Genomic DNA, 57,173 nt, shown 5'->3' with positions numbered 1-57,173 from the left:
CCATGTCGCTGACGCTGATCATCATCGTGCTGGCCGTACTGATCATTCCCCGCGTGCTCAAGCGCCTGTCGGAGGCCAAGCAGGCCCGGGAGGCAAGCGCCGCCTGAGTCCCGTTTCCTAGCCTGCTGCGGGTGCTGTACGCATGGAGCCCGTTGCATTCATATCCCCTGTTCGGTGAGCTGAACAGGGGATTTTTTTATGGAGGCCGGCTAAAGCATTGCTTTGAATGCACTAGCTGGAGGTCTGTGCCGATGGTTTTGGGGCAATGTCGCCCTACCATGGCGCAATGATGGAAATGAGCCAACGGCTACCCAACGATTTCGCCTGCGAGCTGCCCGACGATGCCGACGGTATCTATGCATTGGCGGCACGGTCCATGTTTCAGCTGTTCTCGTCAATGAGCCAGGGTATGTTTCTGGTCGACAGAAGCGGGCGCATTGTCTGGGTCAACAAAGGCTACGAGCGTTTTTTGCCACGCCTGGGAGTAGCCGGTGTGGGCGATTTTCTCGGGCATAAGGTGGAGGAGGTCATCCCCAACACGCAGATGCGCAGCGTGTTGGAGACCGGCAAGCCGGTCCTGATCGATCTGCTGACCAATAGCGCCGGAACCTTTGTCGTCAGCCGCCTGCCGCTGCATGACGATGAAGGTGGCGTGATCGGTGCCATCGGCATTGTGCTGTTCGACCAGCCCGAGACAACCTTGCAGCCGCTGATCAGCAAGTTTGCGATGCTGCAGCGCGATCTCGATGAAGCGCGGCGCGAGCTGGCTGCCCAGCGCAGCCGCAGCCTGCAGGCGTCCGTGCAGGGTTCGCGCCGCAGCAAATACAGCTTTGCCAGCTTTGTGGGCAGTAGTCCAGCTGCGGTCGAGGTCAAGCGCCAGGCGCGACGGGCGGCCCAGTCCATGAGTCCGGTGCTGCTGCTGGGCGAGACCGGTACCGGCAAGGAGGTGCTGGCCCATGCCATCCATGCCGCATCGGCGCGGTCTGGCGGTCCTTTTGTGAGCGTCAATATCGCGGCCATTCCCGAAACGCTGCTGGAGGCCGAATTCTTCGGCGTGGCTCCGGGCGCATTCACCGGAGCCGACCGCAAGACGCGCGATGGCAAGTTCAAGCTCGCCGATGGCGGCACCCTGTTTCTCGACGAAATCGGCGACATGCCCGCCAGTCTGCAGGCCAAGCTGCTGCGGGCCTTGCAGGAGGGAGAGATCGAGCCGCTGGGCTCCAACCAGATCGTGCATTTCGATGTACGCGTGGTGGCCGCCACCTCTCGGGATCTGCTGCAGATGGTGCGCGACGGGCGCTTCCGGGAAGACCTGTTCTACCGGCTGCATGTGCTGCCCGTGCGCGTGCCGCCGCTGCGCGAGCGCAGCAGCGATATCCCGGCCCTGGTGGAAATGCTCTGCGAGGACCTGGCGCTGCGCAACGACATGGTTCCACCGGAGCTGGGAAAGGGGGCGCTGGAATTGCTGGTCGCACAGGCCTGGCGCGGCAATATTCGCGAGCTGCGCAATGTGCTGGAGCAGGCAGCCATGCGCTGCGACGACTCGCACATCGATGCCGGCCTGCTGGCACAGGTGCTGCGCTCGTCCGGGGTAGAGCTGCAGGTTCCGCATCGGCCGCCCTTGGCGCAGGAACCCGTGGCTGCGGCAGGCGATTTGCTCAAGCCGCTTGCCGAGCAAATGGCCGAGCTAGAAGCCCGTGCGATAAGGGCCGCGATGCAGGCCCATGGAGGCAACAAGCTGGCCGTTGCAAGGACGCTCGGCATATCGCGCGCCAAGCTCTACGACCGGCTCGAGAAGCTGAATTTCTGAGTCATGCTAGGGATTGCCCTTGGTGAGTAGGACTTGGTTTGTTTTTATAGTTATAAAAAATATCTAATTTGAGTCCGGAGACAGCATGGCATTGGTACAAGGGCAGGAGTTGTGGAGGCCCACGCAGCAGCAGCAGGAGCAAAGCGGCCTGTGGCATTACATGGACTGGCTGCGCGACAGCCGTGGCCGTGACTTCTCCGACTATGAAGCGCTGTGGCAATGGTCGGCGACGGATATCGAAGGCTTCTGGCGCTCCGTCTGGGACTATTTCGGCATTCAGGCCGATGGTGACCCGACGCAGGTGCTGGCCGGCCGCAAGATGCCGGGTGCCGAGTGGTTTCCCGAAACCCGGCTCAACTATGCCGAACACATCTTCCGCCAGGCCAGCGACCAGCGTCCGGCCATCATTGCGCGCTGCGAGGGCCAGACCCCGGTCGAAGTCTCCTGGCAGCAGCTGCAGCGCGATGTGGGCGCCCTGGCGGCAAGCCTGCGCGGTCTGGGCATCGTGCGTGGCGATCGCGTGGTGGCCTATCTGCCCAATGTGCCGCAGACCGTGGTGGCGTTTCTGGCCTGTGCCAGCATTGGCGCCATCTGGTCCAGTTGCGCGCCGGAGATGGGCGTATCCGTGGTGCTGGATCGCTTCCAGCAGATTGCGCCCAAGCTGATTTTCGCGACCGACAGCTATAGCTATGCCGGCAGGCAGTTCGATCGCCGTGAAGTGCTGGACGAGGTACTCCAGGGTCTGCCCGATATTGCCCGGGTGATTCATGTGCCGGGGCCCTTGTTCGGCAGCGATGCCGAACACGCGGCCGTGCCCTGGCGTGACTGCATGAGTTGGGCCGATGCAACGTGCCATGCAGCGCCGCTGCAGTTCGAGCGCCTGCCGTTCTCCCATCCGCTGTGGGTGGTGTACTCGTCGGGAACCACCGGCCTGCCCAAGGCCATGGTGCACAGTCATGGCGGCATCGTGCTCACCCATCTCAAAACCAATCGCCTGCAGCACGACGTGTTGCCCGGCGATCGTTTCATGTTCCTGGGCAGCACCGGCTGGATTGTCTGGAACCTGATGATAGGCAGCCTGCTGGCCGGCGCGACCGTGGTCCTGTCCGACGGCAACCCGACGGCGCCGAGCGACGATGCGCTCTGGGACTTCATCGACCAATACCAGGTCAGCATCTTCGGTTGCGGTGCGGCCTTCCTCACCAAGAGCATGAAGGATGGCGTCTCGCCGAAGAAGGGGCGCCAGTTCGAGAAGCTGCGTGCCATCAACTCCACGGGCTCGCCGCTGCCTCTCGATGCCTATGCCTGGGTCTACGAGAACGTCAAAAATGATCTGTGGCTGGCCTCGATCAGCGGCGGCACGGATATCGCCTCGGGCTTTGTGGCCTGCGCGCCCATACTGCCCGTCAACGCGGGCGAGATTCAGTGCCGCGAGCTGGGTGTGGCCGCCTATGCCTTCAACGAACAGGGGCAGAGCGTGGTCGGCGAAGTCGGCGAGCTGGTGATCACCGAGCCCATGCCCTCCATGCCCGTGTTCTTCTGGAACGACAAGAGCGGAGCGCGCTACCACGACAGCTATTTCGACGTGTTTGCCGGCTGCTGGCGCCATGGTGACTGGATCGAGTTCAGCGAGCGCGGCACGGCCGTGATCTACGGACGCTCGGACAGCACCATCAACCGCTTCGGCATACGCATGGGCACGGCGGAGATCTACCGTGTCGTCGAGGAGCTCGACGCCGTCAAGGACAGCCTGGTGGTCGATCTCGAATATCTGGGTCGACCTTCCTTCATGCCGCTGTTCGTGACTCTGGCCGAAGGCCAGGCATTGACGGGCGAGCTGACCGCCCAGATCAAGAACGCCATCAAGACCAAGGCTTCGGCACGCCATGTGCCCAATGTGGTGGTTCAGGTGGCCGAGATTCCGCGCACCCTCACCGGCAAGAAGATGGAGGTGCCGGTGCGCAAGCTGCTGCTGGGAGCGGACGCCGCCAAGGTGGCCAGCCCCGATGCCATGGCCAATCCATCCAGCATTGATTTCTTTATTCAATTTCGAGAGCAGGTACCGCAGGCGTGACAAGCGCTTGAGGCTGATTTGACTCAATACCCAAAGCAGGCCCACCCATGAATCATCAAGATCTGATCGCCATCGACTTCCACACCCATGCGGAAGTCAGCTGCCGCAATCCCTTTGACAGCTACGGCGAGGAGTACGACCGCGCGGCCGACAAATACTTCGGCAGCTCGCTGCGCCCGACGATCGACGAAACCATTGCCTATTACCGCGAGCGCAAGATCGGTCTGGTGATGTTCACGGTGGACAGCGAGGCGCAACTGGGTCGCCGCCGCATCCCCAACGAAGAGATTGCCGATGCCGCGCGCGAGAACAGCGACATGATGGTGGCGTTCGCCAGCATCGACCCGCACAAGGGCAAGATGGGCGCGCGCGAGGCCGAGCGCCTGATCACCGAATGCGGCGTCAAGGGCTTCAAGTTCCATCCCACGGTGCAGGGCTTCCATCCCTATGACCGCATGGCCTGGCCCATCTACGATGTCATCAACCACTACAAGCTGCCCGCCATCTTCCACACCGGCCACAGCGGCATCGGCAGCGGCATGAAGTGCGGCGGCGGTCTGCGTCTGGCCTATAGCAACCCCATGCTGCTGGACGACGTGGCCGTGGACTTCGGCGATATGCAGATCGTCATGGCCCATCCCAGCTTTCCCTGGCAGGACGAGGCGATCTCGGTGGCGCTGCACAAGCCCAATGTCTGGATCGATCTTTCGGGCTGGAGTCCCAAGTATTTCCCCAAGCAGCTGGTGCAGTACGCCAATACTTTGCTCAAGGACCGTGTGTTGTTCGGCAGCGACTTCCCGCTGATCACGCCCGAGCGCTGGATGAAGGACTTCGAGGTCGCCGGCTTCAAACCCGAGGTCATGCCCGGCATTCTCAAGGACAACGCCGTGCGGCTGCTGGAGCTGGACGGAAAACGCGATGCCGCATGAAAGCCACAAGGATCACCCCGGTGATCCTTTTTTCATGGCGGATTGAGCAAAGCCTGGGATGGGCCCTAAGGCGGCTGTTGATTTGTATTGAAATCAGTCACTGTATGAATTAAAGACATTAATTGTCTGATTTTCAGTCGATATGGAGCTGCGTATGATGGCTCTTCAGAGGAAAACCAGACTGGCACGAAGACTGCTGTCTGCACACCATAGAAAGACAAGCGGACAACCGCATCCATCCTCAAGGAGACAATACATGCACAAGCGCAGCCTGCTGCAGGCGGCCGTTCTGGCGGCCATGGTGGTTCATGTTCCCGGCGCCCTGGCGCAATCCGAAATCCGCATTGCCCATGTCTACAGCAAGACCGGGCCTCTGGAAGCCTACGGCAAGCAGACCCAGGCGGGCCTGATGATGGGCCTGGAATATGCGACGGGTGGCAGCATGACGGTGGCGGGCAAGAAGCTGGTGGTGATCGAGAAGGACGACCAGGGCAAGCCCGACCTCGGCAAGAGCCAGCTGGCCACCGCGTATTCGGACGACAAGGCCGATCTGGCCGTGGGGCCCAGCGCGTCGGGCGTGGCGCTGGCCATGCTGCCAGTGGCCGAGGAGTACAAGAAGATCCTGATCGTCGAGCCTGCCGTGGCCGATTCCATTACGGGCGACAAGTGGAACAAGTACATCTTCCGCACGGGCCGCAATTCCAGCCAGGACGCGATCGGCAATGCCGTGGCCATAGACAAGCCCGGCGTGACCATCGCCACGCTGGCCCAGGACAACGCCTTCGGCCGCGACGGCGTCAAGGCCTTCAAGGAGGCTGTCAAAAAAGGCAAGCTGGTGCATGAGGAGTACCTGCCCGCAGCCACGACCGACTTCACGGCCGGCGCCCAGCGCCTGATCGACAAGCTCAAGGACCAGCCTGGCAAGAAGATCATCTGGATCGTCTGGGCCGGCGCCGGCAATCCCTTCAAGATCGCCGACATGGACCTCAAGCGCTACGGCATCGAGATCGCCACGGGTGGAAACATCCTGCCCGCCATGGCGGCCTACAAGAACCTGCCGGGCATGGAAGGCGCGACCTATTACTACTACGGCATTCCCAAGAACCCGGTCAACGAGGCGCTGGTGTCCATGAACTACAAGCAGTTCAAGGCGCCACCGGACTTCTTCACGGCGGGTGGCTTCTCGGCCGCCATGGCCATCGTCACGGCGCTCAAGAAGACCAATGGCGACACCAAGGCGAATACGCTGATCAAGGCCATGGAGGGCATGAGCTTCGATACGCCCAAGGGCCAGATGACCTTCCGCAAGCAGGACCACCAGGCCATGCAGAGCATGTACCACTTCAGGATCAAGAACGACCCGGCCTTTGCCTGGGGCGTGCCCGAGCTGGTGCGCGAGATCAAGCCTGAAGAAATGAACGTTCCCGTCCGGAACGGACGCTAACCACCCCCTGAGTTACTTCGCCCAGGCGGCCCCGCGCCTACCCCTAACCGGGCGTCCCCTCTCTCTTTGGGAGGGGGACGACGCCATCGCCGCGAGGCGGCTCTGACTTGGTCAGCGCGCGGGCAAGGTTAAGTTCACTTTTTGATAGCTGCATGCGCTTGTGTATAGGGCGCTAGGGGCTGATTTGCCTATTTCTCATGCTGACCACTGACAAGCTCACCATTCGCTTTGGCGGCCATGTGGCGGTCAATAGTGTGACCTGCTCCTTCGAGCCGGGCACGCTGACGGCCATCGTCGGCCCCAATGGCGCGGGCAAGACCACCTACTTCAATCTGATCTCGGGGCAGCTGCGGGCCACGGAGGGCCGGGTGTCGCTGCAGGGGCGCGACCTTACGGGTCTGGCACCCTCGGCGCGCACGCGCGCCGGCCTGGGACGGGCCTTCCAGCTCACGAATCTGTTTCCGGCCCTGTCGGTGCTGGAGAACGTGCGCCTGGCCGTGCAGGGCGCGCACCGGCGCGGCATGAACCTCTGGAGCATCTGGAGCGACCACCGCGCATTGCTGGCGCGCGCGCAGCAAATCCTGGAGCAGGTGGCGCTTTGGACGCGGCGCGATGAGCCGGTTTCGGCCCTGCCGCATGGCGACCAGCGCAAGCTGGAGGTGGCGCTGCTCATGGCGCTGGAGCCGCAGGTCTATATGTTCGACGAGCCCACGGCGGGCATGAGCCATGACGAGGCGCCGGTGATCCTCGACCTGATCCGCGAACTCAAGAAGGACCGCAGCAAGACCATTTTGCTGGTGGAGCACAAGATGGACGTGGTGCGCGAACTGGCCGACCGCATCATCGTGCTGACCAACGGCACGCTGGTGGCTGACGGCAAACCGGCCGAAGTCATTGCCTCGCCCGTGGTGCAGCAGGCGTACCTGGGTAATGTGGTGAAGGAGCAGGCATGAGCAGCGGCAACTTGCTTGAACTGTCTGGCGTCCACACCCATATAGGCGCCTATCACATCCTCCACGGCGTGGACTTGGCTGTGCCGCGCGGAGAGGTCACCATGCTGCTGGGCCGCAATGGCGCGGGCAAGACCACCACGCTGCGCACCATCATGGGCCTGTGGCAGGCCAGCCAGGGCAGCATCCGTTTCGGCCAGCAGGACATCACGCGCCTGGCCACGCCGGCGATTGCCCAGCTCAACATCGCCTATGTGCCCGAGAACATGGGCATTTTTGCCGACCTCACGGTCAAGGAAAACCTGCTGCTGGCTGCACGCTCGGCCTCGCATGCTGCGCGCATGGACCGCTCGCGCCTGGACTGGATCTACGAGCTGTTCCCGGCCGTGCAGAAATTCTGGGACCATCCGGCCGGCAAGCTCAGCGGCGGGCAAAAGCAGATGGTGGCCGTGGCGCGCGCCATCGTCGAGCCGCGCGATCTGCTCATCGTGGATGAACCCAGCAAAGGTCTGGCTCCGGCCATCATCAACAACATGATCGAGGCCTTCGCCCAGCTCAAGGCCGGCGGCGTGAGCATTTTGCTGGTCGAGCAGAACCTTGCCTTCGCCAAGCGCCTGGGTGACGGCGTAGCCGTAATGGACAACGGCCGTGTCGTACACGCGGGCCGCATGGCCGATCTTGCGGCCGACGAGGAACTGCAGCAGTCGCTGCTGGGGCTGGCGCTATGAGGTCACAAAAATCAAAGCAAAAAGCAGCTCAAGCGCTGGCAGCTATGGATATGAAAGTTGGTGCCGAGGTAAAGACATGATGCGCAAGGACCTGGATTACAAGCCGCTGCTGCTGGTGCCGCTGCTGGCGCTGGCTACCTTGCCCCTGGTGGGCTCTCCCAGCACCTGGCTCACGCTGACGGTGGCGGGCCTGGCCATGGGCATGATCATCTTCGTCATCGCCTCGGGCCTGACCCTGGTGTTCGGCCTCATGGACGTGCTCAACTTCGGCCATGGCGTGTTCATCGCGCTGGGCGCCTTCGTCGCCACCAGCGTGCTCGGTGCCATGGGCGACTGGACGGGCTCGGCGCAGCTGTGGCGCAACCTGGTGGCCGTGCTGCCGGCCATGGTCGTGGCCATGCTGGTGGCGGGGGCCCTGGGCCTGGCCTTCGAACGCTTCATCGTGCGGCCTGTCTACGGTCAGCATCTCAAGCAGATTCTCATCACCATGGGCGGCATGATCATCGGCGAGGAGCTGATCAAAGTCATCTGGGGGCCGCAGCAGATTCCGCTGCCACTGCCCGAAGCCATGAAGGGCGCCTGGCTGCTGGGCGACGCGGCCGTGGAGAAATACCGGGTCTTTGCCGTGCTGGTGGGGGCTGCCGTGTTCGCCGTGCTGGCCTGGACTCTGGCGCGCACCAAGATTGGTCTGCTGATCCGCGCCGGCGTGCAGGACCGCGAGATGGTCGAGTCCCTGGGCTACCGCGTGCGCCGATTGTTCGTGGCCGTGTTCGTCGCGGGCTCGGCCCTGGCCGGCCTGGGCGGCGTGATGTGGGGCCTGTACCAGCAGAACGTGGTGGCGCAGATGGGCGCCCAGGTCAATGTGCTGATCTTTATCGTCATCATCATCGGCGGTCTGGGCAGCACGGGCGGTGCGCTGATCGGTGCGCTGCTCGTCGGGCTGATGGCCAACTACACGGGCTTCCTCGTGCCCAAGGTGGCGCTGTTCTCCAATATTGCGCTCATGGTGGCCGTCCTGTTGTGGCGACCCCAGGGCATCTATCCGGTTGCCAACAGATGAGATACCCCCTGAGTCGCTTCGCGCCCTCCCCCTGGAAGGGGGACGCCACCCTCGCTGCGGGGCGGCGCGGCCGGCCCAGGCCCTTGCTCGGTGGCAACTGGCTTGGTGCATGCCGGCTGCATACGTGGCGCCATGAAAGTTTGAAAGGCTAGTCTGATGCTCAACCGTTTGCTCTCCGGCGACCTGCCGCGCAGCCGCGTGCTGGCCGTGTTGCTGCTGGCCATCTTCGCGGGCCTGGCCCTGGCGCCGTTTCTCTTCCCCGGCGTCAAGGCGCTCAATGTGGCGGCCAAGGTGCTGATCTTCGTGGTGCTGGTGGCCAGCTTCGACCTGCTGCTCGGCTATACCGGCATCGTGAGCTTTGCCCACACCATGTTTTTCGGCATAGGCGCCTATGGCGTGGCCATTGCCTCCACGCGCCTGGGCGCGGGCTGGGGCGCGCTGGCCGCGGGGCTGGGCGGTGCGCTCGTGGTCTCGCTGCTGCTGTCGCTGGCCATAGGCCTGTTTTCGTTGCGCGTGCGGGCCATCTTCTTCGCCATGATCACGCTGGCCGTGGCGGCGGCCTTCCAGACTCTGGCATCTCAGCTGTCGGACTGGACCGGGGGCGAGGACGGCCTGACCTTCAAGATGCCCGAATGGCTGTCACCCAGCTTCGAGCCTTTCGAGAACGATATCTTCGGCGTGACCATCGACGGCAAGATCCTCAGCTACTACCTGCTGTTTGTCGTGGCCGTGGCCCTGGTGCTGATGCTGCTGCGCATCGTCAATTCGCCCTTCGGCCGCGTGCTGCAAGCCATCCGCGAGAACGAATTCCGTGCCGAGGCCATTGGCTACCGCGTGGTGGTCTACCGCACCACCTCCAGCGTGCTATCGGCCCTGTTTGCCTGCGTGGCGGGTGCCATGCTGGCTGTCTGGTTGCGCTATAACGGGCCTGATACCTCGCTCTCGTTCGAAATCATGATGGACTGCCTGCTCATCGTGGTGATCGGCGGCATGGGAACCATCTACGGCGCGGTGATAGGCGCGGTGGTGTTCCTGATCGCCCAGAGCTATCTGCAGGATCTGCTGCGCATGGCCAGCGAGGCCAGTGCCAGTCTGCCTTGGCTGGCCGCACTGCTGTCGCCCGACCGCTGGCTGCTGTGGCTGGGCCTGCTGTTCGTGCTTTCGGTCTATTACTTCCCCACGGGTGTCGTGGGGAGGCTGCGCGCGGCTGCGGCGCGCAAGCCCTGACATCTTTTACTGGCATCCCTTCTCTGACCGCCTTCACTACGACAGGAGACAAAGCCCATGCAGAAGACCTATGCGATTGCCTTGCCGCCTCTTTCCCTTAGCGCCCTTGCGGTGCTGGCGGCCGCCGTGCTGACCGCCTGCGGGGGCGGCGATGGAGGCGAGCTCAATGCCAAACCCGGTTACCTGGGCACGGTGCGGCAGCAGAGCTATGACGGCAGCAGCGATGACCTGCTGACCGCGGGCCTGGGCAAGAGCGGCCTGGCCGTGGCCACGGCGCCGGGCTTTGCCAGCGCGCTCCAACCCACGGCGGCCGAGCTGCGCCGCCTGGCCATCTACACCAATTACCGCGCCATGCTGGACATGACTGCGGCGGGCGGCTACGGCACGCTCTACGGCCCCAATGTGGATGCGCAGGGCCGGGTGACGGCCGGCGAAGGCAGGATTGCCGGCACCGAGTACATCGCGTTCTCGGACGACGGCACGGGCCGCAAGAACGTCACGCTCATGGTGCAGGTGCCGGCCAGCTTCGATCCCAGGAAGGCCTGCATCATCACCGCCACGGCTTCGGGCTCGCGCGGCGTGTACGGCGCCATCACCACGGGCGAATGGGGGCTCAAGCGCGGCTGCGCGGTGGCCTATTCCGACAAGGGCACGGGCGCCGCGCCACATGACCTCATGAACGACACCGTGCCGCTGATCGACGGCACGCGCAGCACGGCTGCCGCAGCGGGCAAGCAGGCTGCATTCAATGCAGGGCTCACGGCTGGCGAACTGGCCGCCTTCAACACTGCCACGCCCAACCGCTTTGCCTTCAAGCATGCGCACTCGGGCCAGAACCCAGAGAAGGACTGGGGCCGTACCACGCTGCAGGCCGTGGAGTTCGCCTACTACGTGCTCAACGAGCGCTATGGGGACCGCAATATTCTGGGCGAACGCCTGCGGACGCTCAAGCCTAGCAACACCATCGTCATCGCGTCCAGCATCTCCAACGGCGGCGGCGCGGCGATTGCCGCCGCCGAGCAGGACTCGCAGGGGCTGATCAACGGCGTGGCCGTGTCCGAGCCTGCGGTGGAGTTGCCTGCCAGCCCCGGCGTGACCGTGCAGCGCGGCGGCACGGAACTGCCTGTGGTGGGCAAGACGCTGGTGGACTTCACGAGCTATGCCAACCTCTATCAATCCTGCGCCTCGCTGGCGGCATCGGTCAGCGGATCTCCCTATGCGGCTGCGTTTGCTGCGGGGTTTGCCAGCACGGCTCTGCCGATTGCGCCCAACCGCTGCGCGGCACTCAGGACTGCCGGCTTGCTGAATGCCACGACCACGGCGGCCCAGGCCGAAGAAGCTTTGCAGAAGCTGCGCGACTATGGCTGGGAGCCGGAGTCCAGCGAGCTGCACGCCTCGCTGGCCGCCTTTGAGGTGGCGCCCGCCGTGTCGGTCACTTTTGCCAACTCGCTCTCGCGCGCCAGCGTGAAGGACAACCTCTGCGGCTACAGCTATGCCGGTGCGACGGCTGCGGGCGCAGTGACGCCGTTGGCCCCAGAGGCGCTGGCCAGCATGTTCTCCACGGGCAACGGCGTGCCGCCATCGAGCGGCGTGCAGCTCATCAACAACAAGGGCAAGTTCGGTGCCGCGCGCGACTTCCTCTCCGTCTCGGTGAACTCGGGCCTGGCCGACTGGAACACGCCGGGTGCGCTATGCCTGCGCAATCTCGTCACGGGCAATGATGGCGCCGCCAGGGCGCTGCAGGCCGGTGTCGACGAGACAAGGCGCAACGGCAATCTGCAGGGCAAGCCGGCCATCATCGTCCATGGCCGCGCGGATGCGCTGCTGCCCGTGAACCACACGACGCGGCCCTATGTGGCGCTCAACCGGAAAGTGGAAGGCGCTGCCAGCAAGCTCAGCTATGTGGAGGTCACGAATGCCCAGCACTTCGACAGCTTCATCGGCCTGCCCACCGTGCTGCCGGGTTATGACACGCGTTACATCCCGCTGCATGTCTATCTGAACCGCGCGCTCGATGCCATGTATGACCACCTTGCCAACGGCAAGGCGCTGCCTCCCAGCCAGGTGGTGCGCACCGTGCCGCGTGGTGGCAACCCGGGCCAGGCACCGGCCATACAGCCAGCCAATCTGCCGCTGATTGCCGGCACGCCGGCAGCGGCCGACAGGATAGAGGTCAGTGCCGGAGCCATCCGCGTGCCGGACTGATACGCATGACCGGCCGGTGGCTACGGCTGCCGGCTGACTACCGAAGTTGATAGCTGATAGCGCTTATCACATATGCGCTGGAGGCCTTTTTGATGCTGAAACCTGCCATGCCCAACCACTGCGCTTCTGCGGCCATCGTGCCGGCATCCTGCTATGCGAGCTGCGCTGGCTACGAGATTCATTACCTTGACTGGAAGCCGCAAGGCCCGACCAAGGCTACGGTGATCGCCTGGCATGGCCTGGCACGCACGGGGCGCGACATGGATGCACTGGCGCAGTTTCTTGCGGTGCAAGGCTATCGCGTCATCTGCCCGGATACGCTGGGCCGCGGCCTGAGCCAATGGAGCCGCAACCCGCGCGAGGAGTATCAGCTGCGCTTCTATGCCCGGCTGGCACGCGAGCTGATGGATGCGCTGGCGCTGCAGCAGGTGCACTGGGTAGGCACCAGCATGGGCGGAGCGATAGGCACGGTCTGTGCATCCGGCCTGTTCGAGCCGGATCTCAGGCAGCGCATTCTCACGCTCACGCTCAACGACAATGCGCCCGAACTGGCCGAGACTGCGCTGGCCCGCATCAAGAGCTACGCGGGCCGGCCGCCGGTGTTCGACACCGTCGCCGAACTGGAAGGTTTTTTCCGCGCGGCCTACAAGCCCTATGGCTGGCTCAGCGATTTCGAGTGGCGCAAGCTGACCGAGACCAGCACGCGTCGTTGCGATGACGGCCGCGTCACCCCGCATTACGATCCGCGCATGATCGAGCAGTTCACCGAGCATGACAACGACTATCTGCTCTGGGATCACTATGACGCGCTGCAACTGCCCGTGCTGTTGCTGCGCGGCGAGGAGTCCGATCTGGTGCTCAAGCCGGTGGCCGAGCAGATGCAGCAGCGTGGCCCCGGTGCTCGAGGTCTGCTGACCTGGCTGGAGGTGCCGGACTGCGGCCATGCGCCGGCGCTCAATGTGAGCACGCATTTCGAGGCCGTTCTGTCCCATCTGCACCAGGCTTGACGCGCAACAACCTCGCAGCTCCGGGGATGTTCGCGTCTCGCTAGCATTGGTGGCTAACCCTGGTCGGGGTAAGGAGCGTGGGTCATGGGTTTTGTCGTGGATCTGATTCGGGAATACGGCTTCGGCATTGTCTTTCTCAATGTGCTGATAGAGCAGCTGGGCGCGCCCATCCCGGCCTATCCGGTGCTGGTGGTGACCGGAGCGCTGGAGGGGGGCAGCCTGGCACGTCTGGGCTGGCTCACCGTGATTGCGGTGGCCGCAGCGCTGATAGCCGATGTGCTCTGGTACCACGCTGGCAGGGCCTATGGGCACAGGGTGCTGGGACGTATCTGCCGCATTTCGCTCTCGCCCGATGCCTGCATACGCCAGACCGAGTCCGTCTATGGACGCTGGGGTGCCAAGTCCCTGCTGGTGGCCAAGTTCGTGCCGGGCTTTGCCTCCATTGCCAGTGCGCTGGCCGGTGTGGTGGGCACGCCGCTGCGCACCTTTGTGTTGTTCGATACGCTGGGGGCCCTGATCTGGGTGGGCTCGGCGGTGTTTCTGGGCTCGCTGTTCAGCTCCACGGTGCAGGATCTGCTCGATGTGCTGACGGCGCTGGGCAAATGGGGGCTGCTGCTGCTGTGCGTGGCGTTCGCGGTCTTCGTGGCGCGCAAATGGTGGCAGAGGCAGCGCGTGGTGCGTTCGCTGAAGATGCCGCGCATGTCGGTCGAGGAACTGGCAGGGCTCAACGCCCAGGGCATCACGCCGACGGTGATCGATGTGCGCGAACCCCTGCTCTTCGGTCAGGGTCATATTCCCGGAGCCAGCTCCTGGCTGGAGCATCAGGGCAAGGGCAAGGCGGCCTACGAGCACTTGCTGCCGCGCGAGCGGCATGAGCATGGCCTGGTTGTGTACTGCGACTGTCCCGACGAGATCTCCGCCGCGCGCGTGGCCCGGCAATTGCAGCGTGCGGGATTTCACAACGTCCGGCCATTGTCCGGTGGCCTGACGGCCTGGGAGGCAGCGGGCTTCGAGCTGGAAAAGCCCCGGGCCTGAGCAGGCGCCAAAGAAAACGCCCTGACCATTCCTTGGGCAAGGCGTCGAGCGGATCGAGGCGCTTATTTGCCGGCAGGCATGGAGCAATGTCCGCCCTGTGCTGCCTGGCCGGAGCCGGCTGCGATCAGCGGCGCTTCAAAGCGCAGGTCGATGGCCGGCGATGTATGAAAGTCCCAGGCCAGAAAGACGAGCAGGAGAGCCCAGAATAGGGTGCGCAAGGTGCTTGGTGAGGTCATGGTTGTTCCTTGCTCAGAAGCCGAAATGGCGGCGGATGCGCAGGCCGAAGATGGTGCCTGCAAATGCCAGTGGGACCCAAATCCAGCCGTGGATGGAGCCGGTGGAGATGCCCGAGAGCATGGCGCCCACATTGCAGCCGAAAGCCAGGCGCGAGCTATAGCCGAGCACCAGTCCCGCCACCAGGGCCACGACCCATTGCGTGCCTGTCAGTGCCTTGGCTGCCGCGGGCTTGCCGGCGGCAATCCACAGTGCGCCGCCCAGAATGCCGATATTGGTGATGCTGGTCACGTCCAGCAGCACGGTCTCGTGCAGGCGTGCCGCATTGCCGGGCTGGCTCCAGAACCAGTTGCTGGCCAGATCGACGGCGCCCGTGGCGTTGACGATCTTGGCGGCCCACAGACCAAAGCCGTAGACCACGCCCCAGGGCTGGCCCGCAATGATCAGATTGAGCGTGGCCAGGATGGCCAGCAGCACGGCGCCGACCAGCCATTTGCGCACCAGCAGCGGCTTGGCCGGGCGGTTCAGGGCGGCATTGGCCTTTTTCACATACAGGGCCACGCCTGCCGCTATCACGGCCAGTGCGACCAGCGTGGCGATCAGCGCTGGAGCCCAGCCCCATTGCGTGACCAGACCCACGGGTGCCGTATTGCCCAGGTCCAGCCACCAGCCCAGGTGCAGGCTGCCCAGAAAGCTGCCGATCGCGAACAAAGGCAGTATGGCCGCGTTCATGGGAATGCCCATGCCGGCTTTGTACAGCGTGCCGCTGCCGCAACCGTCGGCGATCTGCATGCACAGGCCGAAGACAAAGGCTCCAACCAGCAGGCTGATGCTGGGGGGGCCGAGAGCTGCCGTCAGCTCGGGGAAATGGCCCAGCAAAGGCATGGCCAGGGCTGCAGCCAGCGCCAGCAGCAGCAACTGGCCAAAGATGCCGCTGCCGTCCTTTTCCTCGACCAGCATGCGCCAGCCCGTGGTGAAGCCAAAGCGCTTGCCGGCCAGCACCGCGCCCAGGCCTATGCCCACAGCGAACAGCGCCGCCTGGCGCACCGAGACCGACCACAGCAGCCAGCCAAAGAAAACGGCCAGCAAGGCCGTTATGGGAAGTCGTTTCATGTATTTTTATGGAATTGATGGGTAAGGACTGCGACGCACTTTCCGCAAAGGGCATGCACCCAGATCAGATACAACGAGCAAAGGCCGCCCTGCAGCGAAGTTGTTGTCCCCCTTGGGGGCGCCCGGCTTGGGGAAGGCGCGAAGCGACTCAGGGGAGTCATTTAAAAGTTTTTTCCCACCATTTTTGGGCGTCATAGGCCAATGACTGGGCGCGGCCTGGCTGGTTGGCCATGCGCGGCGCGTCCTTGGATTGCGTCCAGTCCACCATGGAGCCCGCATACAGCTTGACATTGGGCAGGCCGGCCATTTCGGAGAGGCCGAACCAGTCGGTGGCCGCCCAGTGACCGGTGTTGCAGAAGGCCACCATGTCCTGGCCTTGCGGGCGCTGGACCTTTGCGGCGATCTCCCTGGCCTTGGCGGTATCCACGAACTGCGAAGTACCTGGCACAAACCACTGGTTGAAATCCAGCTGCTGGGCGCCGGGCAGGGTGCCCGAGAGCTTGGCGGCGGGCGCACGGGTCTTGCCCAGATAGAAGGCGTCGGGACGCGAGTCCACCAGAGCCGCGTTGGAGAGGTCGAGATGCCTGCCCACGTCCTGCTGGGTGGCCAGCCAGCTGGCGTCAAAGGTCGGTGCGTAGCTGCTGGGTGCGATCTGCGTGCGGGTCTTGGCCAGGGGCTTGCCTGCGCCTTCCCAGGCCTTCATGCCGCCGTTGACGATGGACAGCTCCTGGAGACCCAGGCTTTTGAGCGTCCAGTAGACGCGGGCCGTGGCACCGAAGTCCGTGGCATCGGCACCGCTGGAGATCACGATGGCATGCGTGGCTGGCGTCAGGCCCAGGGACTGCACCAGCGCCACCAGCTTGGCCTGGTCGGGCAGCTCGCCGGGATTGGTGGCGGGGCCGCGCCATTTGCCGTAGGGGGCGTTGGCGGCCTGGGCGATATGGCCGGCCTCGAAGGCTTTGGGGTCGCGGATATCGATGAGGCGGACATCGGCCTGCTGCAGCAGTGGCTGCAGTTGCTCGGGGTTGAGCAGGGGTTGGGCTGCGAGCGCCCAGGCGCTGGTGCCCAGGCCCAAGCCCAGAACCAGCGCATAGCTTGTCAGAGAGTTTTTCATGGCAGGAGTCGGCAAAGCCGATTCGTCAGGGGCATGGCTATGCCCAGGGCCTCTATTGTCCGGCCTTGCCGCGACAAGGCCAACCAAGAAAAACTTGTCTGCTTATTGCCTGGGGTCATGAACCCGCGAACAAACAGCGTGGTTTCTGATAAATGTGATTGAAAGTGGCTGAGTCGCTTTGTGAGTAAGCGATTGCGGCTATCAATATTGAATGGTCATGCGCTTTGCCCGGACGGAAACAGCTCCTGCACTGCCCGCCGGATGCCGCCATAGCCCGTACAGCGGCAAAGGTTTCCGCACATCTGGGCCTCGGCCTCGGCGGCTGTGGGGCGAGGCTGCTGCTGGTGCAGCCAGCTCATGCTCATGACCATGCCGGAGGTGCAATAGCCGCATTGCACGCCGCCGCAGCGCGCCAGCGCGTCGCGCACGGGTTCGCTGGCGCTGTCCTGTGCCACGGACTCGATGGTGCGCACGGTCTGGCCCTGGATCTGATAGGCCATCAGCAGGCAGGCATTCACGGGCTCGCCGTCGAGCCAGACCATGCAGGCGCCGCAGCGCCCCACTTCGCAGCCGGGTTTGGCCCCGGTGAGGTGCCAGTGCTCGCGCAGCAAGGTCAGCAGCCGGGTATCGGGGCTGCAGCTGGCGCTGACCGGCTGGCCGTTCAGATTCAGCTGCAGCACAAAAGCCGAAGCCTCCTTTGCGCTGGCTGCGGGTGGCTTGCCGCCGTGCTCCGGGATGTGGGTCATCGTCATGGTGTGGAGGACTCCGCGCCCGCCTCCAGCAGCGCGATCACACGCTCCGGGGTCATGGGCAGTTGGGTGATGGGGCGCTGCAGTGCGGCGGCCAGGGCATTGGCCACTGCGGGCAGGGCCAGGTTGACGCTGATCTCGCCGGCTCCGCGCGGTCCTATGGGATCGCCCTCGGGAAGGTTCTCGATCGCCAGCACCTGCATATCAGGGGCATCGGCCAGCGTGGGGATCAGATAGCCGTCGAGATTACGTGCCTGGTAGTGGCCGTCCAGGCAGGCCAGCTCCTCCTGCGTGCCCATGGCCAGGCCCATGAGGGCGCCGCCTTCCATCTGGCCCAGATAGCCCTGGGCCGATGCCACGGGGCCCAGCGCCGTGCACATCACCAGCCGCTGAACCTTGACCATGCCGCTCCAGCTGTCAACGCGTACCTGGGCAATGGCGGCGCAGGCTCCGAAGACGAAGTGGGTGTCATGCGCGTTGCCCGCCGGGTCCTCTGCGCGCAGGTCTAGGGAGATACAGGGCGCTTGTTCGCCCGATGCCTTTGCCAGATCGGCGTAGCTCAGGCACAGGCCCGCAGCGCTTTCCAGGCCCCATGCGCCGCAGCGCAGAGGGATATCGGGCAGCAGTCTTGCGGCGGCCAGGAGCAAGGCTTGCTGCCAGGGCCGGGCCGCCTCCTGCAAGGCGCGCCATACCAGCGTGGTGGCACGTGAGGCGGCCACCGGGCCCGAGTCGGGCGTCAGCCGGGTATCGCCCAGCACCGGCCGGATCGCGTCGGCTGCGCAGCCCAGATGCTGCGCGCCCAGGCTCTGTATGGTTCCGACCAGGTTCTGTCCCAGCTCGGTGAAGCCACAGCGCAGCTCGATCGCACCGTCGGCGGCCAGGGCCAGCTCCATGCGGCAGTCGCTGGGCCCACCCTTGCCAAAGCCGTCACTGCGGTGGATCAGCGTAAGGCCCACGCCGTGCAGATGGCGGCCGTCCGCGCTGGCCCAGCGATGCGGCCCGCGCCACAGCGCTTGCTGGCGGGCGACATCGAGTGCGCGCTGGGGGCCGTCAAACGGCACGACATGCTGGCCGAGCGGGCCGGGTGCTTCGGGAGCGGCGAGATTGAGGGCGCGAAATGCGTCAGCCGTCATGCCGACCATTGCAGCCAGTCTGTCCATCTGCTGCTCAAGTGCAAATTGCACTTGCACGGCACCGAAGCCGCGAAACGCACCGGCGATGCCGTTGTTCGTATAGGCCAGCCTGGCGCCGAGGTCCAGTGCCAGATACCGGTAGGGGCCGGGGGCATGTTCGAGAGCGGCATCCAGCACCTCGGGGCCATGCGTGGCATAGGCCCCGGTGTCTGCCACTATCTGCACCTGGTGGTAGGTAAGCCGCCCCTGTGCATCGCAGCCGGTCTGCATGTCGATCTGCATGGGATGTCGCTTGACACCCAGATCCACAGATTGTGGACGTGTCAGGTGCAACCGCACTGGGCGCTGCGTCCTCCAGGCCAGCAGGGCCGCAATCGGCTGAATCGTCAGCTCGTCCTTACCGCCATAGGAGCCGCCCACGGGCGTGCCCACGGCATGCACTCTGTCGTGAGGCAGGCCCAGCATGTCGGCGATGACCTGCTTGTCCCGCGCGGGGTTGTGGCCGCCGAAGAACAGGCGCAGGCCGCCCGCGCCATCGGGCTCGGCGACACCGCCTTCGGTCTCGAGAAAGGCATGCATCTGGCGTGGCGTGACATAGCTGTCCTGCACCCGGTGCACTGTGCTTGCCCGGGCCGCAGACATGTCGCCCTGGCGGTGGCTGGCGGCATGCAGCAGATTGCCACCCTGGTGGACCGGCTGCTCGGAGGCCGCCGTTCCGTCAAGGGCTGCGACCGGGTCGCAGACTGGGGGCAGGGGTTCGTAGTCAACCCGGATCAGCGCCAGAGCCTGGCGCGCCGTCTCCATGTCCACGGCCGCAACGGCGGCGACCGGGTCGCCCACATGGCGCACCTTGTCGATGCAGAGCACGGGCCGGTCCACCTTGCGCAAGCCGTAGTGCTTGAGGCCCGGGATATCGGCATGGGTCACCACGGCATGGACGCCTGGCAGGGCTTGGGCGGCGCTGGTGTCGATGCTCAGAATGCGCGCATGGGGGTGGGGGCTGCCGAGAATCGCTGCGCGCAGCTGGCCCGGCTGAATGCGGTCGCTCAGAAAGCCCGGGTTGCCGCCGAGCTTGGTCCTGGCATCGGGCCGGGTCGGTAAAGCCTCAAGGCTCAGCTCGCGGATGTGATGAGGGGGGGGGAATTCCATGATGGTTCAGGCCAGCAGCCCGCAATGTCCGGCAATCAGGCGGCTGGCAATCCGGGCCAGATCGGGAGGCAGGCTTTGCTCGCAGGTGGTGCGTATATCGCCGAGGGAGGGACGGATCTGCAACTCCTGCGCATAGCTCAGCAGCTTTTCCGTGGCTTGCAGGCGGTGCACGCCTATGCCAGGGGCCGCCGCAGCAATGCGGTCCAGGTTCAGGCGCTTTTGTGCATCGCTCCAGCGCAAGGCCATGCGCAGGCGCGCGGGGGAGAATGCCGCGCGATAGCCGACTTTCTCGAACACCAGTGGCCGTGGCTCCATCACATCGCCGCGCGGCAGCAGGAACGACAGCATCAGAGGCCGGTCCATGAGCTTGAGCGTCTGCGCCAGCGACTGCAGGTTGCCGTCCGTCAACTCGACCTGCGCATCCATGGCCAGCAATACCGGGCAGCAGTCGCCTTCGCCCCAGCCTATATTGCCGCCCAGGGTTCCCAGGCGGCGTATTCCCATGGCCCCTAGCTGATCCAGGGCCTGGACGAGCACGGGGGCGTGTTGCTGAACCCAGGGGTGACAGCGGACGGCCTCCAGCCGCATGCCTGCACCGATGTGCAGGTATTGCGGGCCGAGGCTGATCTGCTGCATCTCGGGCCAGTGCATCACATTGATGAAATGCGTGGTCGACGGCGCCAGGCGAGGCTCTGCCCATGACTGCTGCAGCAGCGTGCCCCCGGCGATGAAGCAGGCGGCATCGCCGAGCTTGCGGGCCAGGGCCTGCGCGGCCTGGGGTGACGAGGGGTGGGTGAGCAGCATGGCAGCCTCCTGCGGGCGTGGTCCTCAGCGCTGCGCCCAGAAGGCTTGCTGCTGGGCGGCGATCTCGGCCTCCATCTCGGGTACGGGGCCGATCAGCTCCACGGCCTTCTGGCAGTGGTCGAAGACATAGCGCGACGAGACACTCATGGTCGGGTTCTCGCCATGGCTGCCAGTGCATTCCAGCAACCGGTGCTCGGTCATGCCGAACACGATGCGACCGATATTGGCCCAGTAGGCCGTACCGGCGCACATGCAGCAGGGCTCCACATTGGTGTAGAGCGTGCAGCTCCATAGAAACTCGGCCGTGTAATTGGTGGCCGCCATGCGCGCCAAGGTCGATTCCGCGTGATTGACGGTGTCGATATTGCACTGCTCCATGAGCACGGTCTCCTGATCGGGGCCCACCAGCACGGCACCGAAAGGGTGGTGGCCCATTTGCGTGGCGCGCTGGGCCACGGCCTGGGCGCGACGCAGATTGCGCTGGATTTGTTCGGCAGAGGGCGTCAGGCCCTGCGGGGGGAAGTTCTGGTCTGTCATGGCGGCGGTCCTTGTGTTGATCAGGCGGGAGTGCTCTGGCTCCAGGGAAAGAGGCGCTTGTGCAACTGCTGCACGCCACCATAGAGCAGCAGGCTGCACAGCACCAGCAGTGCCAGTGCGGCAAAGGCCACGGGCACCTTGAAGGAGGAGGTGGCAAACAGGATCAGATAGCCCAGGCCTTTTTCCGCAGCCACGAACTCGGCGACCACGGCGCCCACAATGGCCAGCGTGATGGAGACCTTGAGGGCCGAAAACACATAGGGCACTGCAAACGGCATGCGAATCTGCCAATACTGGCGGCTGGTGGTGGCGCGCAGCGAGCGCGACAGCTCCACCAGCTCTGCCGGCACCGAAGCCAGGCCCAGGGCCGTGGAAACCACCAGCGGGAAAAAGGCAATCAGCGTGGTGATGACCACGCGAGGCAGCAGGCCTGCACCCAGAGTGACGACGATGATGGGGGCGACGGCCACGATGGGGGTGGACTGGATCACCACCAGCCAGGGCATGATGATTTTCGAGAGCAGCTGCGATCGCGTGATGGCAATGGCCAGCGGAATGGCCAGTGCGATCGCCAGCGCATAGCCTATGAGCGCGACCTGCAGGGTGGCCGTGACATGCTCCAGCCAGCGCTGCAGCCCCATCTCGGCAGCAGAGCGCCAGATCTGGCTGGGAGCGGGAAAAATGTACTCGGGTATATGCGCCAGGCGGCAGGCGCACTCCCAGAACAGCAGGACGGCGAGGAAAACCAGCAGCGACGCATGGCGTTGTATGAGGGCAGACATAGGGGGCCTCTTGGGGCTGCGGGAGGATCTTCAGGTGTGTGCGGGGTGTTTGCTGAAGACCTGGAGACGAATCTCGTTGGCCATTTCGGTGAACACGGGATCGGCCAGGGTGGCCATGCTGCGCGGGCGTGCCAGCGGCACATCGATGATGTCGGCCACACGGCCCGGGCGGGCGCTCATGACCACGATGCGGTCGGACAGCAGCAAGGCCTCCTGGATGGAGTGGGTCACAAAGACCACGGTCTTGGGGCGCTCGTTCCAGATACGCAGCAGCTCCAGGCTCATTTCGTCGCGTGTGAGTGCGTCCAGCGCCGAAAAGGGCTCGTCCATCAGCAAGATGTCCGGGTCATGCAGCAAGGAGCGTGCAATCGCGACGCGCTGCTGCATGCCGCCCGAGAGTTCGTGGGGGCGCTTGTGGCCGAAGTCCCTGAGACCGATCATCTCCAGCAGTTGCTGGGCGCGGGCCTCCTCCTTCATTTCCACATGGCCGTATTTGTGGCGCATGGGGAAGGTGATGTTGTCCAGCACCGAGAGCCAGGGCAGCAGCGTCGGCTTCTGGAACACCATGCCGATCTCGTCGCGTGGTTCGGTCACGGGCAGATCGAAGATGCGCACCTCGCCACTGCTGGGGCGGATCAGGCCCGCAATCAGCCGCAATATGGTGGACTTGCCGCAGCCCGAGGGGCCGATCAGCGAGACGAATTCGTGGCGGCGCAGATGCAGGTCCACGCCTTGCAGGGCCGTGACAGGGCTGCCATCGCTGGAGACAAAGGTCTGGGTGACCGCGTTCAGATCGATTACGTATTGCATGGCAGGCGATCAAGGAAAGAACAAGGGCGGGAGCGCGAGGGCGGCGCTGCGCCGCCCTCACATGGGATTTACTGGCTCAGAAAGCGGCGATCCACCAGCGTTTCCGGGTCGACCTTCTTGAGTTCGTAACTCATGGACTGGGCCACCCAGCCCCAGGTGGCAGCCAGCAGCCGGGGCTCAAATTTGCCAAGGCCGTCGCGCTGGCTGATCTCGTTCCTGAGCAGCGGGATGGAGGCTTCAAATTCGGCCTTGACCACGGCTGTGTCGGCTTCGGGCACCTGGGCCTTCAGCGACTCGGCCGCCTTTTGCGGGTTCTGGATGGAGAACTCCAGCGACTTGCCCAGTGCCCGCACGTAGCGCTTGAGCACTTCGGGACGTTCCTTGATGGTCTTGTCGCTGGCCATGACGGACCAGCCATAGCCGTCCAGACCGAACTGCGTCCAGGGCAGGACCGACAGCTCCTTGCTGGCCTGCTTGAGCACGGCGCCGAAGGCCGGAGCCACGGTCACCCAGTTGATGGTCGCGTCCACGCGGCCCTGGGCCAGCATGGGAGCCAGTGTGGCCGGGTCCGACTTGATGACCTTGATCTTGCTGGCGTCCACGCCGTTCTTCTGCAGCACGATGGGCCACAGGGCATTCGATGAGGAGAAGGTGGGCATGGCCACCGTCTTGCCTTCCATGTCCTTGAGGTTCCTGATCTTGCTGTCGGCGCGCGTGAACAGTGCATCGGGCTGTTTGGAATACAGCGACATCACGGCCTTGACGGGAATCCTGCCTTCGGCTGCGGCCATCATCAGCGCCGAGATGCCGCCAAAACCCACATCGGCAGAGCCAGAGGCCACCTTGGTCACGGCATCGGCCGAGCCCCGGCCGGGAACGATCTTCACGTCCAGGCCTTCGTCCTTGAAAAAGCCTTGCTGCACGCCGGCATAGACAAAGGACTTGTCGCCCCCGGGCAGCCAGTCGAGCTGCACCGTGAGCTTGTCGGCCGCCTGGGCTGCTGCGCCACAGGTGACGAGCATGGCGAAAAGGGCGCAGCGTTTGAAGTGGGTGGTGGGACGCGTCATGAATAACTCCTGAAGAATGCGAGTTCGGGGTAATTGGTTGCTATACATTGATGAGCGGCATGCGCAATCTCATAAACGGTTTCGATTGAATTTCATCTAGAACTGGCAGCAAGGCGTCGCTCAGGGCCTGAGGGCAGGCCAGTTGGGGCACATGGCCGCAATCGAGGCTGATGCGCCTGGCGCCAGGCGTGAGCTGCTGCATGCGCTGCTGCAGCGGCAGCGTCACGGAGCGGTCCTGACGACATTCCACATAGATACGTGGCACCCGGCCAAAACGCTCGGCGCTGAGCCGGTTCACCATGGATCGGCCCGCTTCGGGCTGGACGCAGAGACGGCTGGCCGCCTTGAGCGCTGCGGTTGGAGGGCAGTCATGCAGGAACAAATCCATGGCGGCTTCGAGCGGCACGCTGCTGGCATTGCGCTGCTCGTTCCAGGCCAGATGCGGGCCTATGCCCTGGTAGTCAAAGCCCGGATCGGCAGCGCGGCATTGCGCGATCACATCGCCATAGCTCATGCCGCTGGGCAGCATCATTCCGGCCAGATAGACCAGGGCGCTGACCCGCTCGGGGGCTGCCTGGGCGACCTGAGACGCCGTCATGCCGCCACCGCTGTGACCGACCACCACGGCAGGGCCGTCCAGCGACTCCAGCACGCGCAGTACATGGGCGGTGTAGCCGTCGAGATTGGCGCAGCTGTCGTCTTCGGCGGCGGCATCGTTGCCCGGCAGATTGACGGCAAGCACCTTCCAGCCTCGGACCTGCAGCAGCGGCGTCCAGGCCGCAAAAGCCCAGCTGCCTTGCCAGGCCCCGTGGATCAGCACCATATTGCGTGAGCTTGTCATCGCGGCCTCCGTCAACCGTAGGTGCGGCGATAGCATTCGATCTGGTGCTGCTCCACCGTGACGGCCGGGTATCTGGGCTGCTCGCCCTCGTCCAGGCAGGTGGGAATGCATTCCACCTTGTGCAGCGGATTGCCCGTGAAGAAAAAGGGCACGGAATAGCGTTCGCGACCCGAGACATTGATGACCCGGTGCAAGGTGGAGACATAGCGGTCGTTGGTCCAGCGCGCGAACAGATCGCCGATGTTGACGACGAAGGCGCCGGGCACGGGGGGCGCGTCGATCCAGCTGCCGAGGTCCTTGTCCCAGACCTGCAGGCCGCCTGCCTCGTCCTGCAGCAGCAAGGTCACGCCGCCGAAGTCCGTGTGCTCGCCGCAGCCTTTCTCGCCGGGTTCAGGGTTGGCGGGCTGGGGCGGGTAATGCAGCAGGCGCAGGGTCGCGGCGGCCTCCTTGAGATAGCCGTCGAAGTGGCTGACCGGCACGCCCAGGGACAAGGCCAGGCCGCGCACAATGGTCGCGCCCAGGCTGTAGGCGGCCTGGTAATAGTTCTGCATCACGGCGCGGAAGTCGGGCAGGGTTTCGGGCCATTGGTTGGGGCCGGTATTGAAGCGGCCGGCCAGCACGCGCGCATCGTTGGCCGCGACCTCGGCACCGGCGTAAAAGCTTTCCTTGAGATCGGGCGGTGCGCCGCTCTCCAGCGTCTGGGCGCGCAGCGGCTCATAGCCGCGATTGCAGCGAGAGAGCTTTTTGTCCACGGCCAGCTTTTCGGCCATGGGCAGGTCGAAGAAGCGCTGGCTGGCGGCAAACAGGCTGCTGATCAGCGCCGGGTCTATGCCATGGCCGGTGATATAGAAGAAGCCGCGCTGTTCGCAAGCTTGGCGCAGTTGCTCGGCCACCAGATGCTGATCCACAGGGTCATGGCTGTGCAGGCCGCTGATGTCGATGAGGGGGAGGGCAGAGATGCTCACAAATGGCGTCCAGAAACTGAAGAACTGGAGTCAGTTTAGAAAGCGCAGCCCGTGCTGGATAGCGCAGCTTTTGCTGCGGGGTGATCTAAAAATGTGAGCGCTAGTCGCTGATGGGTAAAGCGCTGCACGGCATTGGTGCATTCGCAAAAAGCGATGCGCACAATGCCGGTGCAAGCGTAGGAGAGGGCGGGCTCAGCTACTGGCGGAAGCCGCCGTAGCGGCGGCCTGCGTGCGGGCCACCCATTCACGCAGGGCGACGCTTTCCTCGTCCTCGCGGCTTTCTATGGCATCGGCCGCGATGCGGTTGAAGGCGTCGAGTGCCGATGGCAGCGTGCGTCCTGCACGCACATAGACGCCGAGTTCGGAGTACAGCGTGGTGGGCGTATCCAGCGGCACATGGACCAGCCTGCCTTCGCGCAGCTCGCGCTCCAGTCCCAGCCTGCTCTGGAAGAAAATGCCCACGCCGCGTTCGGCAAGACTCTTGGCCAGCTCGATGGACGAGGTTTCCAGCAACACCTGCAATGCACGCTTGTGGTGCGCCAGCAAGGGCTGTAGCAAGTCGTGCATGGAGAGTTCGGGCGTTGGCAGAATCAGCGGAAAGGCCGCGCATTGCGCAAAGTCCACGCGCTCCAGCTGGGCAATCGGGTGCTTGGGCGGCACGATGGCACCCAGCGCAAAGCGGCCCATGGTGCATTGGCGCAGATTGTCGTGGCGCTTGACGGAAAAGCCTATGCCCACGTCCGCATCGCCCTGAATCACGGCCTGTGCCGCCTGCTGGGAGCCGCAGGTGCGCACATGAATCTGAATCGTGGGGTAGCGCCTGTGCATCTGCGTGAGCACGGCCGGCATCAGGTCGGCGTTCAGGCCTTCCACGGCAGCCACGCTGACCGAGCCGCGACGCACGCCGCGCAGCAGCTCCAGCTCGGTGCTGAGGCGGTGCTCGTCCTGCAGCACCGTGATCACATGGCGCGAAAAAACTTCGCCGGCGGCCGTGAGCCGCAGGCCCGAGCTCAGGCGCTCGAACAGCGGGCTGCCGATTTCGTCCTCGAGTTGCAGCAGTTGGCGGTTGACTGCTGATGACGCCACATGCAGATGGCGTGCGGCTTCGCGTATGGAGCCGCAACGGCGGATCATGTCGAAATAGCGAATGGAGCGGGCGTGAATATGCATGCTGCCGGAGGCAGCATATGCCGTGCCAGTTCGCTGGATGGCCGCCTACTGCGGCGCACCGGCCGCCTTGGCGTGCTGGGCGCGGGCCTTGAGATCGACATCGTCCTCGCGCCCGGTGGGCCAGCCTTGCATATGCTGCTGGGCAATATCGCTGAGGGCGGTGATCCAGGGCGCACTGTCGTTGAGGCAGTCTATGTACTCGAACTGCTGGCCGCCCGCATGCAAAAAGGCCTCACGCGCTTCCTGCTTGATTTCCTCCAGCGTCTCTAGGCAGTCGCTGGTAAAGCCGGGGCAGACCACGTCGACGCGCCGAGTGCCAGCCTGGGCCATGGCAATCAGCGAAGGCTCGGTATAGGGTTCCAGCCATTTGGCCTTGCCAAAACGCGATTGGAAGGTCACCAGATACTGCTCGTTGCCGAGCTTTAGTCGCTCGGCCAGCAGGCGTGCCGTCTTGTGCGATTCGCAGTGATAGGGGTCGCCCAGATGCAGGGTGCGCTCAGGCACACCATGAAAGCTCATGACCAGCTTCTCCCCGCGACCATGGCCGCGCCAATGGGCTTCTATGCGCTGTGCCAGCGCTTCGATATAGCCGGCATCGTCGTGGTAGCGGTTGACGAAACGCAGCTCGGGAATATGGCGCTGGGTCCTGGCCCAGTCGTAGACGGCGTCGAACACGCTGGCCGTGGTCGTGCCCGAATACTGGGGGTACAGCGGCAGGATCAGGATGCGCGTTGCGCCGTCTTTCTTGAGCGCATCCAACTGGGCCGCAATGGACGGCGTGCCGTAGCGCATGGCTGGCAGCACCAGCACATTGTGGCCCCGCTCGCCCAGCCAGCCGCGCAGCAAAGTGGCCTGGCGTGTGGTCCAGTGCAGCAGCGGGGAGCCGTCTTTTTCATGCCAGACGGTGGCGTACTTGGCGGCCGACTTGGCCGGACGGGTGCGCAGGATGATGCCGTGCAGAATCGGCCACCAGGCGAGCTTGGGAATCTCGACCACACGATCGTCACCGAGAAACTCCGCCAGATACGGGCGCACTGCGGCGGCCGTGGGCGCGGCCGGCGTGCCCAGATTGCACAGCAGGATGCCGGTGCGTGCGGATTGATCGTGACGGAAGCGGGGTTCGGGCGCAAAGCGTGATGGCATGGCGCAATTGTGTCAGCTAATCGGATAGGCGCAGCCGCTCTGCGGCATTAGCCGGGGAGCTATTCTTCGGGACATGCAACCCCAAGACACCACCGCCTCAGCCATTGAAACCCTTCAGCGCCTGCGCCACAGCGGCCAGATTCGTGCCATCAGCCTGGATCTGGACGACACGCTCTGGCCCATCTGGCCCACGATTGCCAAGGCAGAGGCTGTTTTGCTGCAGTGGCTCGCGCAGCATGCTCCCGCTACGGCCGAGCACCTGGGCGATACAGACAAGGTGCGCGCCCTGCGCCATGAAATCGTGACCTTGCGCCCGGATCTGAAAGCCGACCTCAGCGGCCTGCGCCGCGAGTCCATCCGGCTGGCGCTGAGCCGTGCCGGTGACGATCCTGCCCTGGCCGAACCGGCCTTTGACGAGTTCTTTGCCGCTCGCCAGCGGGTAGAGCTGTTTGACGACGCCTTGCCGGCGCTGCAGTTTCTCTCGCAGCGCTGGCCGGTGGTGGCCCTGTCCAATGGCAATGCGAATGTGCATGTGGTGGGGATAGGCGAGCACTTCCATGCCTCGCTGTCTGCCAGCGGAGCCGGCATGGCCAAGCCCGAGACGCGGTTTTTCCAGGCCGCAGCCGATGCGGCTGGCGTGGCCCCCGAGCATGTGCTGCACATCGGCGACGATGCGGAGCTGGATGCCCGAGGCGCCATGGATGCGGGTATGCACGCAGTCTGGCTCAACCGCGGGCAGGTAGCATGGCCTTGCGTGGGAGCTGAACCCCACGTCACAGTCGCCAGCCTTTGGCAGTTGTGTCAGGGGCTGGCAGATCGTTGACCGGGACGAGCGGGAGCAGTGCGGGTCAGCGAACAAGGACCGCCTATGCCTACCTGCCTGTCTGCCTGTCTTCACACGCCTCCACTGGCACCTGTGCGAACCATTGCCTGGAGCAGGCCTCTGGTGTGGTTGTCCAGAGCCTTGCAGGACATTTCTAACGCTCCGTTAATCAGTCTGGCGCATGGTCTTGCCTTGATCCTGATCGGTGCAGCAATCCTGACCCTGGGGCACAATCGCTTCTGGTTGATGGCAGGGGCCTTGTCGGGCTTTCTGGTGGTGGGGCCTCTGGTGGCCACCAGCCTCTATGCCGTCAGCCGGGCCATGGAGCGCGGTGAGGTGGCAGACTGGGGTCTGATCCGCCGCACCTGGACGCAGTGGCAGAGCTGCCATGCCACGGGCCGGGGAGGGTACTGGTGCATGGTTCGGTTCGGCGCCTTGCTGGCGCTGGCCGCCACGGGCTGGGTGCTGATTTCGGCATCGCTGATCACTGTGATGTCGCCCGTGCGCGTGCAGACCCTGCAGGATTTCATTGCGCATGTGGTGCTGGCCAGGGATGGTCAGCTATTTGTGCAATGGATGGCTTTGGGCAGCTTTCTGGCTGCTCCGATTTTTGCGTCCAGCGTGGTGGCCATGCCGCTGATGCTGGACAGGCGAGTGACCGTGCGCCAGGCCGTGTTGACCAGTTGGTCCGTGGTGCTGGCCAACCCTGGCCCTATGGCCTTGTGGGCGGCGCTGATTGTGATGTTGACTTTGCTGGGCCTTGGCAGCTATCTGCTGGGGCTGGTGGTTGTGATGCCCCTGCTGGGCCATGCCAGCTGGCACGCCTATCGAGACCTGGTGGATGCCTCTGCATTCCCCGCCAGAGATGACGAGATAGTGCCTGCCGTCTGAGCGCTGCGCGACCAGGGCCTGGCAAAGGCTGTAAGGACCTGGTTGTCGTGATATTCGGATATACGGAAGAACAGCTTGCCCACTTTTTCCTGACCTGGGGCGTGGGCGCCTTCATCTTGTTCATGGTGTTCATCATCCTGCAGCTGGCGCGTCAATCCAAGGCAGGCAAGTTCGGCACCTTTGTGATCTTTCTGGGCCTGGGTGTGGGCTTTGTAGGCTATCTCGCCAAGATCATCATCCAATGGTGGATAGAGAGCCGCTGAGCCGATACATGGGGCGGCCTGACCGGCTCACTACTCGAGCAAGGTCCGCCCCGCAGCGAGAACCTTTCCCCTTCCGAAAAGAAGGGGGAAGGAGCGGTGCCTCAGTGGGTTAACCCGGTTTCACCTGTGCGCGCTTGAGCACTTTTTGCCAGCGGTTCTGCTCGGTGGCGATGAACTGGGCAAACTGCTCCGGCGTGCTGCCAATGGGCTCGGCCGCGTCGCCCTGCAGGCGCTTGAGTGCATCGGGCGCCTTGACGGCCTTGGCGCACTCTGCAGCCAGCTTGTCTACATGGGCGCGAGGCAGGCTGGAAGGGGCCAGCATGCCGTACCACTGGGTCATCTCGAAGCCCGAAAAGCCCTGTTCGGCCACCGTGGGCACATCGGGCAATTGCGGCAGGCGCCTGGTCGAGCCGGTGGCGATGCAGCGCACCTTGCCGGCCTTGATGAAGGGCAGCAGCGCGGCGGCGCCGACCGAGGCAGCATCAAGGCGGCCCGAGAGCAGGTCGGTCATCATGGGGCCGGTGCCGCGGTAGGGCACGTGGAGCATGAAGATGTCGGTCGTCATTTTCAGGTATTCGAATGCCAGATGCCCCGCGCTGCCGTTGCCGGCCGAGCCATAGCTGAGCTTGCCGGGGTTCTTCTTGGCATAGGCCACCAGATCGGCAATGTTCTTGACGGGCAGATCGGGGTGCACCACATAGAGGCTGGGCACCTTGGCCAGCAGGCTCACGGGCACAAAGTCCTTTTTAGGGTCCCAGGGCAGCTTGTCGAAAATATAAGGGTTGACGGCCAGGGTACCGATATGGCCGAGGATGACCGTGCTCTGGTCATCGGCGCGAGCCACCTCCTGCATGGCGATATTGCCCGCAGCGCCGGGCTTGTTGTCCACGAATACGTTCTGGCCTATGGTCTTGGACAGCTCTGCGGCGGTGGAGCGGGCCACGATTTCAGAGCTGCCGCCAGGCGCAAAAGGCACGACAAAGCGAATCGGGCGGCTGGGCCAGCCGTCATCGGCAGCGCGGGCCATGCCGGGCAGCAGGCTGCTGCAGGCCAGGGCTCCGGCGCCGGTCAGCAGATGGCGGCGCGAGATGCTCAGAACTTCGCGAGTGGACTTGTCGAACGTGGATGCCATGTTGTCTCCGTTGCTTTTTGGCTTTTGGCGGCTGAGAGATTGCCTCTTCGGCCATGGTTGCAACTGTGGCTGTCAAATCGCTGTCAAACCTGGTGCAGCAGGACTATCCAGGCATCAGGATTGTGCTGATAGGGTTTGCTCTAGAGCTGCTCACCCTGGTCCATCCGGACCAGTTCGTCGGCTGCCGTTATCCCGCAACGCACCGCGCCTTCCAGCGTCGCCGGGTAGGGCCCATTCAGATAGTCGCCGCAAGCCCAGAGGCCATGGCCCAGCTCCACGCCAGGGCGCTTCACGCCGGGTCGGCAGGCAAATGTGGCGCGCTTTTCAACCACGGTCAGCACAGCTTGAATGTCCTGCCAGCCCAGTTGCTGACGGGCTTGTTCCAGCACCTGCTGCTCCAGGGCTTGGCGGTCCGTGCGGCAGTCGCTGACGACAAAGGCCATCAGGCCTTGCTGGGTGTCATCTGATGGCTGCAGGTGCCCGCGGTCAAACACAAACTGGGCTGGAGCCTGCTTGCCGGGTTGCAGTGCCTGCCAGGGCAGCCCGGCGGTAAGGCGATGGCTGGTGCGCGCATAGACCGTGGCAATGGCCGTGTGCTCCAGCGCCTGCGCGGTCTGTGCCCAGTGCTGGTAAGCCACCGCGTCGCGGGCGGGCAGGCGCTGGTCTTCGGCCGCCAGCAGGGCCAGGCGGACGGCTTCCTGAGGTGGGCAGGCCAGCAGCACGGCATCAAAGCGCGATTGCTCCAGCTCCGCGGCAATGGCTGGATTGGAGCTGCGCAGCAGCCATTGCCGGCCCTGGGGGCTCAGCTCCTGAATGCGGTTGGCCGTATGCACCGCATGGCCGCGGCCTTGCAGCCATTGCGCAGCCGGGATGGGAAAGAGAGCGCCAAGGCCGCAGCGTGGCACCAGAAAGTGCGAGCCGCCCGTGCCCGCGAACAGCGCATCATGCAGCACGCGCAAGAAGATGCTGCCGCTGGCCTGTGCGGCTGGCAGATTGAGGGCCGAAACGCACAGCGGCTCGATGAATTCGTCGAGCAGGCGCATTGGCAAACCGCTGCAGATATCGGCAACGGTTGCAGCCTCTGCGCAGCGAAAGCCCTGAACGCGCCAGCGCAGGGCACGGCCCAGCAGGGCGGCACGTTCGCGTAGCGACCAGCCGTTGGCTGTGGCAATGCCGATCAAGGCGTCCAGCGGCGCCGGCAGGTCGGGGAAGGACAGGCCGTTGCCATCGGCGTAGCGCATGGCCAGTGGCCTGCGCAGCAGGGCTTGCTCTGGCGCCGCGCCCACGACACGCATGAGCCGCAGGCATTCGGCATAGGCGCCGATCAGAATGTGCTGGCCGTTGTCGGCGATGGTGCCGCCCGGCAGCTCCAGATTGCGGGCCCGGCCACCCAGCTGGCGGCCGGCTTCGAAAACCGTGGGCCGATGACCGCTGAGCGAGAGCTGTACTGCGGCAGCCATGCCGGCCCAGCCGCCACCGATGATGGCAACTTGCATGGCGCGCTTACATGCGTCCCAGTGCCTGCATCTTCCAGACCAGCCAGAACTTGCGCAGCGGCGTGAGGCTGATGCGCTGGTGCAGCACCTGGAAGTTCTCGGACTCGATTTCGCGCAGCAGGGTGCGATAGATGCTTGCCATCATCAGGCCGGGCTTTTGTGCGTGGCGGTCGGCATCGGGCAGCAGGCCAAGCGCCTTGTCATACAGACTGTGGGCACGCTCGGCCTGAAAGCGCATCAGCGCCGTGAAGCGATCCGAATACTCGCGCTTGTTGATCTCGTGGGCCTTGACGTCGAACTGCTGAAGCTCGCTGATAGGCAGGTAGATGCGCCCGCGCATGGCATCCTCACCCACGTCGCGGATGATATTGGTCAACTGCAGGGCCTGGCCCAGGGTGTGGGCGTATTCGGTGGTGCGCTCCTCGGTCTGCCCGAAGATGCGGGCGGCAACCTCGCCTACCACGCCGGCGACCAGATGACAGTAGCGCTGCAGACCGGCAAAGTCCAGGTAGCGGGTCTGATCCAGATCCATCTGGCAGCCTTCGATGACGGCCTGCAGATGGCGCTCTTCGATGCCATAGGTCTTGGCGTGAGGCATCAGTGCCTGCATCACGGGATGAGCGGACTGGCTGGTGAATGCCCTGTGCACCTCGGTCTTCCACCAGGCCAGCTTGGTGGCTGCCACGCCGGGGTCCGTGACCTCGTCCACCACGTCATCCACTTCGCGGCAGAAAGCATAGAAAGCCGTGATGGCGGCGCGGCGCTCCTTGGGCAAGAAGAGGAAGGCGTAATAGAAGCTGCTGCCCGAAGAAGCGGCTTTGTCTTGGACGTACTGATCCGGATTCATAGGGGGAGCATTGTCCCATGACGAGGGCGGTTGGCCGACACAACAGTGAAATGCGCGGCATGCGCCTAGTCAGACTTCAAATTCAATAGCGACTTGCGTGGGTCCACCAAGGGATAGGGGCTATCTGTTCGCTCGCATGCGCACGGCTTTCCAGAGCATGGCGACCATGTCGAGCTTGCCCAGTTTGATGCGCTGATAGAGGTTGCGCCCCTGCATGGCGTCCAGTCTGTCCAGAATGCGCAGACCGCCTTGCACGACCAGGCGCAGCTCCCAGCCCGTGCGGCCGGGCAACTGATGTACCAGGGGCGCGCCATGGTGCATGAGGCTGCGGGCCTGGCGGTTGAGCTCGTCGAGCAGGGACTGCAGCTCTGGCGTCAATGCCGCTGCGTCCGGCTTGATGGCGCTGCGCGCAATGCCGTGGCGGGCCAGGTCGGCATCAGGCAGGTAGTGGCGCTGGCGCGGCAAGTCCTGGCTCAGGTCCTGCCAGAAGTTGATCAACTGCAGCGCGGTGCAGATGGCGTCGCTCTGGATCAGTGCCTTGGCGTTGGCCACGCCATACAGATGCAGCAGCAGGCGACCGACCGGGTTGGCTGAGCGGCGGCAATAGTCCAGCAACTGAGCCATATCGCTGTAGCGGTCCTGGGCGGCCGTCATGCGCACGTCCTGTTCGAAGGCGCTGAGCAGGTCGGACAGCAAGGGCTTGGGCAGACCATGGGCCTGGACCTGGACTGCCAGCGGGCCAAAGATATGCGGCCAGGCGGTGCGCATCAGCATGGCGGCTTCGCTGGCGCTGCCCAGCTGCTGCAGATCGGCCGCATATTGCTGCAGCTGTGCGAGGCGCTGCTCGGTGCCATGCTGGCCCTCGTCGGCCAGATCGTCGGCGGTGCGCGCAAAGTGGTAGATGGCGGCGATGGGCGCACGCAGTCGTGGCGGGCACAGCCAGGAGGCGACAGGGAAATTTTCGTAGTGGGTGATGCTGGCCGGCGCGTTGGCGGCGGGGCTCGCTGAGGGCATATGGTTCACGCCACGTATTGTGGACCGGGTGGACTTGCCGGCTGGCGACAGCCCATAAAAAGACGACGCAAAAGCGCACGTGCGTGCACAATCAGCGCTGACTTTGGTGCAGCGGCCTGCCCGGCAGCTGCGCTTTTCCTATTTTTACAAGCCCAGAACACCATGGCTGTTTCGTCTTCTCGTCGTTTTGCAATGTTGTCTTTGTCACACCGGCCTGCCGCGCCCTTGCTGGCGTTGTCCATAGTGGCGGCTGCGGCCATGCTGTCGGCATGCTCCAAGAAAGAGGCCGCGCCCGAGCCGGTGCGCGCAGTCAAGCTGGTGACCGTGGGTGAGGGGCCGATCGAATCTGCCCAGGAATACTCGGGTGATGTGCGGGCCCGTGTGGAGTCTCGCCTCGGCTTTCGCGTGGCGGGCAAGATCACCAGGCGCGAGGTGGAACTGGGCCAGCATGTGAAGGTCGGACAGGTGCTGGCGCGACTGGATGCGCGCGATTACCAGCTCAGCGCCGATGCCGCGCGTGCCCAGCTGGCCTCGGCCACCACGCAGCGCGATCTGGCCGAGGCCAATGCCAAGCGTTTTCGCACGCTGCGCGCCCAGAACTTCATCAGCGCCGCGGAGATGGAGCGCTACGAGGCCAATCTGAAGGCTGCCCAGGCCTCGCTCGATCAGGCCCGTGCCCAGCTCTCGAGCCGGTCCAATCAGGAGAACTACACCCAGTTGCAGGCCGATGCCGATGGCGTGGTCACCGCCGTGGAGGCTGAACCCGGTCAGGTGGTTGCGGCCGGCACGCCCGTGGTGAGGATTGCCCAGGACGGCGCGCGCGATGCGGTGTTCAGCGTGCCCGAGGACCGGCGCAGTGCCATCAAGCCGGGCCAGGGCGTGAAGGTGCGTCCCTGGTCGGATGAGTCGCGCATGATCAACGCACAGGTGCGTGAGGTGGCGGCCAGTGCCGACCCAGCCACACGCACCTATGTGGTCAAGGCTGCGCTGCAAGGTACGGACCTGCCTGCATTGGGCGCGACCGTGCATGTCATGCCCGAGGGCATGGGTGTGAGCCGCGAAGCCATGGGCAGCCAGGTCATCAAGTTGCCAACCACGGCCTTGCGCCAGGAGGGCGGTAATGGTCAGGGTACGGCCGTCTGGCTCTATGACGCGGCCAGCAGCTCGGTGAAGCTGCAGCCGGTGCAGATTACCAGCGCCGACGGTAATGAGGCGGTGATTGCCTCGGGTCTGCAACCTGGTATGCAGGTGGTGGCCACGGGCGCCCATGTGCTGACCCCTGGGCAGAAGGTGACGGTATATCGCGATAAGTATGCAAAGCCGCTGCAGGGCTCTGCATCAAATCAGCCGAAAACGCAGGCAGGTAAAGCGCAGGATGCTCATGAATCAGGTGTGGGTCAGCCTGCGGTGGCTGCGGAGGCGGGCAAATGAGCGGCGCTGGACACAAGAAGACCAGTGGCGCGCATTTCAATTTGTCTCGCTGGGCGCTCGATCATGTGGCGCTGACACGCTATTTCATAGTCGTGCTGATGCTGCTGGGCTTTACGGCCTTCTTCCAGCTGGGCCAGGACGAGGATCCTCCGTTCACCTTCCGCGCCATGGTCATTCGCACTTACTGGCCCGGCGCGACTGCCGAGCAGGTGGCTCAGCAGGTGACGGACAAGATCGAGCGAACGCTGCAGGAGGTGCCTTATGCCGACAAGATCAGCAGCTATTCCAAGCCCGGCGAGTCGCAGGTCATCTTCCAGGTCAAGGACTACTCTCCCCCCAAGGAAGTGCCGCAGCTCTGGTATACGGTGCGCAAGAAAGTGGGGGACATGCGTTACACCCTGCCGCAGGGCGTGCAGGGGCCGTTCTTCAACGACGATTTCGGCGATGTCTATGGCGTGATCTATGCGCTGCAGGCCAAGGGCTTCAGCTATGCCGAGCTCAAGACCCTGGCCGACGATGTGCGTCAGCAACTGCTGCAGGTGCCCGATGTGGCCAAGGTTGAGCAGTTCGGCGTGCAGGACGAAAAGGTCTATGTGGAGCTGTCGCACCGCGCCACGCAGATGGGGCTGAACCTCAAGCAGGTGCTCGATCAGCTCAACCAGCAAAATGCCGTGGCATCGGCCGGTACCTTGCAGACGCCGGCTGAAACCATTGTGTTGCGTGTGCAAGGTCAGTTCAACGATCTGGAGCAACTGCGTGCCATGCCCATCATCGGCCAGGGCGGAGCGCAGTTCAGGCTGGGCGACATCGCCGAGGTGCGTCGCGGCTATGCCGACCCGGCCAATGTCATGGTGCGCTTTCAGGGCGAGCCTACGGTGGCGCTGGGAGTGTCCATGGTCAAGGGCGGCGACATCATTGCCTTGGGCAAGGCGCTGACGCAGGCCACGGAGCGCATCGCCAAAAGCCTGCCCGTGGGCGTGACGCTGAGCAATATGCAGAACCAGCCCAAGGCGGTGGCGGATTCGGTCAGCGAGTTTCTCCAGGTGCTGATCGAGGCTGTGGTCGTGGTGTTGGCCGTGAGCTTTCTGAGTCTGGGTCTGCACAAGCGCCCGGGGCAGCATCCGCTGTGGAAGCGCTGGTATATCGACCCGCGCCCCGGGCTGGTGGTGGGAATCACCATTCCGCTGGTGCTCGCCGCAACCTTCCTGGCTATGTGGTACTGGAATATCGGTCTGCACAAGGTGTCGCTGGGCTCGCTCATCATTGCGCTGGGCCTGCTGGTGGACGACGCCATCATTGCCGTGGAGATGATGGTGCGCAAGATGGAGGAGGGCTACGACAAGTACCGTGCCGCCACCTTTGCCTATGAAATCACCTCCAAGCCCATGCTGACCGGCACGCTGATCACGGCAGCGGGCTTTCTGCCCATCGGCATGGCCAAGTCCATGACGGGTGAATACACCTTCGCCATCTTTGCGGTGACGGTGATTGCGCTGGTGCTCAGCTGGTTTGCATCGGTGTACTTCGTGCCCTATCTGGGCCTGCTGCTGCTCAAGAAGCCGCCGCATGCCGCCAAGCTGCCGCCCGAAGTGGCATCCGGTGAGGTCTCGGCCGAAGAAGCGGGCATCAACACCAATGCAGGTGAACATGAGCTGTTCGATACGCCGTTCTACAACCGTTTTCGCCGCATGGTGAACTGGTGTGTGCAGCACCGCTGGCTGACGATTGGCGCGACGGTGCTAGTGTTCGTGCTGGGTCTGGCGGGCATGGGCAAGGTGCAGCAGCAGTTCTTCCCAGATTCCAGCCGCCCAGAAGTACTCGTCGATATATGGTTCCCCGAGGGCACGTCCTTGCAGGCCAACAAGGAAGTGACGCTGCGCGTGGAAAAGCGCTTTTTGCAGCTCGACGGAGTGGAGTCCGTCAGCGAGTGGATAGGCTCTGGAGCACCGCGTTTCTATCTGCCGCTGGACCAGGTGTTTCCGCAGAACAACGTCTCCCAGTTCATTCTGGTGGCCAAAGACCTGAAGGCGCGCGAGGAAATCCGTAGGCAGTTGCCGGCGCTGATGGCCGAGGAATTCCCCGAGGTGCGGGCGCGCTCCAAGCTGCTGCCCAACGGGCCGCCCGTGCAATATCCGGTGCAGTTCCGTGTCATGGGTTCGGACCCCGCCAAGCTGCGCACCTACGCCGATGAAGTCAAGGCGCTCATGCAGGCCAATGCCGATATGCGTGGCGTGAACGATAACTGGAACGAGTCCGTCAAGGTCATCCGCCTGCAGGTCGATCAGGACAAGGCGCGTGCCCTGGGTGTGACCAGCCAGTCGATCGCCGAAGCCACGGGCATGAACTTCAGCGGCACCACAGTGGGGCAGTTCCGTGAAGGCGACAAGCTGATCGATATCGTGATGCGCCCGCCCAAGCAGGACCGCGATGCAATTACCGATATCGCGGGTGTCTATGTCACCACGGCAAACGGGCAGTCCATTCCGCTCACGCAGATTGCCAAGCCCGTCATGGTCTGGGAGCCGGGTGTGATGTGGCGCGAAAAGCGAAACTTCGCGATTACCGTTCAAGGCGATGTGCGCGAAGGCCTGCAAGGTGCAACGCTGACCAACGAGCTGTTGCCGCAGTTGCGCAAGATGGAGGCTGGCTGGCATGCTGCAGGCGACACCGGCTATCGCATCGAGGTGGCTGGTGCCGTGGAGGAAAGCTCCAAGGGGTCGGGTGCCATCGTGGCAGGAGTCCCGGTGCTGCTTTTCCTGACTTTCACCCTGCTCATGTTGCAGCTGCGCAGCGTCAGCCGTTCGCTGCTGGTGTTTATTACCGGTCCGCTAGGCATTCCTGGTGTGGCTGCGGCCTTGCTGCTGCTGAATCGCCCCTTTGGCTTTGTGGCACTGCTGGGCGTTGTGGCTTTGATGGGCATGATTCAGCGCAATTCGGTCATCCTGATCGATCAGATCGAGAGCGGACGTGCTCAGGGTGTGCCGGCCTGGGACGCGATTGTGGAGGCTGCCGTGCATCGGCTGCGTCCCATCGTGCTGACCGCAGCAGCTGCCGTGCTGGCCATGATTCCGCTGTCGCGCAGCGTGTTCTGGGGGCCCATGGCTGTGGCCATCATGGGCGGTCTGATTGTGGCGACCGTGCTGACCTTGCTGGCTTTGCCCGCCATGTATGCGGCGGCTTTTCGCATCAGAAAGGACACAGCCTGAGCCTGTTTTGCGCGAAAGAGCGCCGGTTTTGCGGCTAGAATCTGCGTCTTGACCTCAGTAAGCGTAAATTTGCGCATTGCTGACCGCGCGGGTGGCGAAATTGGTAGACGCACCAGGTTTAGGTCCTGACGGTGGCAACACCGTGCCGGTTCGAGTCCGGCTCCGCGCACCAGATACAGGCACTCTCTGCTGCCCAAGCCCGTAACCCCAAGCCGTTACGGGCTTTTTCTTTTCCTGCCTTGCTTTGCAGGCGCGGCGTCAGCTTTTAAGGCAAACCCCTGTAGGGCGATGGCGGAGCCTGCGCGGCGCCTCGTTATAATGGTCGGCTTCGCCTGTTCCTGATTTGAACAAATGCCTGGCGTCAGACGCTGGGGCAAATGACCGGGGCAGGCTCTGGAAATTTGTGGTGCCGCATGTCGTTGGGTATGCGCGCACTGTGACTTTGCGCAATACGGTGCGGGTTGCTTGGCAATCTGCACGGTCCTCATCCCTCTTAGGAAAAATCATGGCCGTTAACGTTGAAACTCTTGAAAAGCTCGAGCGCAAGATCACGCTGAGCGTGCCCCTGTCTGCGATCCAGTCTGAAGTTGATGCTCGCCTGAAGAAGGTGGCACGCACCGTGAAGATGGACGGCTTCCGTCCTGGCAAGGTGCCCATGAGCGTTGTGGCTCAGCGTTATGGCTACTCCGTGCAATACGAAGTGCTGAACGACAAGGTGGGCGAGGCTTTTGCCGCTGCCGTGAACGAAGCCGATCTGCGTGTTGCCGGTCAGCCCAAGATCACCGAGAAGGAAGGCGCTCCCGAAGGCGAAGCACAATTCGATGCCGTGTTTGAAGTCATGCCTGAAGTCAAGATCGGCGATCTGACTGCAGCCGAAGTGGAAAAGCTGTCCACCAGCGTGGACGACGCAGCCATCGACAAGACCGTGGACATTCTGCGCAAGCAGCGTCGCACCTTCACCGAGCGCGCTGCCGGTGAAGCAGCCGTGGACGGCGACCGCGTGACTGTGGACTTCGAAGGCAAGATTGACGGCGAGACTTTCTCCGGCGGCAAGGCTGAAGACTTCCAGTTCCTGGTCGGCGAAGGCCAGATGCTCAAGGAATTCGAAGACGCAACCCGCGGCATGAAGGCTGGCGAGTCCAAGACTTTCCCTCTGGCCTTCCCTGCTGACTACCACGGCGCCGATGTGGCTGGCAAGACCGCCGACTTCCTGGTGACCGTCAAGAAGGTGGAAGCTCCCAACCTGCCCGAAGTGAACGAAGAGTTCGTCAAGACTCTGGGTGTGGACGGCGGCTCTGTTGAAGCCCTGCGCGACGACATCAAGAAGAACCTGGAGCGCGAAGTGAAGTTCCGCGTTCAAGGCCGCAACAAGCAAGCCGTGATGGACGCCCTGGTGTCCGTGGCCGAGCTGGATCTGCCCAAGGCTTCCGTGCAAGCTGAAGTGGGCCGCCTGCTGGAAGGCGCACGCGCCGAACTGGAACAGCGCGGCATCAAGGACGCAGCCAAGGCTGAAATCCCTGAAGACATCTTCCTGCCCCAAGCCGAGCGTCGCGTGCGTCTGGGCCTGGTGGTGGCCGAGCTGGTCAAGACCAACAACCTGCAAGCCACTGCCGAACAGATCAAGGCTCATGTGGAAGAGCTGGCATCCAGCTACGAGAAGCCCGAAGACGTGGTGCGCTGGTACTTCGGCGACCGCAATCGTCTGGCTGAAGTGGAAGCCGTTGTGATCGAAAACAACGTGACCGAGTTCGTTCTGGGCAAGGCCAAGGTGACCGACAAGGCCGTTTCCTTCGACGAGCTGATGGGTCAAGCCTAAGGGCTGGATCTTTTGTCGGTGCTTGCCCTAGGCGAGTTCCGATAACTTGAATTGCGGGGCTTGTGCTTTTGCGCGCAAGCCCCATTTTCTTTTCAGAATGCGGCTACAGTAGGCGCATAGCACTGGAGAAAACATGAGCGCATTGGATACATTGGGTTTGGGCATGGTGCCCATGGTCATTGAACAGTCGGGTCGCGGTGAGCGCTCCTATGACATTTATTCGCGTCTGCTCAAGGAGCGCGTGATTTTCCTGGTGGGCGAGGTTAACGATCAGACCGCCAACCTGGTGGTAGCCCAGTTGTTGTTCCTGGAAAGCGAAAATCCTGACAAGGACATTTCCTTCTATATCAACTCCCCCGGCGGCAGCGTGACGGCAGGCATGGCGATTTTTGACACCATGAACTTCATCAAGCCTGATGTCTCGACGCTGTGCACCGGCATGGCGGCGAGCATGGGCGCTTTCCTGCTGTCGGCCGGAGCCAAGGGCAAGCGCTATGCACTGCCCAATGCCCAGGTCATGATTCACCAGCCTCTGGGCGGTGCACGTGGTCAGGCGACCGAAATCGAAATTCATGCCCGCGAAATCATCAAGACCCGCGAGCGCCTGAACAAAATACTCGCCGAGCGTACCGGTCAGCCCCTGGAAAAGATTCAGAACGACACCGAGCGCGACTATTTCCTTTCCGCCGATGAGGCTAAGGAATACGGCCTGGTCGACCAGGTAATCAGCAAGCGTTCCTGAAATGCATAGCACCGAGTCTCATGTCTGATTGGGATTGCGGGTGCTGGCAATGAAAAACCTGGGAGCTGCTGACTGGCTCCCGGGGCTTGCTCGGCGGCGTTTGTCCCTGATGGCCTACGCCGCCTTGTCTTTGGTTATCATTAATTTTCGTTTTTTCGTAACGAGGCACAGCCCCCATGGCCGATAAAAAAGGCTCTTCCACCGAAAAGAATTTGTATTGCACCTTCTGCGGCAAAAGCCAGCACGAGGTCAAGAAGCTGATCGCCGGCCCGTCCGTGTTCATCTGCGACGAGTGCATCGACTTGTGCAATGAGATCATTCGCGACGAACAGCCTGCCGCCGACGCCAAGGAAGGTCGCGGCGATCTGCCTACGCCCGCCGAAATCAAGGCCAATCTCGACAACTATGTGATCGGTCAGGAGCAGGCCAAGCGCACGCTGGCCGTGGCGGTCTACAACCACTACAAGCGCCTGAACCACAAGGACAAGGCCGGCAAGGACGATGTGGAGCTCAGCAAGAGCAATATCTTGCTGATCGGTCCCACGGGTTCGGGCAAGACCTTGCTGGCCCAGACGCTGGCGCGTCAGCTCAATGTGCCATTCGTGATGGCCGATGCCACCACGCTGACCGAGGCTGGCTATGTGGGCGAGGACGTCGAGAACATCATTCAGAAGCTGCTGCAAAGCTGTGAGTACGATGTCGAGCGTGCTCAGCGCGGTATTGTCTACATTGACGAGATCGACAAGATCTCCCGCAAGTCGGACAACCCCAGCATCACGCGTGACGTCTCGGGTGAGGGCGTGCAGCAGGCTCTGCTCAAGCTGATCGAAGGCACGATGGCCAGCATTCCTCCCCAGGGTGGACGCAAGCATCCGAACCAGGATTTTCTGCAGATCGACACCACCAATATCCTGTTCATCTGCAGCGGTGCGTTCGCTGGACTGGAAAAAGTCATCGAGAACCGCACCGAGGCTTCAGGCATAGGCTTTGGCGCTACCGTCAAGAGCAAGAAGCAGCGCTCCATCTCGGAGATGTTCCTCGAGATCGAGCCTGAAGATCTGATCAAGTTCGGCATCATTCCGGAGCTGGTGGGTCGTATGCCCGTGGTGACGGCACTGGCCGAACTCAGCGAAGAGGCATTGGTGCAGATCCTGACCGAGCCCAAGAATGCGCTGGTCAAGCAGTACAGCAAGCTGCTGGCCATGGAGGGTGTGGAGTTGGAGATCCGCCCTGCGGCCCTGAAGGCGATCGCCCGCAAGGCCCTGGCTCGCAAGACCGGTGCCCGTGGCCTGCGCTCCATCGTCGAGCAGGCGCTGATCAGCACCATGTTCGAGTTGCCGACCGCCGAGAATGTGGAAAAGGTAGTGGTGGAAGAAGCCACCATTGAAGACGGCAAGGAGCCGCTGCTGGTTTACCGCGAAGCGGCCAAAAAGGCCTGATACTGTGCTTGCGTGCAAGGCGGGCCCTCCAATGGGCTCGTTTTGTCGCCTGCGGCTGAAAGGCAATGCCCCTGAGGCGGCAAAAACAATTTGCCCCCAGGGGTTGAAATACACCGGTAAGCGGACCATCTACCGCTGAGAAACCGAGGATACCTATGTCTGGACAAACCCCTTTGCCTTCTACCGAGCTGGACCTGCCACTGCTGCCGCTGCGCGATGTGGTGGTGTTTCCGCATATGGTGATTCCGCTGTTCGTGGGGCGTGCCAAGAGCATCAAGGCTCTGGAGCTGGCCATGGAAGGCGACCGCCGCATCATGCTGGTGGCGCAGAAGACGGCCTCCAAGGACGAGCCTGCAGCGGAAGACATGTTTGATGTGGGCTGTGTCTCCACCATCTTGCAGATGCTCAAGCTGCCCGACGGCACCGTGAAGGTGCTGGTGGAAGGCCAGCAGCGCGCGCTGGTCAAGCAGGTTGCCGACGAAGAGTCTCACTTCACGGCATCTGTGACGCCCGTGGAGCCCGAAGGCGATGCCCATGAGCAAAGCGAAATCGAAGCGTTGCGCCGTGCCGTGACCCAGCAGTTTGACCAGTACGTCAAACTCAACAAGAAAATTCCTCAGGAAATCCTGACTTCGATCGCCAGCATCGACGATGCCGGTCGCCTGACGGACACCATTGCGGCGCACCTGCCTCTCAAGCTCGAGAGCAAGCAGGCGGTGCTGGATCTGGTGGACATCAAGGAGCGTCTGGAAAACCTGTTCGAGCAACTCGAGCGCGAAGTTGACATCCTCAACGTCGACAAGCGCATCCGTGGCCGCGTCAAGCGCCAGATGGAGAAAAACCAGCGCGACTTCTATCTGAATGAGCAGGTCAAGGCCATTCAGAAGGAGCTGGGCGAGGGTGAAGACGGTGCCGACATCGAGGAGATCGAGAAAAAGATCAAGCTCGCCAAGATGCCTGCCGATGCTCGCAAAAAGGCTGAGGCCGAGCTCAAGAAGCTCAAGCTGATGTCGCCCATGTCGGCTGAAGCTTCGGTGGTGCGCAACTACATCGAAGTGCTGACTGGACTGCCCTGGAGCAAGAAGACCAAGATCAAGCACAATCTGGCGAATGCCGAGGAAGTGCTGAACGAAGATCACTTCGGCCTGGAAAAGGTCAAGGACCGCATTCTTGAGTATCTTGCCGTGCAGCAGCGTGTGGACAAGGTCAAGGCGCCCATTCTGTGCCTGGTGGGTCCTCCCGGCGTGGGCAAGACCTCGCTGGGGCAGTCCATTGCCAAGGCCACAGGACGCAAGTACGTGCGCATGGCGCTGGGCGGCATGCGAGACGAGGCGGAAATTCGCGGTCACCGCCGTACCTATATTGGCGCCATGCCCGGCAAGGTGCTGCAGAGCCTGGAGAAGGTCGGTACGCGTAATCCTCTGTTCCTGTTGGACGAAATCGACAAGCTGGGCATGGACTTCCGTGGCGATCCTTCGAGCGCGCTGCTGGAAGTGCTGGACCCCGAGCAGAACAACAAGTTTGGTGACCACTACGTGGAGGTCGACTTCGACCTGTCCGACGTGATGTTTGTGGCGACCTCCAACTCCATGAACATTCCCTCGGCCTTGCTGGATCGCATGGAGGTGATTCGTCTGTCGGGCTATACCGAAGACGAAAAGACCAATATTGCCATCCGCTATCTGCTGCCCAAGCAGATCACCAACAACGGCGTGAAGGACGGCGAGCTGGAAGTGACCGAAGCCGCGATTCGTGACATCGTGCGCTACTACACCCGCGAAGCGGGCGTGCGTTCGCTTGAGCGCGAGCTGTCCAAGATTTGCCGCAAGGTGGTCAAGGGCTTGCAACTTGGCAAGCTTCAGCCCAAGGTGGAGGTGAATGCCGACAACCTCAATGAATATCTGGGCGTGCGCAAGTTCAGCTATGGCCGTGCCGAGCATGCCAATCAGGTGGGGCAGGTTGTGGGTCTGGCCTGGACTGAAGTCGGCGGCGATCTGCTGACCATCGAAGCCGCCACCATGCCAGGCAAGGGCGTCATTACGCGCACAGGTTCTCTGGGCGATGTGATGAAGGAGTCGGTCGAAGCTGCTCGCACCGTGGTGCGTAGTCGCGCTCGTTTGCTTGGTATCAAGGATGAAGCCTTCGAGAAAAAGGACATCCATGTGCACGTGCCTGACGGCGCTACACCCAAGGATGGCCCCAGCGCCGGTGCTGCGATGACGACAGCTTTTGTCTCGGCTCTCACTGGCATTCCCGTGCGAGCTGATGTGGCCATGACCGGTGAAATCACCTTGCGCGGTGAAGTCACGGCGATCGGCGGCCTCAAGGAAAAGCTGCTGGCTGCTCTGCGTGGCGGCATCAAGACCGTGCTCATTCCTGAAGAGAATGCCAAGGATTTGCAGGACATTCCCGATAATGTGAAGAGCGGTCTGGAAATCGTTCCTGTGAAATGGATCGATCAGGTTCTCAAGGTGGCGCTGGAGCGCGTGCCGGATCCCTTGACTGAGGAGGCTGTAGCTGCCGTGGCGTCCACCGATGCCAAGCCGGTAGAGGCGGCCATCAAGCATTGATGCTTGTTTTGTGAAAATTGTGGCGTTTTTTCTGGGAGAGCTCAGAACTGAGCTACAATTCATCCATCGCAGCAAACAACGTTGTACAATGTTGGGCTTCGGTAGATATGCGGGAATAGCTCAGTTGGTAGAGCGATACCTTGCCAAGGTATAGGTCGACGGTTCGAACCCGTTTTCCCGCTCCAGGTTTTCAGAATCTGTAGCAATACAGGTTCGCATCAAAAAGTGAAAGCTTTTTGAATGCGGGAATAGCTCAGTTGGTAGAGCGATACCTTGCCAAGGTATAGGTCGACGGTTCGAACCCGTTTTCCCGCTCCAGGTTTTCAGAACCTGTAGCAATACAGGTTCTCATCAGAAGGCGAAGGCTTTTTGAATGCGGGAATAGCTCAGTTGGTAGAGCGATACCTTGCCAAGGTATAGGTCGACGGTTCGAACCCGTTTTCCCGCTCCAGGTTTTCAGAACCTGTAGCAATACAGGTTCGCATCAGAAGGCGAAGGCTTTTTGAATGCGGGAATAGCTCAGTTGGTAGAGCGATACCTTGCCAAGGTATAGGTCGACGGTTCGAACCCGTTTTCCCGCTCCAGGTTTTTGTGATAGCGGCGCGATAGCAAAGCGGTTATGCCCCGGATTGCAAATCCGGTTAGACCAGTTCGACTCTGGTTCGCGCCTCCAAACTTGTGGCACAAGCCCTGCAGATGAAAGTCTGCAGGGCTTTTTGCTTTGGGCGCTTGATGCCGAAAGGCTCTATGTGCCAGCCTGCCTTGCAGGCTGGGCGCCGAATCTGCGTCACCCGATCGTGCATCTCGGTATGAAAAAGCCCAGGGCATGCCTGGGCAACTAGGAGAAGGCTGGCGCGTCGCCTGCTTTCAGACGGATTCGGCTACTTTGACAGACTGGCGCAATGTTCTGGCAGCCTCCACCATGTGCTGCAGTGCAGGAATCACTTCTGCCCACTGGCGCGTCTTGAGGCCGCAGTCAGGGTTGACCCAAAGGCGGTCCGTGGGAATGCGTTTTGCGGCTTTTTGCATGAGCTCCACGATGCCTGCCTTGGTGGGAATATTGGGGGAGTGGATATCATAGACGCCCGGACCGATCTCATTGGGGTAATCGAAGTGCTCGAAGGCCTCCAGCAACTCCATGTCCGAGCGCGAAGTCTCTATGGTGATCACATCGGCGTCCATGGCTGCAATCGAAGCAATGATGTCGTTGAACTCCGAATAGCACATATGAGTGTGAATCTGGGTTTCATCGGCAACGCCATTGGCGCTGATGCGGAAGGACTCCACGGCCCAGTGCAGATATTCCTTCCATTGTGATTTGCGCAATGGCAAGCCCTCGCGCAATGCAGCCTCGTCGATCTGGATCACACGCACGCCGGCTCTTTCCAGATCCAGCACTTCCGCGCGAATCGCCAGAGCCAGCTGATAGCAGGATGTGGCGCGCGGCTGGTCATCGCGCACGAATGACCAGTTCAGGATGGTGACCGGGCCTGTCAGCATTCCTTTCATGGGTTTGCGGGTCAAGGACTGGGCGTACTGGATCCATTCCGTCGTCATCGCCTTGGGGCGGCTGATGTCGCCGAACAGAATGGGCGGCTTGACGCAGCGTGAGCCATAGGACTGCACCCAGCCGAACTGGCTGAATGCATAACCGTCGAGTTGCTCGCCAAAATATTCGACCATGTCATTGCGCTCGGCCTCGCCATGCACCAGAACGTCCAGCCCCAGAGCCTCCTGCTCTCGCACGCAGCGTTCAATCTCGGCGCGCATGGTGCCTTGGTAGCGGGCGAATTCCAGGCGACCGGCCTTGAATTCGCTGCGTGCCTGGCGGATCTCTGCCGTCTGGGGAAAAGAGCCGATGGTGGTGGTCGGGAAGGCTGGCAGCTTGAGCAGCCGGGCTTGCTTCGGAGAGCGCGCTTCGTAGCTGCTCTGGCGTTGGCCCAACTGGGAGCTGATCTGCTTGACCGCAGCTTGCACGGCAGGGTTGTGGACGCGATGCGATGTGCGGCGCGCGGCCAGAGCAGAAGCGTTGTCGGCCAATTCGGCTGTGACAGCATCTCGGCCATCGCGCAAAGCCTTGCCCAGCACGCGTAGCTCATCCAGTTTTTGCAGAGCATAGGCCAGCCAGGATTTGATGTCGGCATCCAACTTTTGTTCGCTGTTCAGATCCACGGGTACATGCAGCAAGGAGCAGGATGGCGCAATCCAGAGACGGTCGCCTAGGCGCTCTGCCAGCGGCTCCACCCAGTCCAGCACGGCATTCAGATCGGTTTTCCAGATATTGCGGCCGTTGATCACGCCCAGAGACAGCACCTTGTGCGCGGGCAGCAGCCCCAGCAACTGTTGCACATCGTCCTGGCCGTTGATGGCATCGATGTGCAGGCCGGCTACGGGCAGGTTTGCTGCCAGATATTTGTTTTCAGCCAACTGGCCGAAATAGGTCGCCAGCAGCAGCTTGACCCTGCAGCTCTTGAGGTGGTGGTAAGCAGTGTTGAACGCATGTTGCCAGTCGGCATCGAGTTCGGTGACCAGGATGGGCTCATCCATCTGCACCCATTCCACACCCTGGGTCGCCAGCGCATCCAGTAGTTGGGCATAGACGGGCAGCAGCCGCTGCAGCAGCTCCAGCTTGCTGGTGCCGTCCTTGGCCTTGCCCAGCGCCAGATAGGTGACGGGGCCTATGAGGACGGGTTTGGCCTGGATGCCTTGTGTCCTGGCTTCGGCCAGTTGTTCCAGCAGGCGCGACGCATCGAGCTTGAATTCGGTGGTCGAGCTTAACTCGGGCACGATGTAGTGGTAGTTGGTGTCAAACCACTTGGTCATCTCGGCTGCGGCGATGCCAGCGCAGCAGTGGGTGTGGCCGGTACTAGGGGATTCGGTCGCGACCGCCGAACGACCACGGGCCACACGAAAGTAGTTGTCCAGCGCATCGCCTTCAAAGCCTTGCACCCGTTCGGGCAGATTGCCCAGCGTAAAGCTCATGTCCAGTACTTGGTCGTAGAACGCGAAGTCACCCACAGGCACCCAGTCCAGCTCTTGCTGCGCGGTCCAGTGGCGTTGGCGCAGCTCGGCGCCCAGCGCCTTGAGCGCATCGCGCGAGGTCTCGCCTCTCCAGTAGGACTCCAGCGCAAACTTCAGTTCGCGCTTTGCGCCGATGCGAGGAAAGCCCAGGTTGTGAATAGTCGTCATGCAGAAATCCAGTCTTGTGATCTTCGGCCCATGGCCAGAGTGGCTCGGGTCAGCGGACTGGATGTTCCTGGAATCGATACATGAAGTAAAATGGTTGTTTCTCATGTATCCATGAATTGTGTTCACAGATGATTGAGCGTATCCATCTCGCCATCGTGCAAGAGGTTGAAAAACAAGGTTCTTTGACTGCGGCAGCTGATGTGCTGTGCGTCACACAGTCCGCCCTGAGCCACAGCATGAGAAAGCTGGAAGCCCAACTCGGCACCGATGTCTGGTTGCGTGAAGGGCGCAGCCTGCGCCTGACGCAGGCGGGTCAATACCTGCTGGCAGTGGCCAATCGCGTGCTGCCTCAGCTGGATCTGGCCGAGTCGCGTTTGCAGCAATTTGCTCTGGGAGAGCGCGGCAGCTTGCGCATCGGCATGGAATGCCATCCCTGCTACCAGTGGCTGCTGAAAATCGTCTCACCCTATCTGGCCGCCTGGCCCGACGTGGATGTGGACGTGAAGCAGAAGTTCCAGTTTGGCGGCATCGGTGCGCTGTTCGGCTATGAGATCGACATGCTGGTCACGCCCGATCCGTTGTTCAAGCCGGGTCTGCATTTCGAGCCCGTTTTTGACTATGAGCAGGTGCTGGTCGTGGCTGCGGATCACGCCTTGGCCCGGGTCGACCATGTCAAGCCCGGCGATCTGTCTCGCGAGGTGCTGATTACCTATCCCGTGGCCGTGGATCGGCTCGACATCTATACCCGGTTTTTACTACCCAAAGGCATTGCCCCCAGGCGCCATAAAACCATAGAGACCACCGACATCATGATGCAGATGGTCGCCAGCGGGCGGGGCGTCGCGGCTCTGCCGCGCTGGCTGGCTCTGGAATATGCCGAAAAGATGGCAGTCGTACCCGTGAAGCTGGGCAGCAAGGGCATAGCCAAGCAAATCTACCTCGGCGCGCGTGAGGCAGAGTTGCATACCGACTATCTGCAGGCCTTTATTGCGCTGGCACGAGCACCTGGTCTGGCTCTGCCGGCTGCCGCATCCGCGCAGGACGACTCTTGAGAAGAGCGGCAGCCGACGGCTAAATAAGCAATAGCGGCTGACTCACATGTTGATGGCCGTCATGCCCGGTGCGGATGCACGGTCGGCTTGCCGTCCGGCTTGCACGCCCCACAGCCACATGGCGCCGCCCGCCAGCAGCGTCAGCACAAACGATTGCTGTGCGCCCCAGTGGTCTATCAGCCAGCCGGCAGCGGCAGCGCCCAGGGCCACACCGCTGGCGAGGCCAGTCAGCAGCCAGGTCATGCCCTCGGTCAGTCGGTTTGCTTGTACCTGCTGCTCCACCAGACTCATGGCCACGGTAATCGTCGGGCCAAAGGTAATGCCTGCCAGCAGAACGGCCAGCGTCAGTGCCGTCAGATTGCTGGCCAGCAACAGGGGCAGGGCGGAGATGGCGACCGATGCCCCGACCCAGACGATCTGGCGGCTGAGCGGCATCTGCAGGCGTAGCGTGCCAAACAGCAAGCCCATGGCGCAGGAGCCCAGCGCATAGAAGGACAGCACCACACTGGCCATGCCGGGCTGGCCCTGAGCTGTGGCGAAGGCCACGCTGGCCACATCGATCACGCCCACGATGACGCCTTGTGCCAGCATGAACAGCGCCAGCGTGCGCACCACGGGCTGGCGCAGCATCGACGAAGCCCTGCCTGTTTCCGAGCTGGTATGGGGGCTGACAGGTGGTTCGGTACGGCGTTGCACCACAAACAGGCCTACGCCTATGATGAGGAACAGCGCTGCTGCCAGCGGGCCGGCCTCGGGGAACAGCAGCATGCTCAGACCCACCGACAGCGGTGGGCCGACGATAAAGGCCAGGTCGTCGAGCACGCCTTCCAGTGCAAACGCGGTCTGCAGCTGAGGCGTTCCACTGTAGATCGCCGTCCAGCGGGCGCGGACCATGGCCGGCATGCTGGGCAGGCTGCCGACGGCAGCGGCCAGTACCAGCAGCAGCCAGTCCGGCCCCTGCCAGTGGGCGCAGGCCAGAAGGGCCAGCATCGACAGCGCACTGCTGGCGGCCGCAAACGGCAGCACCCTGAACTGGCCGTAACGGTCAACCAGCGCCGAGATGCGCGGTGCCAGAACGGCAATCGACAGCGCGAAACAGGCCGACACCATGCCTGCCAGCGTGTAGGCGCCGCGCTGCTGCGACAGCATGGTGATCAAGCCAATCCCTGTCATCGACAGCGGCAGTCGCGCCAGCAGCCCGGCCAGCACAAAGCCCGTGCTGCCCGGCGCCGTAAACAGCTTGCGGTAAGCATTCAACATGGAAACCCTTGAATAGATTCATTTGCATACATCGTGTATGCGAGTGACATTCTAGGAGCTTGGGATGTAGCGCGTATGATTGGCATACGCTTTGTATGTGAATATTGCCGGGAGTTCGCAGTGACCCAAGTTCGCCAGAGTCGTGCCAGCATGATCGAAGCCACGCGGGCCAAGCTGATCAGTGCTGCGCGCAGCGCTTTCGCCCAGCATGGCTACGCCCAGGCCGCCATGGACGAGCTGACCGCGCAGGCCGGTTTGACGCGCGGCGCGCTCTATCACCACTTTGGTGGCAAGCCCGGCCTGCTGGCTGCCGTGGTGGCCCAGATGGATGAAGAAATGGACCAGCGGCTGGAGCTTGTGCTGCGAGGCCATGACGATCCATGGGAAGGCTTTCTGGCCTATTGCCGCGCCTATCTGGCCATGGCGCAGGAGGCAGAAATTCGTCGCATCGTGCTGCAGGATGCACGCTCTGTGCTCACTGGCACCGACCAAGGTCAGCAGCACCAGCAATGCATTGCTTTTATCGCCGGTTTTTTGCAGCAGCTCATCGACGAGGGGGTGATCGTGAATGCCAGTGCAGCGGCGCTGGCAAGGTTACTCAACGGCTGCCTGATTGAAGCGGCTTTCTGGATTGCCGAGGAGGGTGCTCCACCCGAGCGCCTGAACGAGTCCTTGCAGGCGCTGGATTTGATGCTGCAAGGCTGGAAGGCGGCCTGAGCCATTGTCAGAGCCGTGCCTGCTGTGCCTTGCCTGCAGCAGCCAGAATGAGGATCGTTTTGACTGCCAGGGTGTTCTCAAGCTGAGGACATCAGCGATTTTGTGCAAGCGAACAATCCGGAATTTGCAAAGAGTCCGGGCTCGGAGGCTTTACCGGGACCGGCGACCGGCCGCATTCGAGTTGTCTGAGGTCTTCAGCGCGCTTCCGCGATCACGCTGATGCAGCAAGTCAGGCCGGCAGGTAAGGCGAGATATTGGCGATGGCCCGGGCCATATAGACATCTTTTTCACCCACAGGGGCCACGTAATGCAATGCGCTCCTGGCGGCCTCGATCCCCTCGACACGGGCAATAAGCCAGGTGGCGAGGTATTGCGCAGCCAGGCAACCTCCAGCGGTAGCCACATTGCCGTTTGCGAAGAATGGTTGCTCCAGTACGCGAATGCCAGCCTCTTCAACCCAGGGCCTGGTTGTCAGGTCGGTACACGCCATCACGCCATCCAGCAAGCCGAGCTTGGCCAGTATCAGCGTGCCGGAGCACTGTGCAGCAATCAGTTGCCGTGCAGGGTCCAGCCTGAGTCTCGACATGAGGTCGGCATTGCGCGCGACCTCACGCGTTTGCATTCCACTGCCCACGATGACCGCATCTGCAGCACTCGCGTCCTCCAGAGTGGCCTGGGCTTCGATGACCACTCCGTTCATTGACTTGACGCGTGCGCTCGGGCAGGCAATCGACACCCGCCAGCCGGGTCGCTTGATGCGGTTGAGTATGCCTAGAGAAATGAGTGAGTCGAGCTCGTTAAAGCCTTCGAAAGTCAGGATTGCGATATGCATTGGGATGTTCCGGATGTGAACTTGTATCAATGCTCATGCTAGAGATGAGGTCCAATACACTCAAATAATTGTCATGGATACAGGTTCTATATGCCGATTGCCCGATACAAGCAGCTGGTGGACCAGCTAGCCTCGGAAATTCGCGAAGGCCGGCTGGCACCGGGCACACGCCTGCCCACCCACCGGCAACTGGCATCCCGGGAGGGACTGGCCCTGGTTACGGCGACTCGTGTCTATGCCGAACTGCAGGCCATGGGCCTGGTCAGCGGCGAAACGGGGCGAGGAACTTTTGTGCGCGAAACCGCGCTGCCACGTGGCCTCGGTATCGACCAGCATGCCGCTGCGGTAGGCATGCTGGACCTGAACTTCAACGCTCCTGCTCTTCCTGGCCAAGCCGAGTTGTTGCGCTCCGCATTGCGTCAACTTGCCGCCAGTGGAGATTTGGAGGCACTGCTGCGCTATCAGCCGCACGGAGGCCGGGCCCATGAGAGAGCTGCTATCGCCCTATACCTTGAAAACCGTCGGCTGACGGTTCCTGCCGAGCAGGTGCTTATCGTGGATGGAGCGCAGCATGGACTCGCAAGCACGGCCATGGCATTGCTGCAACCGGGCGATGTAGTGGCTGTTGATGCTTTGAGTTACCCGGGCTTCAAGGTGCTGGCGCAACAGCTGAGGCTTGAGCTGATTGCCATTCCGGCAGCTGGTTCGGGGCCGGATCTCGATGCGCTGGAGTTGCTGTGCCAACGCCGCAAGGTGCGCGCGGTCTATGCAATGCCGACTCTCCATAACCCGCTTGGATGGGTGATGAGCATCAACCGACGTCATGCATTTGCAGCGTTGATCCGTCGCCATGGCCTGTTGCTGATCGAAGATGCCGCGTATGCGTTTCTTGCTCCGGATGCACCACTGCCCATGGCCGCACTGCTGCCTGAGTCCACGGTATATGTCTCAGGCTTTTCCAAGAGTGTCGCCACGGGTTTGCGGGTGGGCTTTGTGGCTGCGCCGGCAGCCTGGATATCTCGGATAGAACGAGCTATACGCGCAACGACCTGGAACACCCCCGGCGTCATGACCGCCATGGTTGTGAATTGGCTGAGAGACGGGACGGTTGCCAGGCTGGAAGCTCAGAAGCGAGAGGACGCCCAGATGCGTCAGAAACAGGTGACGCAGGTCTTCAAGGGGCTGCCCTGTATGTGCCACCCCAGTTCGTATTTTGTCTGGCTCCCCATGCCTGACGAGCTGAGGGCTGATCAGGTCGCGATGGCGCTGCAGACGGCAGGAATTTCCGTGTCAACGGCCGAACCCTTCGCCACTGGCGTGCAAGTGCCGCAAGCACTGCGGCTGGCCTTGGGTTCGGTGTCGCTCGAAAAACTTCGGCATGCCTTGATGCGGGTCAGGCTGGTGCTCGATGGGGCCACGCTGCGCTAGAGGATGACGCCCAGAGCTCCCTGCGCATCCGGTTTCGAGGCCGTAGTCGAGGGAGTGAATGCTGCCGGCCATGGTCACACCGGCCTGAAAACATGGCGTGCGGCGCCTGATGTATCAATGCTGCACGCGATTCAGGCGCTGGGTCCGGAGACCGGATTACTGGTACTTTTGCTCCAGCCCATCCCAGAAGTCCTTGTTCACCAGCCGCTGGCGTTCAAGGAAGGGGGCGACGATGGCAGGGTCCTCATCGACCTTGTGATCGTCGCGCAGCAGGGTCAGGCACTTTTGCATGCCGGCCACGGCCCCTTGAAGTGCGGCATTGGCGTAGAGCACAAAGCCATAGCCCAGCTCGCCCAGTTCATCGGCGTTGAAGATGGGGGTCTTGCCGCCAATGACCATATTCATGAGCTGGGGAGCTTGCAGGCGCTGAGGCAGGGCGCGCACTTCTTCGGCCTGGGTGACGGCCTCGACAAACAGGATGTCGGCGCCGGCTTCCTGAAACTGCTGGGCACGCTCGATGGCGGCTTCGAAGCCGTGGATGGCGGCCGCGTCGGTACGGGCCATGATGAGAGTGCCGCTGTCGCGGCGCGCATCGACGGCGGCCTTGATCTTGCCCAGCATTTCGTCGGTTTCGATCACGGCCTTGCCATTGAAGTGGCCGCAGCGCTTGGGGCTGACCTGGTCCTCGAGCTGAATGCAGTCGGCACCGGCGCGCTCCAGTGTGCGCACGGCGTGGTAGGTGTTGACGGCATTGCCGAAGCCGGTGTCGGCATCGACCAGCAGCGGCACTTCCACGGCGTCGCGGATGCGGGCCGTATGGTCGGCGATATCGCCGAGACCCATGAAACCCTGGTCGGGCATGCCGAACCACATATTGGTCACGCCGGCACCGGTCACATAGATGGCTTCAAAGCCCAGATCGGCAATCAGCCGCGCCGACATGGCGTTGAATGCACCGGGAACGATGACGCCACGGCGGGCATCGGCCAGGGCTTTGAGTTGTTGTTTGGGGTTCATGAGATTTCTTGATAAAAAAGACTCTGATGCTTATCTGCCCTGCGCGGCCGGCTGTCAGCCTTGACGAGTCAGGGCGCTGCCTGGCAGCAGCTGCCTCGCGCCCAGGGCGGCGAAGCAGCTCAGGGGGAATCAGTCCAGCGAAATATTCGCGTTCTTAATCACGGGCCCCCACTTGGCGCGCTCGGCTTCAAGATATTTGCCATAGGCCTGGGGTGTGCCGCCCATGATCTGGCCGCCGCTGCTTTCGATCATCTGGCGCAGAGACTTGTCGGTCTTGAGCGCTTCGTTGACGGCCTGGTTGAGCTTGGCCACCACGGCGTCGGGCGTGCCGGCCGGCGCAATCATGCCCAGCCAGTTGTACGACTCAAAGCCCTTGACCCCGGCTTCGTCCAGCGTGGGCACCTCGGGCAGCACGGCCAGGCGTGTCTTGCTGGAGACGGCCAGGGCATTGATCTTTTTGGCTTTGATGGAGGGCAGGGCCGAGTAGCCCATCTCGAACATCATGGCCAGATGGCCGCCCATGAGGTCGGTGGCTGCCAGCGAGCCGCCCTTGTAGGGCACATGGGTCAGCTGGGTCTGGGTCTGGTAGGCCAGCAGCTCGCCCGACAGATGATGGGCCCCGCCCACGCCCGAGGATCCATAGGTCAGATCGCCAGGCTTGGCCTTGGCATGGGCCAGCAGTTGCTGCACGCTCTTGAAAGGCTGATTGGGAGCGGTGGTCAGAAACAGGGGGGCTTGCTCGATGAGGATGATGGGCTTGAACGCCGTCTTGGCGTCATAAGGCATCTTCTTCATCAGCATGGGGTTGGTGACCAAAGGGCCGGGTGAGCCGAAGCCGAAGGTGTGGCCGTCGTTGGCCTTGGCGATGGCGTCCGTGCCCGTTACGCCACCGGCACCGCCGCGGTTGTCGATGATCACGGGCTGGCCCAGCACCTTGCCCAGCGAGTCGGCAATCAGGCGTGCGCGGGTGTCGGCATAGCCGCCTGCCGCATAGGGCACGATGAGCTTGACGGTACGGGTGGGCCAGGCTTCAGAGCCCTGGGCCAGAGCGGCAGAGGGGCCGCCCAGCAAGGCGGTGGTGGCGGCAGCGCAGGCAGTGGCGCGCAGCAAGGCGTTTCTACGGGAAATCATGAATCAGCTCTCAGTACTATTTTCAGGCTTCAGCGTATATGGGGTATACGCTGGATGCTATGTTTTTTGTGAATCTCACTTTTCCTGCATATGAGCTGCCTTGACGATCTCGCCCAGGCGCTTGCGCTCGGCATCGGCAAACTTCACGAATTCCGCACGTGTGCCGCCGACCGGCTCGATGCCCAGTCCCTTGAGCTTTTCGACGGTGGCAGGCTCCTTCATGGCCTTGTCCACGGCGGCTGCCAGCTTGTCCAGAATGGCGGGCGGTGTGCCCTTGGGGGCATGAATGCCGGCCCAGTGCGCGATCTGCAGATCCGCAAAGCCTTGCTCCACAGCAGTGGAGAGCTGGGGGTAGGCCGAGATGCGCTGGGTCCAGGTCGTGGCCAGAGGCTTGAACTTGCCCTCGTGAATGATGTGCGGCAGCGCGATGATGCTGGCTTCGGACGTGCCTTCGACCTGGCCGCCCAGCACGGCCGTGGTGCTCTCCGAACCGCTCTTGTAGGGCACGGGCTGCAGCTTGGCACCGTATTTCACATTCAGCATCTCGGCCACGAAGTGAGGCGTGCTGCCCGTGCCGGCGGTGGCAAAGTTGAAGCCTGCGCCCTTCTTCGAAGCTTCGACGAAGTCGCGCAGATTGTTATAGGGCGCGTTCTTGGGCACTACGATCACCGAAGGTGCGAGGCCAATCATCACCACGGGCTGCAGTGCATCATCCTTGAAAGGCATGGTCTTCTTGATCATGCTGTTGGAGATGACGCCTGCCGCGCTGACCAGCAGCGTGTAGCCATCGGGCTGGG

Annotated in this window: 48 protein-coding genes and 6 tRNA genes (2 of these 54 cut by a window edge); 30 read left to right on the top strand and 24 right to left on the bottom strand. The window is 62.8% G+C overall.

Annotated elements, in window-relative coordinates:
* From EIC84_RS19535 to EIC84_RS19480, 12 genes are all read left to right on the top strand, one after another.
* A protein-coding gene (locus tag EIC84_RS19535; protein ID WP_003068815.1) for a tripartite tricarboxylate transporter permease crosses the window boundary here: on the top strand, positions 1–107 show its 3' end. 1,411 nt of this gene lie to the left of the window's left edge; 107 of the gene's 1,518 nt are visible here — the last part of the coding sequence; its start codon lies beyond the left edge, outside the window; its stop codon occupies positions 105–107.
* A gap of 188 nt (positions 108–295) precedes the next feature.
* Positions 296–1,810 (top strand): sigma-54-dependent Fis family transcriptional regulator, encoded by a 1,515-nt coding sequence (locus EIC84_RS19530; protein ID WP_050788998.1) that lies wholly within the window; start codon positions 296–298, stop codon positions 1,808–1,810.
* Between the two features lie 85 nt (positions 1,811–1,895).
* On the top strand, positions 1,896–3,884 hold the full coding sequence (locus tag EIC84_RS19525) for an acetoacetate--CoA ligase (protein WP_003068819.1): 1,989 nt from the start codon (positions 1,896–1,898) through the stop codon (positions 3,882–3,884).
* Between the two features lie 47 nt (positions 3,885–3,931).
* Positions 3,932–4,813, top strand: coding sequence for a 4-hydroxyphenyl-beta-ketoacyl-CoA hydrolase (locus EIC84_RS19520; protein ID WP_003068821.1), 882 nt, complete (start codon positions 3,932–3,934; stop codon positions 4,811–4,813).
* Positions 4,814–5,069: 256 nt separating this feature from the next.
* The gene (locus tag EIC84_RS19515; RefSeq protein ID WP_003068824.1) at positions 5,070–6,257 is read left to right on the top strand and encodes a substrate-binding domain-containing protein; all 1,188 of its coding nucleotides are present in this window, start codon (positions 5,070–5,072) and stop codon (positions 6,255–6,257) included.
* 197 nt (positions 6,258–6,454) lie between these two features.
* Positions 6,455–7,210: an ABC transporter ATP-binding protein gene (locus EIC84_RS19510; RefSeq protein ID WP_003068827.1), complete on the top strand. Its 756-nt coding sequence runs from the start codon at positions 6,455–6,457 to the stop codon at positions 7,208–7,210.
* On the top strand, positions 7,207–7,935 hold the full coding sequence (locus EIC84_RS19505) for an ABC transporter ATP-binding protein (RefSeq protein ID WP_003068830.1): 729 nt from the start codon (positions 7,207–7,209) through the stop codon (positions 7,933–7,935). The genes EIC84_RS19510 and EIC84_RS19505 overlap by 4 nt, the downstream gene beginning before the upstream one ends.
* Before the next feature lie 76 nt (positions 7,936–8,011).
* A complete protein-coding gene (locus tag EIC84_RS19500; RefSeq protein WP_003068832.1) occupies positions 8,012–8,995 on the top strand; it encodes a branched-chain amino acid ABC transporter permease in 984 nt (327 codons plus the stop codon).
* 156 nt (positions 8,996–9,151) lie between these two features.
* The gene (locus EIC84_RS19495) at positions 9,152–10,222 is read left to right on the top strand and encodes a branched-chain amino acid ABC transporter permease (protein ID WP_003068834.1); all 1,071 of its coding nucleotides are present in this window, start codon (positions 9,152–9,154) and stop codon (positions 10,220–10,222) included.
* A 57-nt stretch (positions 10,223–10,279) separates the two neighbouring features.
* Positions 10,280–12,427 carry a D-(-)-3-hydroxybutyrate oligomer hydrolase gene (locus EIC84_RS19490; protein WP_003068837.1) on the top strand — a complete coding sequence of 716 codons (2,148 nt, stop codon included), beginning with the start codon at positions 10,280–10,282 and terminating at the stop codon, positions 12,425–12,427.
* A gap of 92 nt (positions 12,428–12,519) precedes the next feature.
* On the top strand, positions 12,520–13,434 hold the full coding sequence (locus EIC84_RS19485) for an alpha/beta fold hydrolase (protein ID WP_003068840.1): 915 nt from the start codon (positions 12,520–12,522) through the stop codon (positions 13,432–13,434).
* A gap of 84 nt (positions 13,435–13,518) precedes the next feature.
* Positions 13,519–14,469 (top strand): VTT domain-containing protein, encoded by a 951-nt coding sequence (locus EIC84_RS19480; protein WP_003068843.1) that lies wholly within the window; start codon positions 13,519–13,521, stop codon positions 14,467–14,469.
* A 62-nt stretch (positions 14,470–14,531) separates the two neighbouring features.
* On the opposite strand, the gene EIC84_RS26025 is transcribed toward EIC84_RS19480, so the two are convergent.
* From EIC84_RS26025 to hemH, 14 genes are all read right to left on the bottom strand, one after another.
* Positions 14,532–14,705: a hypothetical protein gene (locus EIC84_RS26025; RefSeq protein ID WP_003068846.1), complete on the bottom strand. Its 174-nt coding sequence runs from the start codon at positions 14,703–14,705 to the stop codon at positions 14,532–14,534.
* A 13-nt stretch (positions 14,706–14,718) separates the two neighbouring features.
* Complete coding sequence (locus tag EIC84_RS19475) at positions 14,719–15,816, bottom strand: YeeE/YedE thiosulfate transporter family protein (protein ID WP_034362948.1); 1,098 nt, start codon at positions 15,814–15,816, stop codon at positions 14,719–14,721.
* A 157-nt stretch (positions 15,817–15,973) separates the two neighbouring features.
* Positions 15,974–16,930 (bottom strand): sulfurtransferase, encoded by a 957-nt coding sequence (locus EIC84_RS19470; protein ID WP_003068853.1) that lies wholly within the window; start codon positions 16,928–16,930, stop codon positions 15,974–15,976.
* A 215-nt stretch (positions 16,931–17,145) separates the two neighbouring features.
* Positions 17,146–17,682 (bottom strand): (2Fe-2S)-binding protein, encoded by a 537-nt coding sequence (locus EIC84_RS19465; protein WP_003068855.1) that lies wholly within the window; start codon positions 17,680–17,682, stop codon positions 17,146–17,148.
* Entirely contained in the window at positions 17,679–19,961 is a 2,283-nt protein-coding gene (locus EIC84_RS19460) for a xanthine dehydrogenase family protein molybdopterin-binding subunit (RefSeq protein ID WP_003068858.1), read from the bottom strand. The genes EIC84_RS19465 and EIC84_RS19460 overlap by 4 nt, the downstream gene beginning before the upstream one ends.
* A gap of 6 nt (positions 19,962–19,967) precedes the next feature.
* Positions 19,968–20,765 (bottom strand): xanthine dehydrogenase family protein subunit M, encoded by a 798-nt coding sequence (locus EIC84_RS19455; RefSeq protein WP_003068860.1) that lies wholly within the window; start codon positions 20,763–20,765, stop codon positions 19,968–19,970.
* 24 nt (positions 20,766–20,789) lie between these two features.
* Positions 20,790–21,302: a nucleoside deaminase gene (locus tag EIC84_RS19450; protein ID WP_003068863.1), complete on the bottom strand. Its 513-nt coding sequence runs from the start codon at positions 21,300–21,302 to the stop codon at positions 20,790–20,792.
* Positions 21,303–21,322: 20 nt separating this feature from the next.
* Positions 21,323–22,084, bottom strand: coding sequence for an ABC transporter permease (locus EIC84_RS19445; protein ID WP_003068866.1), 762 nt, complete (start codon positions 22,082–22,084; stop codon positions 21,323–21,325).
* 30 nt (positions 22,085–22,114) lie between these two features.
* The gene (locus tag EIC84_RS19440; protein WP_003068869.1) at positions 22,115–22,894 is read right to left on the bottom strand and encodes an ABC transporter ATP-binding protein; all 780 of its coding nucleotides are present in this window, start codon (positions 22,892–22,894) and stop codon (positions 22,115–22,117) included.
* A gap of 68 nt (positions 22,895–22,962) precedes the next feature.
* On the bottom strand, positions 22,963–23,961 hold the full coding sequence (locus tag EIC84_RS19435) for an ABC transporter substrate-binding protein (RefSeq protein WP_003068870.1): 999 nt from the start codon (positions 23,959–23,961) through the stop codon (positions 22,963–22,965).
* Between the two features lie 40 nt (positions 23,962–24,001).
* Positions 24,002–24,802 carry an alpha/beta fold hydrolase gene (locus EIC84_RS19430; protein WP_034362951.1) on the bottom strand — a complete coding sequence of 267 codons (801 nt, stop codon included), beginning with the start codon at positions 24,800–24,802 and terminating at the stop codon, positions 24,002–24,004.
* A gap of 11 nt (positions 24,803–24,813) precedes the next feature.
* Positions 24,814–25,767 (bottom strand): isopenicillin N synthase family oxygenase, encoded by a 954-nt coding sequence (locus EIC84_RS19425; RefSeq protein WP_003068877.1) that lies wholly within the window; start codon positions 25,765–25,767, stop codon positions 24,814–24,816.
* Between the two features lie 192 nt (positions 25,768–25,959).
* Positions 25,960–26,937 carry a LysR family transcriptional regulator gene (locus EIC84_RS19420; protein WP_003068880.1) on the bottom strand — a complete coding sequence of 326 codons (978 nt, stop codon included), beginning with the start codon at positions 26,935–26,937 and terminating at the stop codon, positions 25,960–25,962.
* A gap of 45 nt (positions 26,938–26,982) precedes the next feature.
* On the bottom strand, positions 26,983–28,080 hold the full coding sequence (gene hemH, locus EIC84_RS19415) for a ferrochelatase (RefSeq protein ID WP_003068882.1): 1,098 nt from the start codon (positions 28,078–28,080) through the stop codon (positions 26,983–26,985).
* Between the two features lie 73 nt (positions 28,081–28,153).
* Here hemH and EIC84_RS19410 point away from each other — a divergent pair, with 73 nt between their 5' ends.
* From EIC84_RS19410 to EIC84_RS19400, 3 genes are read left to right on the top strand one after another with little or no spacing between them, the layout of a single operon-like run.
* Positions 28,154–28,903 carry an HAD family hydrolase gene (locus tag EIC84_RS19410; protein ID WP_003068883.1) on the top strand — a complete coding sequence of 250 codons (750 nt, stop codon included), beginning with the start codon at positions 28,154–28,156 and terminating at the stop codon, positions 28,901–28,903.
* A gap of 45 nt (positions 28,904–28,948) precedes the next feature.
* Positions 28,949–29,794 carry a DUF2189 domain-containing protein gene (locus tag EIC84_RS19405; RefSeq protein WP_034362953.1) on the top strand — a complete coding sequence of 282 codons (846 nt, stop codon included), beginning with the start codon at positions 28,949–28,951 and terminating at the stop codon, positions 29,792–29,794.
* A 47-nt stretch (positions 29,795–29,841) separates the two neighbouring features.
* On the top strand, positions 29,842–30,057 hold the full coding sequence (locus EIC84_RS19400) for a DUF2788 domain-containing protein (protein WP_003068886.1): 216 nt from the start codon (positions 29,842–29,844) through the stop codon (positions 30,055–30,057).
* Positions 30,058–30,166: 109 nt separating this feature from the next.
* Here EIC84_RS19400 and EIC84_RS19395 read toward each other — a convergent pair whose 3' ends face one another.
* From EIC84_RS19395 to hpnC, 4 genes are all read right to left on the bottom strand, one after another.
* Entirely contained in the window at positions 30,167–31,189 is a 1,023-nt protein-coding gene (locus EIC84_RS19395; RefSeq protein WP_003068895.1) for a tripartite tricarboxylate transporter substrate binding protein, read from the bottom strand.
* 140 nt (positions 31,190–31,329) lie between these two features.
* On the bottom strand, positions 31,330–32,685 hold the full coding sequence (gene hpnE, locus EIC84_RS19390; RefSeq protein ID WP_003068897.1) for a hydroxysqualene dehydroxylase HpnE: 1,356 nt from the start codon (positions 32,683–32,685) through the stop codon (positions 31,330–31,332).
* Between the two features lie 7 nt (positions 32,686–32,692).
* Positions 32,693–33,532: a presqualene diphosphate synthase HpnD gene (hpnD, locus tag EIC84_RS19385; protein ID WP_003068899.1), complete on the bottom strand. Its 840-nt coding sequence runs from the start codon at positions 33,530–33,532 to the stop codon at positions 32,693–32,695.
* 120 nt (positions 33,533–33,652) lie between these two features.
* The gene (gene hpnC / locus EIC84_RS19380; protein ID WP_003068900.1) at positions 33,653–34,546 is read right to left on the bottom strand and encodes a squalene synthase HpnC; all 894 of its coding nucleotides are present in this window, start codon (positions 34,544–34,546) and stop codon (positions 33,653–33,655) included.
* Between the two features lie 192 nt (positions 34,547–34,738).
* Between hpnC and EIC84_RS19375 the strand changes: the two genes are divergently transcribed.
* From EIC84_RS19375 to EIC84_RS19320, 12 genes are all read left to right on the top strand, one after another.
* A complete protein-coding gene (locus tag EIC84_RS19375; RefSeq protein WP_034362955.1) occupies positions 34,739–35,977 on the top strand; it encodes an efflux RND transporter periplasmic adaptor subunit in 1,239 nt (412 codons plus the stop codon).
* A complete protein-coding gene (locus EIC84_RS19370; protein ID WP_003068906.1) occupies positions 35,974–39,183 on the top strand; it encodes an efflux RND transporter permease subunit in 3,210 nt (1,069 codons plus the stop codon). The genes EIC84_RS19375 and EIC84_RS19370 overlap by 4 nt, the downstream gene beginning before the upstream one ends.
* Positions 39,184–39,268: 85 nt before the next feature.
* A tRNA-Leu gene (locus EIC84_RS19365) sits at positions 39,269–39,355 on the top strand.
* Between the two features lie 333 nt (positions 39,356–39,688).
* Positions 39,689–40,999 carry a trigger factor gene (tig, locus tag EIC84_RS19360; protein WP_003068908.1) on the top strand — a complete coding sequence of 437 codons (1,311 nt, stop codon included), beginning with the start codon at positions 39,689–39,691 and terminating at the stop codon, positions 40,997–40,999.
* Between the two features lie 133 nt (positions 41,000–41,132).
* Positions 41,133–41,741: an ATP-dependent Clp endopeptidase proteolytic subunit ClpP gene (gene clpP, locus EIC84_RS19355; RefSeq protein WP_003068910.1), complete on the top strand. Its 609-nt coding sequence runs from the start codon at positions 41,133–41,135 to the stop codon at positions 41,739–41,741.
* A 176-nt stretch (positions 41,742–41,917) separates the two neighbouring features.
* Entirely contained in the window at positions 41,918–43,180 is a 1,263-nt protein-coding gene (gene clpX / locus EIC84_RS19350) for an ATP-dependent Clp protease ATP-binding subunit ClpX (protein ID WP_003057503.1), read from the top strand.
* A gap of 155 nt (positions 43,181–43,335) precedes the next feature.
* Complete coding sequence (lon, locus tag EIC84_RS19345; protein ID WP_034360129.1) at positions 43,336–45,750, top strand: endopeptidase La; 2,415 nt, start codon at positions 43,336–43,338, stop codon at positions 45,748–45,750.
* Between the two features lie 109 nt (positions 45,751–45,859).
* Positions 45,860–45,935: transfer RNA gene (locus EIC84_RS19340), tRNA-Gly, on the top strand.
* Positions 45,936–45,992: 57 nt separating this feature from the next.
* Positions 45,993–46,068: transfer RNA gene (locus EIC84_RS19335), tRNA-Gly, on the top strand.
* A 57-nt stretch (positions 46,069–46,125) separates the two neighbouring features.
* Positions 46,126–46,201, top strand: a tRNA-Gly gene (locus EIC84_RS19330).
* Positions 46,202–46,258: 57 nt separating this feature from the next.
* Positions 46,259–46,334 (top strand) — tRNA-Gly (locus EIC84_RS19325).
* Between the two features lie 15 nt (positions 46,335–46,349).
* Positions 46,350–46,423 (top strand) — tRNA-Cys (locus tag EIC84_RS19320).
* Positions 46,424–46,617: 194 nt separating this feature from the next.
* Here the strand turns inward: EIC84_RS19320 and metE are convergent.
* Positions 46,618–48,939: a 5-methyltetrahydropteroyltriglutamate--homocysteine S-methyltransferase gene (metE, locus tag EIC84_RS19315; protein ID WP_004341391.1), complete on the bottom strand. Its 2,322-nt coding sequence runs from the start codon at positions 48,937–48,939 to the stop codon at positions 46,618–46,620.
* A 128-nt stretch (positions 48,940–49,067) separates the two neighbouring features.
* Between metE and EIC84_RS19310 the strand changes: the two genes are divergently transcribed.
* Positions 49,068–49,991, top strand: coding sequence for a LysR family transcriptional regulator (locus EIC84_RS19310; protein ID WP_004341389.1), 924 nt, complete (start codon positions 49,068–49,070; stop codon positions 49,989–49,991).
* 42 nt (positions 49,992–50,033) lie between these two features.
* On the opposite strand, the gene EIC84_RS19305 is transcribed toward EIC84_RS19310, so the two are convergent.
* Positions 50,034–51,251, bottom strand: coding sequence for an MFS transporter (locus EIC84_RS19305; RefSeq protein ID WP_004341387.1), 1,218 nt, complete (start codon positions 51,249–51,251; stop codon positions 50,034–50,036).
* A gap of 150 nt (positions 51,252–51,401) precedes the next feature.
* Here EIC84_RS19305 and EIC84_RS19300 point away from each other — a divergent pair, with 150 nt between their 5' ends.
* A complete protein-coding gene (locus tag EIC84_RS19300; protein ID WP_004341384.1) occupies positions 51,402–51,968 on the top strand; it encodes a TetR/AcrR family transcriptional regulator in 567 nt (188 codons plus the stop codon).
* A gap of 229 nt (positions 51,969–52,197) precedes the next feature.
* Here the strand turns inward: EIC84_RS19300 and EIC84_RS19295 are convergent, their stop codons facing one another.
* On the bottom strand, positions 52,198–52,800 hold the full coding sequence (locus EIC84_RS19295; RefSeq protein ID WP_004341382.1) for a DJ-1/PfpI family protein: 603 nt from the start codon (positions 52,798–52,800) through the stop codon (positions 52,198–52,200).
* A 90-nt stretch (positions 52,801–52,890) separates the two neighbouring features.
* Between EIC84_RS19295 and EIC84_RS19290 the strand changes: the two genes are divergently transcribed.
* Positions 52,891–54,228 carry a PLP-dependent aminotransferase family protein gene (locus EIC84_RS19290; RefSeq protein ID WP_004341380.1) on the top strand — a complete coding sequence of 446 codons (1,338 nt, stop codon included), beginning with the start codon at positions 52,891–52,893 and terminating at the stop codon, positions 54,226–54,228.
* Positions 54,229–54,384: 156 nt separating this feature from the next.
* Here EIC84_RS19290 and EIC84_RS19285 read toward each other — a convergent pair whose 3' ends face one another.
* The 3 genes from EIC84_RS19285 to EIC84_RS19275 form a co-directional block, all read right to left on the bottom strand.
* Entirely contained in the window at positions 54,385–55,245 is an 861-nt protein-coding gene (locus EIC84_RS19285; RefSeq protein WP_004341379.1) for an oxaloacetate decarboxylase, read from the bottom strand.
* A 129-nt stretch (positions 55,246–55,374) separates the two neighbouring features.
* Positions 55,375–56,376 (bottom strand): tripartite tricarboxylate transporter substrate binding protein, encoded by a 1,002-nt coding sequence (locus EIC84_RS19280; protein WP_034363672.1) that lies wholly within the window; start codon positions 56,374–56,376, stop codon positions 55,375–55,377.
* Positions 56,377–56,451: 75 nt separating this feature from the next.
* Positions 56,452–57,173, bottom strand: the 3' portion of a protein-coding gene (locus tag EIC84_RS19275; RefSeq protein ID WP_004341375.1) for a tripartite tricarboxylate transporter substrate binding protein. The gene runs 253 nt beyond the window's last position; only the last 722 of its 975 coding nucleotides appear in the window; its start codon lies beyond the right edge, outside the window; its stop codon occupies positions 56,452–56,454.

The organism is Comamonas sp. A23 (assembly GCF_004522605.1).
Lineage (GTDB): Bacteria > Pseudomonadota > Gammaproteobacteria > Burkholderiales > Burkholderiaceae_C > Comamonas > Comamonas thiooxydans.
This window is presented reverse-complemented; position numbering and strand designations above follow the sequence as displayed.

Excerpts from the sequence above, each read along its gene's own strand:
- EIC84_RS19530 (WP_050788998.1), top strand. The coding sequence starts at position 296 with ATGAGCCAACGGCTACCCAACGATTTCGCCTGCGAGCTGCCCGACGAT.
- EIC84_RS19525 (WP_003068819.1), top strand. The coding sequence starts at position 1,896 with ATGGCATTGGTACAAGGGCAGGAGTTGTGGAGGCCCACGCAGCAGCAG.
- EIC84_RS19520 (WP_003068821.1), top strand. The coding sequence starts at position 3,932 with ATGAATCATCAAGATCTGATCGCCATCGACTTCCACACCCATGCGGAA.
- EIC84_RS19515 (WP_003068824.1), top strand. The coding sequence starts at position 5,070 with ATGCACAAGCGCAGCCTGCTGCAGGCGGCCGTTCTGGCGGCCATGGTG.
- EIC84_RS19510 (WP_003068827.1), top strand. The coding sequence starts at position 6,455 with ATGCTGACCACTGACAAGCTCACCATTCGCTTTGGCGGCCATGTGGCG.
- EIC84_RS19505 (WP_003068830.1), top strand. The coding sequence starts at position 7,207 with ATGAGCAGCGGCAACTTGCTTGAACTGTCTGGCGTCCACACCCATATA.
- EIC84_RS19500 (WP_003068832.1), top strand. The coding sequence starts at position 8,012 with ATGATGCGCAAGGACCTGGATTACAAGCCGCTGCTGCTGGTGCCGCTG.
- EIC84_RS19495 (WP_003068834.1), top strand. The coding sequence starts at position 9,152 with ATGCTCAACCGTTTGCTCTCCGGCGACCTGCCGCGCAGCCGCGTGCTG.
- EIC84_RS19490 (WP_003068837.1), top strand. The coding sequence starts at position 10,280 with ATGCAGAAGACCTATGCGATTGCCTTGCCGCCTCTTTCCCTTAGCGCC.
- EIC84_RS19485 (WP_003068840.1), top strand. The coding sequence starts at position 12,520 with ATGCTGAAACCTGCCATGCCCAACCACTGCGCTTCTGCGGCCATCGTG.
- EIC84_RS19480 (WP_003068843.1), top strand. The coding sequence starts at position 13,519 with ATGGGTTTTGTCGTGGATCTGATTCGGGAATACGGCTTCGGCATTGTC.
- EIC84_RS26025 (WP_003068846.1), bottom strand. The coding sequence starts at position 14,705 with ATGACCTCACCAAGCACCTTGCGCACCCTATTCTGGGCTCTCCTGCTC.
- EIC84_RS19475 (WP_034362948.1), bottom strand. The coding sequence starts at position 15,816 with ATGAAACGACTTCCCATAACGGCCTTGCTGGCCGTTTTCTTTGGCTGG.
- EIC84_RS19470 (WP_003068853.1), bottom strand. The coding sequence starts at position 16,930 with ATGAAAAACTCTCTGACAAGCTATGCGCTGGTTCTGGGCTTGGGCCTG.
- EIC84_RS19465 (WP_003068855.1), bottom strand. The coding sequence starts at position 17,682 with ATGACGATGACCCACATCCCGGAGCACGGCGGCAAGCCACCCGCAGCC.
- EIC84_RS19460 (WP_003068858.1), bottom strand. The coding sequence starts at position 19,961 with ATGGAATTCCCCCCCCCTCATCACATCCGCGAGCTGAGCCTTGAGGCT.
- EIC84_RS19455 (WP_003068860.1), bottom strand. The coding sequence starts at position 20,765 with ATGCTGCTCACCCACCCCTCGTCACCCCAGGCCGCGCAGGCCCTGGCC.
- EIC84_RS19450 (WP_003068863.1), bottom strand. The coding sequence starts at position 21,302 with ATGACAGACCAGAACTTCCCCCCGCAGGGCCTGACGCCCTCTGCCGAA.
- EIC84_RS19445 (WP_003068866.1), bottom strand. The coding sequence starts at position 22,084 with ATGTCTGCCCTCATACAACGCCATGCGTCGCTGCTGGTTTTCCTCGCC.
- EIC84_RS19440 (WP_003068869.1), bottom strand. The coding sequence starts at position 22,894 with ATGCAATACGTAATCGATCTGAACGCGGTCACCCAGACCTTTGTCTCC.
- EIC84_RS19435 (WP_003068870.1), bottom strand. The coding sequence starts at position 23,961 with ATGACGCGTCCCACCACCCACTTCAAACGCTGCGCCCTTTTCGCCATG.
- EIC84_RS19430 (WP_034362951.1), bottom strand. The coding sequence starts at position 24,802 with ATGACAAGCTCACGCAATATGGTGCTGATCCACGGGGCCTGGCAAGGC.
- EIC84_RS19420 (WP_003068880.1), bottom strand. The coding sequence starts at position 26,937 with ATGCATATTCACGCCCGCTCCATTCGCTATTTCGACATGATCCGCCGT.
- hemH (WP_003068882.1), bottom strand. The coding sequence starts at position 28,080 with ATGCCATCACGCTTTGCGCCCGAACCCCGCTTCCGTCACGATCAATCC.
- EIC84_RS19410 (WP_003068883.1), top strand. The coding sequence starts at position 28,154 with ATGCAACCCCAAGACACCACCGCCTCAGCCATTGAAACCCTTCAGCGC.
- EIC84_RS19405 (WP_034362953.1), top strand. The coding sequence starts at position 28,949 with ATGCCTACCTGCCTGTCTGCCTGTCTTCACACGCCTCCACTGGCACCT.
- EIC84_RS19395 (WP_003068895.1), bottom strand. The coding sequence starts at position 31,189 with ATGGCATCCACGTTCGACAAGTCCACTCGCGAAGTTCTGAGCATCTCG.
- hpnE (WP_003068897.1), bottom strand. The coding sequence starts at position 32,685 with ATGCAAGTTGCCATCATCGGTGGCGGCTGGGCCGGCATGGCTGCCGCA.
- hpnD (WP_003068899.1), bottom strand. The coding sequence starts at position 33,532 with ATGAATCCGGATCAGTACGTCCAAGACAAAGCCGCTTCTTCGGGCAGC.
- hpnC (WP_003068900.1), bottom strand. The coding sequence starts at position 34,546 with ATGCCCTCAGCGAGCCCCGCCGCCAACGCGCCGGCCAGCATCACCCAC.
- EIC84_RS19375 (WP_034362955.1), top strand. The coding sequence starts at position 34,739 with ATGTTGTCTTTGTCACACCGGCCTGCCGCGCCCTTGCTGGCGTTGTCC.
- EIC84_RS19370 (WP_003068906.1), top strand. The coding sequence starts at position 35,974 with ATGAGCGGCGCTGGACACAAGAAGACCAGTGGCGCGCATTTCAATTTG.
- tig (WP_003068908.1), top strand. The coding sequence starts at position 39,689 with ATGGCCGTTAACGTTGAAACTCTTGAAAAGCTCGAGCGCAAGATCACG.
- clpP (WP_003068910.1), top strand. The coding sequence starts at position 41,133 with ATGAGCGCATTGGATACATTGGGTTTGGGCATGGTGCCCATGGTCATT.
- clpX (WP_003057503.1), top strand. The coding sequence starts at position 41,918 with ATGGCCGATAAAAAAGGCTCTTCCACCGAAAAGAATTTGTATTGCACC.
- lon (WP_034360129.1), top strand. The coding sequence starts at position 43,336 with ATGTCTGGACAAACCCCTTTGCCTTCTACCGAGCTGGACCTGCCACTG.
- metE (WP_004341391.1), bottom strand. The coding sequence starts at position 48,939 with ATGACGACTATTCACAACCTGGGCTTTCCTCGCATCGGCGCAAAGCGC.
- EIC84_RS19310 (WP_004341389.1), top strand. The coding sequence starts at position 49,068 with ATGATTGAGCGTATCCATCTCGCCATCGTGCAAGAGGTTGAAAAACAA.
- EIC84_RS19305 (WP_004341387.1), bottom strand. The coding sequence starts at position 51,251 with ATGTTGAATGCTTACCGCAAGCTGTTTACGGCGCCGGGCAGCACGGGC.
- EIC84_RS19300 (WP_004341384.1), top strand. The coding sequence starts at position 51,402 with ATGATCGAAGCCACGCGGGCCAAGCTGATCAGTGCTGCGCGCAGCGCT.
- EIC84_RS19295 (WP_004341382.1), bottom strand. The coding sequence starts at position 52,800 with ATGCATATCGCAATCCTGACTTTCGAAGGCTTTAACGAGCTCGACTCA.
- EIC84_RS19290 (WP_004341380.1), top strand. The coding sequence starts at position 52,891 with ATGCCGATTGCCCGATACAAGCAGCTGGTGGACCAGCTAGCCTCGGAA.
- EIC84_RS19285 (WP_004341379.1), bottom strand. The coding sequence starts at position 55,245 with ATGAACCCCAAACAACAACTCAAAGCCCTGGCCGATGCCCGCCGTGGC.
- EIC84_RS19280 (WP_034363672.1), bottom strand. The coding sequence starts at position 56,376 with ATGATTTCCCGTAGAAACGCCTTGCTGCGCGCCACTGCCTGCGCTGCC.